The 57,671-nt window shown below is 43.1% G+C and carries 61 protein-coding genes, 1 tRNA gene and 2 other annotated features (1 of these 64 cut by a window edge); of the genes, 56 read left to right on the top strand and 6 right to left on the bottom strand.

The window, feature by feature from the left end; translation table 11 throughout:
- Positions 1-39: 39 nt before the first annotated feature.
- Positions 40-324 carry an acylphosphatase gene (locus tag FC51_RS02055; RefSeq protein ID WP_057910418.1) on the bottom strand — a complete coding sequence of 95 codons (285 nt, stop codon included), beginning with the start codon at positions 322-324 and terminating at the stop codon, positions 40-42.
- Between the two features lie 40 nt (positions 325-364).
- On the opposite strand from FC51_RS02055, the gene FC51_RS02050 reads away from it, so the two are divergent.
- The 9 genes from FC51_RS02050 (at position 365) to FC51_RS02010 (ending at position 8,715) form a co-directional block, all read left to right on the top strand.
- Positions 365-1,129 (top strand): TrmH family RNA methyltransferase, encoded by a 765-nt coding sequence (locus tag FC51_RS02050; protein WP_057910417.1) that lies wholly within the window; start codon positions 365-367, stop codon positions 1,127-1,129.
- 70 nt (positions 1,130-1,199) lie between these two features.
- Positions 1,200-1,706, top strand: coding sequence for an HD domain-containing protein (locus FC51_RS02045; protein WP_057910416.1), 507 nt, complete (start codon positions 1,200-1,202; stop codon positions 1,704-1,706).
- A gap of 38 nt (positions 1,707-1,744) precedes the next feature.
- On the top strand, positions 1,745-2,095 hold the full coding sequence (locus FC51_RS02040) for a winged helix-turn-helix transcriptional regulator (protein WP_057910415.1): 351 nt from the start codon (positions 1,745-1,747) through the stop codon (positions 2,093-2,095).
- Positions 2,096-2,132: 37 nt separating this feature from the next.
- Positions 2,133-2,353, top strand: a binding site (T-box leader).
- Positions 2,354-2,399: 46 nt separating this feature from the next.
- Positions 2,400-3,449, top strand: coding sequence for a phenylalanine--tRNA ligase subunit alpha (locus FC51_RS02035; protein ID WP_057910414.1), 1,050 nt, complete (start codon positions 2,400-2,402; stop codon positions 3,447-3,449).
- Positions 3,450-3,452: 3 nt separating this feature from the next.
- Positions 3,453-5,864, top strand: a complete 2,412-nt coding sequence (pheT, locus tag FC51_RS02030; RefSeq protein ID WP_057910413.1) for a phenylalanine--tRNA ligase subunit beta — start codon at positions 3,453-3,455, stop codon at positions 5,862-5,864.
- A 43-nt stretch (positions 5,865-5,907) separates the two neighbouring features.
- Complete coding sequence (gene mltG, locus FC51_RS02025) at positions 5,908-7,032, top strand: endolytic transglycosylase MltG (RefSeq protein WP_057910412.1); 1,125 nt, start codon at positions 5,908-5,910, stop codon at positions 7,030-7,032.
- A gap of 20 nt (positions 7,033-7,052) precedes the next feature.
- Positions 7,053-7,727, top strand: coding sequence for a uridine kinase (gene udk / locus FC51_RS02020; protein ID WP_057910411.1), 675 nt, complete (start codon positions 7,053-7,055; stop codon positions 7,725-7,727).
- Between the two features lie 26 nt (positions 7,728-7,753).
- Positions 7,754-8,227 (top strand): transcription elongation factor GreA, encoded by a 474-nt coding sequence (gene greA / locus FC51_RS02015; RefSeq protein ID WP_057910410.1) that lies wholly within the window; start codon positions 7,754-7,756, stop codon positions 8,225-8,227.
- A 161-nt stretch (positions 8,228-8,388) separates the two neighbouring features.
- Entirely contained in the window at positions 8,389-8,715 is a 327-nt protein-coding gene (locus FC51_RS02010) for a HesB/YadR/YfhF family protein (RefSeq protein ID WP_057910409.1), read from the top strand.
- A gap of 302 nt (positions 8,716-9,017) precedes the next feature.
- Here the strand turns inward: FC51_RS02010 and FC51_RS02005 are convergent, their stop codons facing one another.
- The gene (locus FC51_RS02005; RefSeq protein ID WP_057910408.1) at positions 9,018-11,696 is read right to left on the bottom strand and encodes a YfhO family protein; all 2,679 of its coding nucleotides are present in this window, start codon (positions 11,694-11,696) and stop codon (positions 9,018-9,020) included.
- Between the two features lie 128 nt (positions 11,697-11,824).
- Between FC51_RS02005 and FC51_RS02000 the strand changes: the two genes are divergently transcribed.
- The 7 genes from FC51_RS02000 to FC51_RS01975 all read left to right on the top strand — a co-directional run bounded on the left by FC51_RS02000 (position 11,825) and on the right by FC51_RS01975 (position 17,136).
- Complete coding sequence (locus FC51_RS02000; RefSeq protein WP_057910407.1) at positions 11,825-13,876, top strand: peptidoglycan D,D-transpeptidase FtsI family protein; 2,052 nt, start codon at positions 11,825-11,827, stop codon at positions 13,874-13,876.
- A 115-nt stretch (positions 13,877-13,991) separates the two neighbouring features.
- A complete protein-coding gene (gene rpmG, locus FC51_RS12065) occupies positions 13,992-14,141 on the top strand; it encodes a 50S ribosomal protein L33 (RefSeq protein WP_075141331.1) in 150 nt (49 codons plus the stop codon).
- A 78-nt stretch (positions 14,142-14,219) separates the two neighbouring features.
- Positions 14,220-14,795 carry a 5-formyltetrahydrofolate cyclo-ligase gene (locus FC51_RS01995; RefSeq protein WP_057910406.1) on the top strand — a complete coding sequence of 192 codons (576 nt, stop codon included), beginning with the start codon at positions 14,220-14,222 and terminating at the stop codon, positions 14,793-14,795.
- Entirely contained in the window at positions 14,792-15,454 is a 663-nt protein-coding gene (locus tag FC51_RS01990) for a rhomboid family intramembrane serine protease (protein WP_057910405.1), read from the top strand. Before FC51_RS01995 ends, FC51_RS01990 begins: the two co-directional genes overlap by 4 nt.
- 43 nt (positions 15,455-15,497) lie before the next feature.
- Positions 15,498-15,737 (top strand): YqgQ family protein, encoded by a 240-nt coding sequence (locus FC51_RS01985; protein WP_057910404.1) that lies wholly within the window; start codon positions 15,498-15,500, stop codon positions 15,735-15,737.
- The gene (locus FC51_RS01980; protein ID WP_057910403.1) at positions 15,712-16,698 is read left to right on the top strand and encodes an ROK family glucokinase; all 987 of its coding nucleotides are present in this window, start codon (positions 15,712-15,714) and stop codon (positions 16,696-16,698) included. The genes FC51_RS01985 and FC51_RS01980 overlap by 26 nt, the downstream gene beginning before the upstream one ends.
- Positions 16,699-16,755: 57 nt before the next feature.
- Complete coding sequence (locus tag FC51_RS01975; RefSeq protein WP_057910402.1) at positions 16,756-17,136, top strand: rhodanese-like domain-containing protein; 381 nt, start codon at positions 16,756-16,758, stop codon at positions 17,134-17,136.
- Positions 17,137-17,220: 84 nt separating this feature from the next.
- On the opposite strand, the gene FC51_RS12060 is transcribed toward FC51_RS01975, so the two are convergent.
- Positions 17,221-17,397, bottom strand: coding sequence for a DUF3042 family protein (locus tag FC51_RS12060; protein ID WP_065203869.1), 177 nt, complete (start codon positions 17,395-17,397; stop codon positions 17,221-17,223).
- A 99-nt stretch (positions 17,398-17,496) separates the two neighbouring features.
- Here FC51_RS12060 and FC51_RS01970 point away from each other — a divergent pair, with 99 nt between their 5' ends.
- From FC51_RS01970 to FC51_RS01930, 9 genes are all read left to right on the top strand, one after another.
- Entirely contained in the window at positions 17,497-18,243 is a 747-nt protein-coding gene (locus FC51_RS01970; protein ID WP_057910401.1) for a glycerophosphodiester phosphodiesterase family protein, read from the top strand.
- Positions 18,240-19,166 carry a tRNA (adenosine(37)-N6)-dimethylallyltransferase MiaA gene (gene miaA / locus FC51_RS01965; RefSeq protein ID WP_057910400.1) on the top strand — a complete coding sequence of 309 codons (927 nt, stop codon included), beginning with the start codon at positions 18,240-18,242 and terminating at the stop codon, positions 19,164-19,166. The genes FC51_RS01970 and miaA overlap by 4 nt, the downstream gene beginning before the upstream one ends.
- Before the next feature lie 82 nt (positions 19,167-19,248).
- Positions 19,249-19,650, top strand: a complete 402-nt coding sequence (locus FC51_RS01960; protein WP_057910399.1) for a MerR family transcriptional regulator — start codon at positions 19,249-19,251, stop codon at positions 19,648-19,650.
- A gap of 16 nt (positions 19,651-19,666) precedes the next feature.
- On the top strand, positions 19,667-21,010 hold the full coding sequence (glnA, locus tag FC51_RS01955) for a type I glutamate--ammonia ligase (RefSeq protein WP_057910398.1): 1,344 nt from the start codon (positions 19,667-19,669) through the stop codon (positions 21,008-21,010).
- Between the two features lie 192 nt (positions 21,011-21,202).
- Complete coding sequence (locus tag FC51_RS01950) at positions 21,203-22,843, top strand: peptide ABC transporter substrate-binding protein (RefSeq protein WP_057910397.1); 1,641 nt, start codon at positions 21,203-21,205, stop codon at positions 22,841-22,843.
- Between the two features lie 238 nt (positions 22,844-23,081).
- Positions 23,082-23,963, top strand: a complete 882-nt coding sequence (locus tag FC51_RS01945; protein WP_057910396.1) for a hypothetical protein — start codon at positions 23,082-23,084, stop codon at positions 23,961-23,963.
- Positions 23,956-24,897: a hypothetical protein gene (locus FC51_RS01940; protein ID WP_057910395.1), complete on the top strand. Its 942-nt coding sequence runs from the start codon at positions 23,956-23,958 to the stop codon at positions 24,895-24,897. The genes FC51_RS01945 and FC51_RS01940 overlap by 8 nt, the downstream gene beginning before the upstream one ends.
- A 10-nt stretch (positions 24,898-24,907) precedes the next feature.
- The gene (locus FC51_RS01935) at positions 24,908-25,447 is read left to right on the top strand and encodes a dUTPase (RefSeq protein ID WP_057910394.1); all 540 of its coding nucleotides are present in this window, start codon (positions 24,908-24,910) and stop codon (positions 25,445-25,447) included.
- A 513-nt stretch (positions 25,448-25,960) separates the two neighbouring features.
- Positions 25,961-26,221: a hypothetical protein gene (locus tag FC51_RS01930; RefSeq protein ID WP_057911133.1), complete on the top strand. Its 261-nt coding sequence runs from the start codon at positions 25,961-25,963 to the stop codon at positions 26,219-26,221.
- A 290-nt stretch (positions 26,222-26,511) separates the two neighbouring features.
- Here the strand turns inward: FC51_RS01930 and FC51_RS01925 are convergent.
- Positions 26,512-26,585: transfer RNA gene (locus FC51_RS01925), tRNA-Arg, on the bottom strand.
- A gap of 417 nt (positions 26,586-27,002) precedes the next feature.
- Positions 27,003-27,085: a sequence feature (ribosomal protein L21 leader region), on the top strand.
- Positions 27,086-27,104: 19 nt separating this feature from the next.
- Here FC51_RS01925 and rplU point away from each other — a divergent pair.
- The 13 genes from rplU (at position 27,105) to recN (ending at position 36,147) form a co-directional block, all read left to right on the top strand.
- Complete coding sequence (gene rplU / locus FC51_RS01920) at positions 27,105-27,413, top strand: 50S ribosomal protein L21 (RefSeq protein WP_057909072.1); 309 nt, start codon at positions 27,105-27,107, stop codon at positions 27,411-27,413.
- A 21-nt stretch (positions 27,414-27,434) separates the two neighbouring features.
- Positions 27,435-27,770, top strand: coding sequence for a ribosomal-processing cysteine protease Prp (locus FC51_RS01915; protein ID WP_057909073.1), 336 nt, complete (start codon positions 27,435-27,437; stop codon positions 27,768-27,770).
- A 27-nt stretch (positions 27,771-27,797) separates the two neighbouring features.
- Entirely contained in the window at positions 27,798-28,091 is a 294-nt protein-coding gene (gene rpmA, locus FC51_RS01910; protein ID WP_014940013.1) for a 50S ribosomal protein L27, read from the top strand.
- A 159-nt stretch (positions 28,092-28,250) separates the two neighbouring features.
- A complete protein-coding gene (gene efp, locus FC51_RS01905; protein WP_057909074.1) occupies positions 28,251-28,811 on the top strand; it encodes an elongation factor P in 561 nt (186 codons plus the stop codon).
- 32 nt (positions 28,812-28,843) lie between these two features.
- Positions 28,844-29,281 carry an Asp23/Gls24 family envelope stress response protein gene (locus tag FC51_RS01900; RefSeq protein ID WP_057909075.1) on the top strand — a complete coding sequence of 146 codons (438 nt, stop codon included), beginning with the start codon at positions 28,844-28,846 and terminating at the stop codon, positions 29,279-29,281.
- Complete coding sequence (nusB, locus tag FC51_RS01895) at positions 29,281-29,694, top strand: transcription antitermination factor NusB (RefSeq protein ID WP_057909076.1); 414 nt, start codon at positions 29,281-29,283, stop codon at positions 29,692-29,694. Before FC51_RS01900 ends, nusB begins: the two co-directional genes overlap by 1 nt.
- 73 nt (positions 29,695-29,767) lie before the next feature.
- Positions 29,768-30,634, top strand: coding sequence for a bifunctional 5,10-methylenetetrahydrofolate dehydrogenase/5,10-methenyltetrahydrofolate cyclohydrolase (locus tag FC51_RS01890; RefSeq protein ID WP_057909077.1), 867 nt, complete (start codon positions 29,768-29,770; stop codon positions 30,632-30,634).
- Positions 30,624-31,967, top strand: a complete 1,344-nt coding sequence (gene xseA, locus FC51_RS01885; RefSeq protein WP_057909078.1) for an exodeoxyribonuclease VII large subunit — start codon at positions 30,624-30,626, stop codon at positions 31,965-31,967. Before FC51_RS01890 ends, xseA begins: the two co-directional genes overlap by 11 nt.
- 1 nt (position 31,968) lies before the next feature.
- Entirely contained in the window at positions 31,969-32,238 is a 270-nt protein-coding gene (locus FC51_RS01880) for an exodeoxyribonuclease VII small subunit (RefSeq protein ID WP_057909079.1), read from the top strand.
- Positions 32,219-33,112: a polyprenyl synthetase family protein gene (locus FC51_RS01875; RefSeq protein ID WP_081037505.1), complete on the top strand. Its 894-nt coding sequence runs from the start codon at positions 32,219-32,221 to the stop codon at positions 33,110-33,112. Before FC51_RS01880 ends, FC51_RS01875 begins: the two co-directional genes overlap by 20 nt.
- A 1-nt stretch (position 33,113) precedes the next feature.
- Positions 33,114-33,926 (top strand): TlyA family RNA methyltransferase, encoded by an 813-nt coding sequence (locus FC51_RS01870; RefSeq protein WP_057911132.1) that lies wholly within the window; start codon positions 33,114-33,116, stop codon positions 33,924-33,926.
- A gap of 40 nt (positions 33,927-33,966) precedes the next feature.
- Positions 33,967-34,428: an arginine repressor gene (locus tag FC51_RS01865; protein WP_057909082.1), complete on the top strand. Its 462-nt coding sequence runs from the start codon at positions 33,967-33,969 to the stop codon at positions 34,426-34,428.
- A gap of 18 nt (positions 34,429-34,446) precedes the next feature.
- Positions 34,447-36,147 carry a DNA repair protein RecN gene (gene recN / locus FC51_RS01860; RefSeq protein ID WP_057909083.1) on the top strand — a complete coding sequence of 567 codons (1,701 nt, stop codon included), beginning with the start codon at positions 34,447-34,449 and terminating at the stop codon, positions 36,145-36,147.
- Positions 36,148-36,253: 106 nt separating this feature from the next.
- On the opposite strand, the gene FC51_RS01855 is transcribed toward recN, so the two are convergent.
- The gene (locus FC51_RS01855; protein WP_057909084.1) at positions 36,254-36,559 is read right to left on the bottom strand and encodes a hypothetical protein; all 306 of its coding nucleotides are present in this window, start codon (positions 36,557-36,559) and stop codon (positions 36,254-36,256) included.
- Positions 36,560-36,732: 173 nt separating this feature from the next.
- On the opposite strand from FC51_RS01855, the gene gmk reads away from it, so the two are divergent.
- The 11 genes from gmk to FC51_RS01800 all read left to right on the top strand — a co-directional run bounded on the left by gmk (position 36,733) and on the right by FC51_RS01800 (position 48,719).
- The gene (gene gmk, locus FC51_RS01850) at positions 36,733-37,347 is read left to right on the top strand and encodes a guanylate kinase (RefSeq protein ID WP_057909085.1); all 615 of its coding nucleotides are present in this window, start codon (positions 36,733-36,735) and stop codon (positions 37,345-37,347) included.
- A gap of 1 nt (position 37,348) precedes the next feature.
- Entirely contained in the window at positions 37,349-37,561 is a 213-nt protein-coding gene (gene rpoZ, locus FC51_RS01845; protein WP_057909086.1) for a DNA-directed RNA polymerase subunit omega, read from the top strand.
- A 145-nt stretch (positions 37,562-37,706) separates the two neighbouring features.
- Positions 37,707-38,915: a bifunctional phosphopantothenoylcysteine decarboxylase/phosphopantothenate--cysteine ligase CoaBC gene (gene coaBC / locus FC51_RS01840; RefSeq protein ID WP_057909087.1), complete on the top strand. Its 1,209-nt coding sequence runs from the start codon at positions 37,707-37,709 to the stop codon at positions 38,913-38,915.
- Positions 38,916-38,932: 17 nt separating this feature from the next.
- On the top strand, positions 38,933-41,332 hold the full coding sequence (priA, locus tag FC51_RS01835) for a primosomal protein N' (RefSeq protein ID WP_057909088.1): 2,400 nt from the start codon (positions 38,933-38,935) through the stop codon (positions 41,330-41,332).
- A 25-nt stretch (positions 41,333-41,357) separates the two neighbouring features.
- Complete coding sequence (gene fmt / locus FC51_RS01830; RefSeq protein ID WP_057909089.1) at positions 41,358-42,302, top strand: methionyl-tRNA formyltransferase; 945 nt, start codon at positions 41,358-41,360, stop codon at positions 42,300-42,302.
- The gene (gene rsmB, locus FC51_RS01825) at positions 42,303-43,634 is read left to right on the top strand and encodes a 16S rRNA (cytosine(967)-C(5))-methyltransferase RsmB (protein WP_057909090.1); all 1,332 of its coding nucleotides are present in this window, start codon (positions 42,303-42,305) and stop codon (positions 43,632-43,634) included. It abuts the gene before it with no gap.
- A gap of 14 nt (positions 43,635-43,648) precedes the next feature.
- Positions 43,649-44,398, top strand: a complete 750-nt coding sequence (locus FC51_RS01820) for a Stp1/IreP family PP2C-type Ser/Thr phosphatase (RefSeq protein WP_057909091.1) — start codon at positions 43,649-43,651, stop codon at positions 44,396-44,398.
- Positions 44,391-46,430 carry a Stk1 family PASTA domain-containing Ser/Thr kinase gene (gene pknB / locus FC51_RS01815; protein WP_057909092.1) on the top strand — a complete coding sequence of 680 codons (2,040 nt, stop codon included), beginning with the start codon at positions 44,391-44,393 and terminating at the stop codon, positions 46,428-46,430. Before FC51_RS01820 ends, pknB begins: the two co-directional genes overlap by 8 nt.
- A 70-nt stretch (positions 46,431-46,500) precedes the next feature.
- Positions 46,501-47,391, top strand: a complete 891-nt coding sequence (gene rsgA, locus FC51_RS01810; protein WP_057909093.1) for a ribosome small subunit-dependent GTPase A — start codon at positions 46,501-46,503, stop codon at positions 47,389-47,391.
- A gap of 11 nt (positions 47,392-47,402) precedes the next feature.
- Positions 47,403-48,056 (top strand): ribulose-phosphate 3-epimerase, encoded by a 654-nt coding sequence (rpe, locus tag FC51_RS01805; protein ID WP_057909094.1) that lies wholly within the window; start codon positions 47,403-47,405, stop codon positions 48,054-48,056.
- On the top strand, positions 48,057-48,719 hold the full coding sequence (locus tag FC51_RS01800) for a thiamine diphosphokinase (RefSeq protein WP_057909095.1): 663 nt from the start codon (positions 48,057-48,059) through the stop codon (positions 48,717-48,719). It begins immediately after the preceding gene.
- A gap of 153 nt (positions 48,720-48,872) precedes the next feature.
- On the opposite strand, the gene rpmB is transcribed toward FC51_RS01800, so the two are convergent.
- Complete coding sequence (rpmB, locus tag FC51_RS01795; RefSeq protein WP_008856832.1) at positions 48,873-49,058, bottom strand: 50S ribosomal protein L28; 186 nt, start codon at positions 49,056-49,058, stop codon at positions 48,873-48,875.
- Positions 49,059-49,279: 221 nt separating this feature from the next.
- On the opposite strand from rpmB, the gene FC51_RS01790 reads away from it, so the two are divergent.
- The 7 genes from FC51_RS01790 to smc form a co-directional block, all read left to right on the top strand.
- Entirely contained in the window at positions 49,280-49,642 is a 363-nt protein-coding gene (locus FC51_RS01790; RefSeq protein WP_013727939.1) for an Asp23/Gls24 family envelope stress response protein, read from the top strand.
- A 28-nt stretch (positions 49,643-49,670) separates the two neighbouring features.
- Positions 49,671-51,383: a DAK2 domain-containing protein gene (locus FC51_RS01785; protein ID WP_057909096.1), complete on the top strand. Its 1,713-nt coding sequence runs from the start codon at positions 49,671-49,673 to the stop codon at positions 51,381-51,383.
- Between the two features lie 70 nt (positions 51,384-51,453).
- Complete coding sequence (gene recG, locus FC51_RS01780; RefSeq protein WP_057909097.1) at positions 51,454-53,484, top strand: ATP-dependent DNA helicase RecG; 2,031 nt, start codon at positions 51,454-51,456, stop codon at positions 53,482-53,484.
- A 16-nt stretch (positions 53,485-53,500) separates the two neighbouring features.
- Positions 53,501-54,544 carry a phosphate acyltransferase PlsX gene (gene plsX, locus FC51_RS01775; protein ID WP_057909098.1) on the top strand — a complete coding sequence of 348 codons (1,044 nt, stop codon included), beginning with the start codon at positions 53,501-53,503 and terminating at the stop codon, positions 54,542-54,544.
- Positions 54,545-54,595: 51 nt separating this feature from the next.
- A complete protein-coding gene (gene acpP, locus FC51_RS01770) occupies positions 54,596-54,838 on the top strand; it encodes an acyl carrier protein (RefSeq protein ID WP_057909099.1) in 243 nt (80 codons plus the stop codon).
- 85 nt (positions 54,839-54,923) lie between these two features.
- On the top strand, positions 54,924-55,634 hold the full coding sequence (gene rnc, locus FC51_RS01765; RefSeq protein ID WP_057909100.1) for a ribonuclease III: 711 nt from the start codon (positions 54,924-54,926) through the stop codon (positions 55,632-55,634).
- 14 nt (positions 55,635-55,648) lie between these two features.
- A protein-coding gene (gene smc, locus FC51_RS01760; RefSeq protein ID WP_057909101.1) for a chromosome segregation protein SMC crosses the window boundary here: on the top strand, positions 55,649-57,671 show its 5' portion. The gene runs 1,529 nt beyond the window's last position; only the first 2,023 of its 3,552 coding nucleotides appear in the window; its start codon is at positions 55,649-55,651; its stop codon lies off the right edge, out of view.

The raw sequence follows: 57,671 nt of genomic DNA, 5'->3' as shown, positions 1-57,671 counted from the left end.
ACAAAAACAATCTTACTAGATTATGGCGGGGTTTTCAATTTAATATTTCACATTAAACCCTTTATTAACCCTTTTCGATATATAATTGATTTGAAGATGTTCAACTTTGGCAAATGAATTCGGTGATTTTTGAATGGCGGCAATAAATGCGGTTAAATTGTCCGGGCTGCCGCTTGCAACAATTGAGACGCTGCCATCAGGCTCATTTTTGACCCAGCCTGAAATGTCGAGGGACTTGGCAATCTTAATGGTTGACCACCGAAAACCGACGCCTTGAACCAGTCCGCGCGCATTCAGCCGGACGGTTTGATTATTTTCACTCATTAAAAGCACCACCTATTATATAAATTGGGAGAGAGATTATATGGAAAAAATTACGTCAAATCAAAATTCACGGGTAAAAGATTGGAAAAGAATGCAGACCAAGAAAGGCCGGGTCAAATCCGGTCAGTACGTTATTGAGGGTTGGCACATCGTTGACGAGGCAATCCGTCACCGACAAACGATTAAAGAATTAATGGTCGTTGACGAAAGCTATTTAGGCGCCTTGCCGGTGGATGATACGACGCAAGTGTTTATCATCACCCCAGAAATTGCCAAACATATTTCTTCTACTGAAACTCCTCAGGGTGTGTTTGCAGTCCTCGATACTCAAGACTACCACGAAAAGATTCCCGATGAACTTCAAGGGGCTTGGTTATTGCTGGATAATATTCAAGATCCCGGCAACATCGGCACCATGGTCCGGACAGCCGATGCGGCCGGCCTTGACGGAATTGTATTTGGCAAGGGGTCTGCTGATATCTATAATCCCAAAGTTGTCCGCTCAATGCAAGGCAGCCAGTTTCATATGAAGCTGTTCACCGGAGATATTCTTGATTGGATGGCAGCTTTTCAAAATGCTGGGATCAAGACTTATGGTACCGAGTTGAATGATCAGGCAGTCTCATATGATACGGTGAAACCAACGTCACAATTTGCCTTGGTAATGGGAAATGAGGGCAACGGGGTTGATCCCGAGATTCTTGAAAAGACCGATCAGAACCTCTATATCCCAATGAAAGGTGAAGCGGAATCCTTAAATGTGGCTGTAGCAACCGGGATATTACTTTTCAAGTTTGTTAAATAACGTTCGTTTTCGTTGATATTTCGGTCAATACCTAGTATTATGTTGATAAATAAAGACAAAGGGGTATTACATGCAAAAGGATGAATGGAAAAACGATTCTGAGTATCGTGAAATAGTTTCTGATCTGTTAGCCACTGACATGGTGAAGAAATTGGCCAACTATACTCAGCACCACCACTCAACTCGACTTGAACATTCAATTGCTGTTTCTTTTGACAGTTACAAAATTGCCAAGAGAAGGGGCTTAGATTATCGTGCCGTTGCGCGTGCTGGATTGCTGCATGACTTGTTTTTCTACGATTGGCGAACAACCAAGTTTGATTTGGGATCCCATGCATTTATCCACCCACGAGTTGCTTTAAGAAACGCCGAACGAATTACGAAATTGTCGCCGATGGAAAAAGATATTATTCTCAAGCATATGTGGGGGTTAACACTAGCAAGACCCAAATATGAGGAAAGTGTGATTGTATCTTTGGTCGATGATTACGAAGCTGTCCACGAATTCATGAGTCCAATGAAGGCAAAGTACGAAAATTTGAAGCACCAGGTAAAGCGAATTTCAGTAAGTAAATAACCGAAATTTAGATATTCCAACTGTGAGGGGGGATTTATATGCGCCAATTAATCGGCCTACAAGACACGATTGACTATTATTTGTGTCCAAAATTTGAGAAGACATTTTCATTCCTTGGGAAGAAATGGAATGGTTTAATTATCGACGTTCTCCTTCAAGAAGGGGTTCTGCGTTTTCGCGAAATTGCCCGTCAAATTCCTAAGTGTAGTGACCGGGTATTAGTGGAACGATTGAGAGAACTTGAAGACGATGGCGTTGTTGTTCGAAAAGAACACGATGACTCGTCATTGATTGAGTATTCTTTAACTGAGCAAGGTAAGGAATTAGCACCGATCATGCACGAAATTCATACATGGTCCGAAAAATGGTATCCAAGCGTTAAAAAGTAGCTTGACCATTTTTTTATTTTAGCTTATTATTCATTAATGTAATGCGTTTGAGAAAAAAGTAGTAGGTTAATTTTCTATTCAGAGACTTCGTGGTTGGTGAGAACGAAGTAGAGAATTTTCACGAATTCATTTTTCGAGCAGAAATTGGGCGTTCAATCGACAAAAAATTTCCGGGTAATCACCGTTAACGATGTCTTAAGTGTGTGATCTGTTTTCAGATGACAAATTAGGGTGGTACCGCGTCGCTTCGTCCCTTATTGGGCGAAGCTTTTTTTGTGGTTAAAAATCAAACTGGAGGGATACTATGTCGTTACGAGATCAACTGACAGAGATTAAGGAAAAAGGTCTTGCGGATATTGAGCAGACTGAAGATTTAACAGCTTTAAATGAAATCCGGGTCCATTTGTTAGGTAAAAAGGGGCCGATTACCGCAGCCTTGCGCGGTATTAAGGATCTGACCCCTGAAGAACGGCCAGAAGTTGGAAGCTATGCCAATAAGATCCGAGACGCGATCACCCAGGCTGTGAGCGATCACCGTCAAACCTTGGAAGATCAAGCGTTGAATGAACAGTTGGCAGCTGAAAAAATTGACGTGACCATGCCGGGTAAACCGGTTGTCCAAGGACAGCCCCATGTGATCCAACAGATCATTGATCAAATTGTTGACCTGTTTTTGGGAATGGGTTACGAAGTTTTATCTGGTCCGGAAGTCGAAGAAGATAAATATAATTTTGAAATGATGAACCTGCCAAAGGATCATCCCGCGCGTGACATGCAGGATACCTTTTATTTGAGCAAGGACATCTTGATGAGAACGCAGACCTCGCCCATGCAGGCCCGGGCACTTGAAAAACATGACTTTTCAAAGGGCCCATTAAAGATGATCTCCCCCGGAATTGTTTACCGGCGGGATACCGATGATCCGACGCATTCACATCAATTCCACCAAGTTGAAGGGTTAGTCATTGATGAACACGTCACGATGGCTGACTTAAAAGGCACGTTGATTACCATGGCCCAAAATATTTTTGGGGATAAGTTTGATATTCGTTTGCGGCCAAGTTACTTTCCGTTCACCGAGCCTTCCGTTGAAGTAGATGTTACCTGCTTTAACTGTATGGGAAAGGGTTGTGACGTCTGCAAGCATACCGGCTGGATTGAAGTGTTGGGTGCCGGAATGGTTCATCCAAATGTCCTCGAGATGGCTGGTGTGGATTCAAAGCGCTACGGCGGCTTTGCCTTTGGTGTTGGCCCAGACCGGTTTGCAATGCTCAAATACGGCGTTGACGATATTCGTGACTTCTATCTTGACGACGTCCGCTTCTTAAATCAATTCAGTAAGAGGGGTAATTAATCAATGAAAGTATCATACAAATGGCTTCAACAGTATTTAGATCTTAAAATGCCCGCCAAGGATTTAGCTGAAAAGATCGAACGGACCGCCGTAGAAGTTGATTCGGTGACCGTTGCCCAAGACGGCTTGAAAAAATTGGTTGTCGGACATATTTTGTCAATGAAGGCCCATCCTGAGTCCGATCATCTGCATATTTGTCAAGTCGATGTTGGTGAAGATGAACCTTTGCAAATTGTCTGCGGGGCGCCGAACGTTGACGAAGGACAAAAGGTCATTGTTGCCCTGCCAAATTCGCGAATTGGCGGCAACGTCAAGATCAAGCGATCCAAAATGCGTGGGGTTGAGTCCGAGGGCATGATTTGTGCCCTTGACGAAATCGGCTTCAGTAAAGACGTTGTGCCAAAGGAATGGGCAGACGGCATCTACGTTTTCGATGATGATGTGCCGGTTGGCGAACCGATTTACAAATATCTTGGTATGGACGATCCGATTATTGATTTGGACGTCACCCCTAATCGTGGCGATATGCTGAGTATTTTGGGAACGGTCCATGATTTGGCCGCAGTTTACGATCAACAGCCAGAAATTAAGAAACCAGTTGTCGACGAAGATGATTCGTTGGATGCAAACCAGGAAATTTCAGCGACTGCTGATGACACATTAGCCAAGACGTATAAGCTTCGAGTTGTGGAAGACGTCAAAATTGCCCCAAGTCCATCGTGGTTACAGATTATTCTTTGGAATGCCGGCATTCGGCCAATCAATAATGTGGTTGATGTGACCAATTACATTTTATTGAAGTATGGCCAACCATTGCATTCTTTTGATAAGGATAAGATCAATGGTGGCATCACCGTCAGAACGGCTCATAAAGGCGAAAAGCTGACGACACTTGATGAAAATGAACATGAGCTTTCAACGGACGACATTGTGATTGCCGACAACGACAAACCAATTGCGTTGGCCGGTGTCATGGGTGGTTTTAATACCCAAATCGATGATCATACCACTAATGTTGTTCTGGAATCTGCTATTTTTGATTCAATCAAAATTCGAAAGACGGCACAACGGCAGATTATCCACACAGAAGCGTCCCAACGGTTTGAACGGGGAATTAATCCAGATGGTGTTCAAGATGCCTTAGACGAGGCTGTAAGCATGATTAAGACTCTTGCTGGTGGAAAGATCGCCAAAGGGACGGTGACTGCATCGGAATACCACCCTGAATTACCAACCATTTACATCACCGCTGAACGAACCAATCATGTTCTGGGAACTTCTTTGAAGCTTGATGAAATCAAAGCAATTTTTGACCGCCTTGGCTTCACCAGCGAACCCCATGAAGATGGGATTAATGTGATTATTCCAGCGCGTCGTTGGGATATCTTTAGGGATGCCGACCTTTACGAAGAAGTCGCCCGAATTTACGGCTACGATAATTTGCCGGCAACATTGCCAACTGGGCGGCAAACCATTGGCGTCTTAACCCCAACCCAAAAGCTGCAACGAGCTTCCCGGTTGATTCTGGAAGGCCTTGGATTAACCCAGGCAATTTCTTATTCATTAACAACAGCCAAAAAAGCAAAAATGTTCTTGATGCAAAAAAGTGAAGAAACTAAGCTGCTCTGGCCAATGACTCAGGATCATTCAGTTTTGAGAATGAATTTATTATCCGGTTTATTGGACGATGTCGCTTATAACCACGCTCACAAAGTCGATGACGTTTCACTCTATGAATCCGGACGGGTATTTTACAAGGACACAGTTGAGCAAGTTCGGCCTAAAGAAGTGGAGCATATTGCCGGGGTTGTAACAGGCAATATGACTAACCCACTTTGGAACAATCACGTCAAACCAATCGATTTCTTCATGCTAAAAGGAATCGTTCAACAATTTTTGATTAACATGGGCATCAAGGGTGACATTGAATACGTTGCAACCGATGAGTATCCGGAAATGCACCCGGGCAGAACTGCCAACATTTTGATTCACGGACACAACGTCGGCTTTGTCGGCCAAATTCACCCAAGAACCGCAAAACAATTCAAAATTAAAGAAACTTACGGATTTGAATTGGACATGCAGGAATTGATTGATCTTCCTAAGAGTGAAGACCAGTACCAGCCAATTTCGAAATATCCGTCAATTAAACGAGACATTTCACTGGTTGTTGACCAAAGCGTCACGAATGATCAGATTTTGGCGGTTATGAACAAGCGTGGGGGTGCCTACTTGAACAACGTTCGCTTGTTTGACGTTTACGAAGGTGAAAATGTTCCCGACGGCAAGAAGTCAATGGCCTACTCGTTAACTTACGTTGATCCTCGTGAAACACTGAAAGACGAAGTCGTCAATACAGCGTTTGAAAAGATTAAAAAACGATTAACAGCTGATTTAAATGCAGAAATTCGGTAATAAGGAAACTATAATTAAACTGAAAAGATAGGAGGAGCTTCTCATGAGTGATAACTCAAGTCGACGAAACCCCAAGCCCAATAAAAGTCTCGGGCGAAGAATTATTATTTCCGTTATTACCTTACTGGTTATTTTAGCTGCGACAATCGGATTGATGGGTTACCGGTACTTTCAGGATGCGTTAAATCCGTTGGACCCACAGGATACCAAAGTGACTCAGGTTCACATTCCACTTGGGGCATCCAATAAGCAAATTGGCTCAATTTTACAAAATAAAAAAATCGTCAAAAGTGGCATGGTGTTTGACTACTATGTTAAGTCAAACAACATGGCCAACTTTCGAGCTGGTTATTACCAACTGAAGCCGTCCATGAGCTTAAAGCGGATTGCTCAGCGGCTGCAGCAGGGCGGATCCGACCAACCCATTCAAAGCACCAAGGGAAAAGTTTTAGTCCGCGAAGGCGCTAATATCGATCAGATCGCAGCCCAAGTTGCAATGACGACTGACTTCAGCAAGCAGGACTTTATTAAATTGATGAAAGATGATACTTTTATCAAGCAGCTTGCTACCCGCTATCCAAAATTACTGGATTCTGCGATGAAAGCCAAAAATGTTCGTTACCGACTTGAAGGTTATTTGTATCCTGCAACTTATGAGGTTGAGAAGAACATGTCTTTGAAGACATTGGTCAATCAGATGGTTGCTAAGACCAACCAAATGGTAACGCCACACTTGGCTAAGATTAAAAAGACCGGCATGAGTGTGCAACAATTCATGACGTTGTCGTCGTTGATTGAACGTGAAGGCGTTAACCAGACCGATCGTCGTAAGATGGCAGGTGTTTTACTGAACCGAATTGACATCAATATGCCGCTCCAATCAGACGTTGCGGTCTTATATGCCATTCATCGAAATAACAAGACGTTGACCAATAAGGATCTGCAGAGTAATTCGCCTTACAATCTGTACAAGTACACTGGATTTGGCCCAGGTCCGTTTGATAGTCCAAGTATTAGTTCGATGAGTGCGGTACTCCACCCACTGGATCGATCCAAGGACTACTTGTATTTCGTTGCCAATACGAAGACCAAAAAAGTTTATTACTCAAAGACTTACGCTGAACATCAGCAACAAATTGCAGCGCATACTGCAGACAACAATAACTAAATGTGAGGTTTCAATTTAAGATGTCAATTCAAAAAAAGCGACCAGTTGTTATCGGCATTACTGGTGGCTCTGGCAGTGGTAAAACCACGGTTGCCCGGAAAATATTTGATCAATTGTCGAATTTTTCAATTACCATTATCCAGCAGGATTCTTACTATAATGATCAGACCAACATGTCAATGGCTGACCGGAAAAGCGTCAACTATGATCACCCAATGGCGTTTGATTTTAATTTATTGATTGATCAAATTAAGCATCTGCTTAACTATGAAGCAATCGAAAAGCCTGTTTATGATTACAGTCAATTTACGCGTAGCAAACAGACGATTCGCCAAGAGCCACGTGATGTCATCATTCTGGAAGGAATTTTGATACTTGACGATGAGCGATTACGTGATTTAATGGACATTAAGGTCTTTGTTGACACGGATGATGATATTCGACTGATTCGACGGATTGAACGGGACACCAAGGATCGGGGCCGATCGTTGGATAACATCATTCATCAGTACTTGAAGACTGTTAAACCAATGTATCATCAGTTCGTTGAGCCGACCAAACGTTACGCTGATTTGATTGTTCCCGAAGGTGGGGAAAATCAGGTTGCGATTGATCTGCTGACGACGAAGATGCGATCCATTTTAATGCAGCGCGGCAACAAAGAAATTAAGAATAATTTTGATTCAACAATTTAAATAACTAATAAAGGGGAATTTTCCAAATGGCTGAAGACACATATCCAATGACCGCTGAGGGTCGTGACAAACTCAAGGATGAGTTAGAGGATCTTAAAGTAAATCAACGACCAAAAGTGGTCGAACGGATTAAAATTGCAAGAAGTTATGGTGACTTATCTGAAAATTCAGAGTATGAGTCTGCCAAGGATGAACAAAGTATGCTGGAGAGTCGAATTACAACCATCCAGCATATGCTTCAATATGCCCAAATCATTGATTCCAACGCCAGTGACAAAGATGAGGTCACCGTTGGTAAGAAGGTCACCTTCAAAGAATTACCTGACGAAGATCCGGAAACTTACCAAATTGTTGGTGCCGCCGAGGCAGATCCAATGTCCGGCAAGATTTCCAATGATTCACCAATTGCTAAAGGTTTAATTGGCCATAAGTTGAACGAAGAGGTCAACATTCCAATTCCAGCCGGCAGCATGAAAGTTAAAATTATTAAAGTTGAATAGATGAATCTGAATATGTGAAAGGGCTAGCCGCCGACAAGTGGTTAGCCCTTTTATTTAAAGAAAATCCGCCCAATGTATTCGTTTTGTTTGTGAAATTTACCAGCGATGTTATAATTATTTGTAAGCGAATACAAAGATAAACCTTAGGAGTGTGCAAAATAATGAAAATTGAAATTACTGATTCTGCAAGTAAATGGTTTCAAGAGGAAATGGGCCTCGGTGCCGGCAATGGTGTCCGATTCTATGGCAAGGTATATGGAAAAACACCTGTCCATGAAGGCTTTTCATTAGCGTTAACCCGTGATGATCATCCGGGTGAGACCTATGCCAAAACTGAAAAAGATGGCATTACTTACTTTGTGGACGAAGGGGACCGTTGGTTCTTCATCGGATTTGATTTCAAAGCTGATTTTGATCCTGAGAAAGACCCAACCAACGTTGTTTATAGTTACACGCCAAATGATGAATTAGATCAAGGCGTGATTTAATCTAAGGGTGTGGACAGCGGCTGTCGGCATCTTTTTTATTAGATGCGTTTTCTGCAACCGCAATCAACGGGTTCAACTCAAAAATGGGGCTGTGACAAAACTAACGTTTTGCCAACAGCCCCTTGCTTTTTCAATTTTATATAGCTGGAACGTGTGCCAAAAGGCCGCTTCCTAGGCATAACTACGAATAACTTTCCGAGCTTTCAGCTCAAAAAGTCATTCTAGGTTATGCTACGGAAGCAAACCCGCCTTTTGGCACACTCCCATTTTTATTTTGGTTCGATATTTTTAAGACGACAAACTTATTTTGAATCCGACGGTGTTTGTTTTGTGAGTGCTTTTGCGTTGCGCCGTCTCTTCAAGAAGTACTCGGTTCCAATGAACGCAAAACCGAAGACAGTGATCCAGATTCCCGCAAATAATCCCTGCGGCCAGTAAGTAAAGACAACCTTATGATGGCCTTTGCTAATTGGAATATAGGTAAACATTTTTGCCCATTGCTTAGGCTTAACCGACTTACCATCGACAGTCGCGTGCCAACCTTTTTCAAATGGAATGGTGGTCGTTAACGACTGGTTATTTGATTTCACATCAACCGTACCGGTTAATTGATGATCATTCCACTTGGTAACCTTATATGGATGACTGTTTAAATCCTTAGAGAATTGGGCGATCTTTGAGTTATGAACCTTGTAAAGCTTAACGTCTTGAAGGAGGGCGTTATTCTTATTGACAAAGATTTGCACATTCGCAGTTGTGTTAATCGTGGTTCCCGTTGCGATGTTGGCAATGATTGTTTTCTCGGATGGTGTAAACTGCGTTTGGGCTTGGCCATCAACCGAAATTGAAATATTGCCCTTATTGATTTCAGTTCCCAAGGTCATGTAGTATGACGTATTCTTTTCAATTGGAACCGTGAAGATAATGTAAGACATTTCCAGTAAATTCTTCTTTTTCAAAACAGCATTATTAAGTTGTGAAATTGGCTGAATATTGTTATATCGAATGTCCGTGTATTTAGCCGGTTCAAATAAATTGTTGATTTTGGGATCCAATCGATGGGCAATTTCATTTTGATACGTGATCGGACTTTTCGCAATTTCATTCTGTTTCATTCCCGATTCGGGACTTAAGAACCCAATTGGAACGGCATATGGATTTTGATAGGTACCGATGAGTTGATCTTGGTCCAATAACGTATAGTTGTTGTAATCAGGCTTTCGGGTCATCGTTGTTAGCAACTGTTTTTTCGGCTTCTTATTTGGGTTGGCTTCAGGAATTTGGTGACTCATATAGTACTTCATGTTCAGGAGCGAATCCGTAAACATGGTTCCGTTTGAATAGAGGACAAACGAATCACCATTTGGTTGACCAATGTTTTTAAAGAATTGTGAAGTCGACGATTCAAGCGTTGAGGAGAAGATAGAACCACCATTAAAGTTCCCGGTGAAAGCATCGTTTTTTGTCCGTGAGAATGTTGTTCCCAAGCGATAGAATCCACGGTCTTTTTTCTGAATGGCGCCGACATGTTTTCGAATCACACGTTCAAATGCCGTGTAGTCTGTTGCTTTTAAATAATCTAGATGATTCAATGAAGTTACCATATTCAGGGCCATTTCGCCACTCATTAAAATCGCCAGGGTGATCCCCAAGACAAGATTTCGTCGATAAAGGCCGATAAAGATCACTAATCCAAGTGAGACAACCAGGTAAATGCATCCCCAGACAAAGTCCATGTGGCGCATATACTCCAGATGTTTGCCGCGCCAGACGACGTAAAGAACACCTAAAACCATGACAACCGCTGTCACGAGGTAGCCTTTCCAGTTAATTCCCTCATCTAAAATATGGAGGAATGCCTGAAAGGCCGTAAAGATCATCCAAAATGAGAATAGGTAGGAGAACCGAAATGTGTACCAAACCGGCAACTGCATCCCGTGCCAGAACAGATCCAGCGGCTGAAAGCACATTGAGAGGATCATAAAGACGGTCAGTCCCAGATTTGCGAATTTAACGTTACGTTTGATTGTCGGGATAAAGAAGTAATAAACAAACAAAACAATGACAACGCTGGCGACAAAAATATTGGCAGTGCCGGCAGGTAATTCGTTAAAGTTGACCGATCCGTTAAAGAACTTTCCAATCATATCAAGGGGATTATATTCAAATTTAATCTTATATTGACCCTTTGAATATTGTGTCTTGCTCCCCAATAACGAGAAGAAAGTTGGAACCAACAGCCAGGCGGCCAAAATACCACTTAGAATTGAGGCCTTAAGCCATTTTAAAACAGCTTTGGCCTGGGTTTGGTTTTTGACCGGAAGTGCCTTGGCGGCCCAATAGATGAGCATGAAGGCAGTGAGGAAAATTGCAATCATCCAACTCATGTAGTAGTTGATAACCAGCATCGCAGTTAAGCTGATGATGTAAATGGCACTGGACTCGTTTTTCAGAATCTTTGAAAGGCCTAAAAAGATCATTGGCAAGACAAACAAGACATCTGTCCAAAGCATGTTAAATTGGTTGGCAACAATCCAGCCCATCATCGAATAGGATGCGGCAAAACCAACAATTGACCAGCCAACGTGTTTGGTAACCTTCATCAGGAAGTAACCAAAACTCAGGCCTGCCAATCCATACTTCAAAATGGTAATGATGCCAAGCACGCTTGGCAGTTTGGATAGTGGGAACAGCAACATGATCAAGTTAAGCGGACTCATTAGGTAGTAAGCCCAAGTTCCCAGCATGTCGCCTCCCAAAGCTTTGGAAAATGAGAATAAAAAGCCACTTGGGCTATGTAATAAGGTATCATGGTAATTAGTGAAAAAATCAATGTACTGCTGCCCGAGGTCGACCGTCATGACAGACGAATTACCAAAGGGCGCGAAGTGTCGAAAGATAAAATAACTCATGCTGATTAAGACTGGTACCAAAAAGCAGAGTACGAGAATGGATACTTTTGTGATCTTCTTTGATTTCATAATTTACATCCTTTTTAATAGTGATTAACACATTATAGAATATCATAATAAGTTAAAGATTGACTACCGGTTCTAGTTTTTGTTTCAAAAATTTGATAGAATAAGTTTCATGGCAAGGAGTTAATATTGTGAAAATTTTTAAGAAACGAAATTCAAAAACTACTAAAAGCAAAGCGGCGTCACTGCCGTTTCGCATTAACATCATTTTTATCATTGTCGGCATTTTATTTGTGGCACTGCTGACACAACTTGCATATTTGCAAGTGATGTACGGTTCCAAATTCAAGGCTGAAGTTAACCGGTCTGACACATCTGTTGTGAGTGGGAATGTTCAGCGAGGGATGATTTTTGATTCTACTGGCCAGGTTTTGGTTGGAAATTCCGCTCACCAAGCCATTGTTTATACAAAAGGCGTTAATGTCTTGTCGTCTGACATGTATAACGTGGCGAATCGGCTTGCAAAATACATTACGGTTCCAACCAGTAGTTTAACGAAACGGCAATTAGCCGATTATTACTTATCTGACGAAACGACTTTAGCAAAGGTTGAAAAGCAAATTCCAGGCATTTCGGGGTATTCAGCTGACGCCAAGTATGACAAAGCTGTTGCCAAGGTTGAAAATTATCCGAGCTCGACCTTCTCAAAAGCCACCAAGAATGCTGCAACGATTTTTGCAAAGATGAGTAGTGCTTATCAATTATCAACCGTTAACATTAAGGATGATAACGTGAGCCAACGTGAGGTTGCTTTGGTTGGTGAGCATTTGGCTGATATGCCTGGTGTCAATGTTGGAACCAGTTGGAGTCGAAATTATCCAAATGGACAGTCGATTCAAGGAATCACCGGAACAGTTTCAAACGAAAAGAGTGGTCTTCCAAGTGATCGGATTAATGAATTATTGGCTCAAGGCTATTCACGAAACGATAGCGTCGGCCAAAGTTATTTGGAACGCCAGTATGAACCCGTTCTTCGCGGAACCAAATCTCAGACCCAGATTGTCCTGAATAGTGATAATCAAATCAAAAAAGAAATTAAAAAGTACGGTGGCCAAAAGGGTGATAACCTTCAGCTGACCATTAATGCAAAATTCCAGAAGAAGCTTCAGGCGTTGGTTCGTTCTGCTGAATCCAGTGCCGGTGGGAATTCTACCGGAACTTACGCTGTGGTTATGAATCCTAATACTGGCGCAATTATCGGTATGGGGGGCGTCGATCGCAATCCAAAGACCTCCAAGATTACTGATAATGTTTTGGGAACAATGAACAGTTCAATTGTAATGGGGTCTGTTGTCAAAGGGGCAATGGTTTCCGGTGCCTTGATGGACCACGTTATCACACCTACTAACAGCACATTAACCGACCAGCCGATCACAACTGGCGGGGTCAAGAAGTCTTCGTGGTTCAACCACAATGGCCATGCAAATATTTCTGTTGATGCCAGTGATGCACTTCAGGTTTCATCAAACTCTTATATGATGCAGTTAGCCATGAAAGAAGCTCACTTTAAATACGTAGAAGGTGGCGCCTTAACAATGAATCCTAGCATCTTCAATACGATGCGCGGCTACTTTAATCAATTTGGCCTCGGCGTGAAAACCGGTATCGATATTCCCGGTGAATCAACTGGTTTAAAGGGTGCAAGTGGACGGAGTCATATTGGAAGTGCGCTGGATCTATCATTTGGAAACTATGATGCCTATACAACCATGCAGGTTGCCCAATACATTTCGACAATTGCCAACGGTGGTTACCGAATTGAGCCACACGTTGTTCAAGCAATTCGGGGAACCAGCCAGAACGGAAAATTAGGAACGGTCAAGGCAACTGTGATGCCAAAGGTTCTCAACTACATCAACATGACACCCGCTGAACGCAATGTCGTAACGACTGGTCTTTATCGAGTGGTCCACGGAACCAACACGTATAAGACCGGGGGCGCACTTGATACGATCAAGCCTGAAATTTCCGCTAAGACGGGTACTGCTCAGACCTTCTATAACGGCAACGAGACGGTTACGTTAAGTCTGGCTTCGTATGCACCATCGACTCATCCACAAGTGGTGGTTGCTCTGGCAATGCCAAACTTGGGAGTGAACGCGGAAAGTAACAATATGCAGCTGGCCAAGAAGATTTATGCGGCCTACTGGAGCACGGTCCAATCAACTTCGACTGTTAAGTAAAAGTACTTAACATTTATCTATTTTATCCTAGTAATTTATCTTAATTGATGATAAAATATTTTAAGTTGAGGCTATTAGACTAGCTATTTTTAAAAAAGTTTGGAGGTCGTATTCCATGCGAGTACACATTACAATGGAATGTACTGAATGCCATGAACGTACTTACTTATCTAGCAAGAACCGTCGAAACAATCCTGACCGTTTGGAGCTTAACAAGTATTGCCCACGCGAGCGTAAAGTAACGTTACATCGGGAAACCAAATAAGGCTTGGGTAATTACCCAAACCTTTTTTATATCCAAATGAATTAATTGATACTGACGATCAAACAATCAGGTGATATGATGGCAGAAATAGTTCAATCAAAGCGGGCACTTCGAGAACTGCAAACAACCAAATTGCATGATTTTCTGAAGGATTCGACTAACAAGCCCAAATTAGCCGCACTATACCAACGGCTGTTTGATAGTCCAGCGTTTAACAATAGTCGCACGATTGGTGTGACGTTGAGTATGGATGATGAACTGGATACCCAACCAATTATTCACGAGGCACTGGCACATGATATCCAAGTGGCGGTTCCAAGGACGTTGCCCCATCGGCAAATGGAATTTGTCCTGTTGGAAGAAAAGACGCAACTCAATCAGACAAAGTTTGGGACGATTGAACCCGTTAATGGAACGGTTATCGCTAAAAATCAAATGGATGTCTTAATTGTCCCAGGATTGGCATTTTCAAGAAATCATTATCGGGTTGGCTATGGTGGCGGCTTTTATGATCGCTTCTTGAAGGGCTTTGAAGGGGTCAGCATTTCAATTGCAACCCCGGTCCAACTTTTTGAACAACCGGTGTGGGATGTTGAAACGTTCGATGTTCCAATCGATCAACTTATTTTTAGCGAAGATCAGGAGGGGTTATGAGTAATATTAAAGACAAACCTTACGTAACGTACCTGCTGCTCGCAGCGATGGTGGTTGTGTTTGGACTAATGTCGGTGATGGGGGGAACCGAAAATCCGGTAACCTTGGTTGAGTTTGGTGCCAAATATAATCCATTGATTCGAGCCGGGCAATATTGGCGACTTGTGACACCCATTTTTATTCACATTGGATTCACCCACATCCTAATGAATGGGATTACCTTGTATTTTATAGGTCAGTACGTTGAGCAGCTATTTGGCCACTGGCGGTTTACCATCATTTTCTTTGTGTCCGGAATCGTGGGAAATTTAGGCAGTTTTGCGTTCAACAGCGGATTGTCTGCCGGTGCCAGTACGGCGATCTTTGGTTTGTTCGGCGCTTTTTTAATGCTGGGTGAAAGTTTTTCCAAGAATCCGGCAATCGTGTCAATGGCCAAAACGTTTCTGCTATTTATCGTGCTGAATATTGGGACGGACATCTTTGTTTCCGGCATCGATATTGCGGGACACATTGGTGGCTTAGTGGGTGGCTTTTTAATTGCGTACGTGACTGGCGTTGGTTTTTCAAAGACCAGCCGGGTCAAACGGGTGATTGCGGCAATTATGCTGGTTGTAATCGTTTTCGTTTTGTATACAATAGGGATGCAGGCAAAATTTTAAGAATTTTCGGAATTAAAACAATTTTGAAGGAGGATGTGAGATAATGAAAACGCTGTATGATGTTCAGCAACTGCTGAAAAAATTTGATATTTATGTATATGTCGGCAAACGGCTTTGGGACATCGAGGTCATGGCGTTGGAGTTGGATCACCTTCACAAAGCCCAGCTGATTAGTCATGACGAGTTTATTCATGCAAAATTGGTTTTAACCCGAGAGCATCGGATTGAAGAAAAACAAGAAGGTAGGGGAAGTTACATTGGCAAAGAAATTAATCGGAATTGATTTAGGTGGAACCACAACGAAGTTTGCGTTTATTGACACAAAGGGAAATATTCTCGCAAAGTGGCGAATCCCAACTGATATTAGCGAACATGGAAGCCACATCGTTCCAAACATGATCAAATCAATTAGTGATCAGATGCGCAAGGAAGACTACAATACTGAAGACTTTTTTGGTATTGGAATGGGGACGCCGGGCGCCGTTGATCGTGAAAAAGGAACCGTTGTCGGCGCCTACAATCTTGGCTGGGATATCGTGCAACCGGTTGGGGCAACTATTTCGGCGAACTTGAACTTACCAATTATCATCGATAACGACGCTAACAGTGCCGCTCTTGGTGAGTATTGGAAAGGTGCCGGCGATACTGCCCAAGATGTTGTTTTCATCACACTGGGAACCGGTGTTGGTGGTGGTGTCATTGCGAATGGCAAGTTGGTCCACGGCATTAATGGTGGCGCCGGAGAAGTCGGCCACATTACCGTTGTACCAAACGGCTATCAATGTACATGTGGCAAACGCGGTTGTTTGGAACAGTACGCTTCAGCAACCGGGGTTGTCCACATCGCAAAGGATATGGCACAGACCTTTACCGGTAAGTCACGGATCAAAGAACTAATTGATGGTGACGAAGACTTAACTTCCAAGATGGTGTTCTTCCTTGCTGATAACGGTGATATTTTGGCCAACCAAATTGTTGATCGGGTTTGTTCTTACTTAGGTTTGGCGTTATCACACATTGGAAACACCCTTAATCCTGAAAATATTATCATTGGTGGTGGGGTTTCAAATGCCGGCAATACGCTGCTGCAGCCAACCACCCGTTACTTCCAGGAAAATGCGTTTCCTTCAGTTCGGGATTCAACCAAATTGAAGTTGGCACAATTAGGAAACGATGCCGGTGTCATTGGTGCTGCCTCACTGGCATTACAATTTAGAAACAACCAACCATTTGCAGCAAAATAAAAATCTGAAAGAAGGATGTTTTAGTTGATAATTGGAGCAAATACAGGAAACTTAGTCATGACCATCATATTGGTCGTTATTTTAATCGCTTGGGGAGGATATACCATCATTCAAAATATGCGGGTAAAACAAGCCGCTACTTACTTAAAGAATGACGAATTCCAAAAGGGTATGCGTAAAGCCCAAGTGATTGATTTACGTGAGCAGAAAAGTTTCAAAGATGGTCATATTTTAGGAGCACGTAGTCTTCCTTATTCGACAATTAGAAACTTTTACACTCAGCTTCGGCCAGATTTACCTGTTTATATGTATGACCAGGGAAAAACCATCAGCAAACGAGCTGCCTTATTTTTAAGCAAGAAGGGTTATAAAGACCTGTACATCTTAAAAAGTGGTTATCAAGGCTGGAATGGTAAGGAAAAAAAGAGCAATTATTGATAAAATAGGACTATGAGCAAATCTTGCTCATAGTCCATTTTTTATTTCATAAAATTCAATTTTTAAATTTTACTGGATAAACGATTATCCATGGTGTGCGGCGCGGCTCTTACGCATTGCCTTTTTACGGTTTGATTCAAACTTTTGTTCTTCGTCTTCAATTGGGTCAACGACTGACTTCTTGAAAGTCAACAATGCGCCAACACCAGCAGCAACCGTTCCGAGAACACCGACAATGAGTCCGTTAGTAAAATGTTTCATATCTAAACCCTCCAATGCTTGTTTATACATTCATTATGCTTTATTTTAATTCAGATATCTAGTTAATTGACTAAATAATCGTTCAAAAGGAGTTTTATTGTGAAAATTGACACCAAAATTATTGCTCATCGGGGAAGCAAGGGCAACCGGCCTGAAAACACATTGATTTCTTTTCAAACCGCTATTGATGACGGAGCAGACGGTATTGAGACCGACGTTCATTTTTCCAAGGATCAGCAATTCATTATCATGCACGATGAAACCGTCGATCGAACAACGAATGGTTCAGGTCGAATTGTGGATAAAAATCTAGCGGAGATTAAGCATTTAGATGCCGGAATTCGTTTCAGCGAAGAGTTCAAAGGGACTGCCGTACCCACACTTCAAGAAGTCGTTGAGCTTCTGATTAAAGATCAATTTACCGGAATTTTTAATTTGGAGTTAAAAACCAACAAGATTCAGTATCCCGGCATTGAAAAAGCGGTTTTTGACTACTTTTCCTCGATTGATTATCCATTCCAGCTAATTTATTCAAGCTTCAATGCCCATTCGTTGGAGATCTTAAATAGTCTTGATCCGAAAACGTCCGGTGCAAAATTGTTTAAGACGGCCGCAAAAGAGGCCAAAACATTAAAAAAGGGGCATCTGATTTCTGATTTTCATCCCGATATCCGCTGGCTCAAACGGCACCCATTTTTCGCCCCTGCAGCGCTTTTACGCCCATGGACGGTTAATTCTACCGAGGACATGCAATATTGCTTTGAGCGGAACATGGCGGCCATTATTACCGACTATCCGGCAAGAGCTGTCCAGTTGAGGGCTGAAATGAGAGGTGGCTTGGAATGAAGAAAGTTCTCGCGATTGTCGGTCCAACTGCTGTCGGCAAAACGGCATTGTCCATTCAACTTGCTCATCAATTCAACGGTGAAATCATTTCCGGTGATTCGATGCAGGTTTATCGCGGACTCGACATTGGAACGGCAAAAGTGACCGCAAAAGAAATGGATGGGATCACCCATCATTTGATCGACATTCGAGACATTGACGAGCGCTTCTCAGTGGCTGATTTTGTTTCCGAAGCAATTAAAGCCATTGACTTAATCACTTCTTCAGGCAAGCTGCCAATCATTGTTGGTGGCACCGGCTTTTATCTTCAGGCGTTACTCGACGGCTTGGAGCTGGGAGGTGATCAATATCAAAATGCCGACCTTAGAAAACAGCTCCGCGAACAGGCTGACGAAAAAGGCAACCAAGCCCTCCACGACCGGTTGGCAGAAGTAGATCCTCAAGCTGCGGCTGAAATTCCCGTCAATAACGTCCGCCGTGTGATTCGGGCATTGGAAGTCTACATAAAAACTGGCCGCCGATTTTCTGATCAAAAAAATGATGGCAGGTCCTTTGACGCGTTCTTGATTGGATTAACCACCGATCGGGCGCTGCTTTATCAACGAATCAATCAACGGGTGGATATGATGATGGCGGCCGGCTTACTTGAGGAGGCCAAATTTCTCTATGCCCATCACGGAACTGAATATCAGGCAGGCAAGGGAATTGGCTACCATGAATTTTACCCGTATTTTAAGGGCGATATCACTTTGGAAGAAGCGGTTGACCTGGTGAAAAAAGATTCCAGACATTATGCCAAACGGCAGTTAACGTGGTTTCGAAATAAGACGCGACCCAATTGGTATAACCTGGTTGAACACCCAGAAACAATCACACAGATTGAAGCAGACGTCAGAAAATGGTTGAATCATCAAGAAATGTAATTTCATGTTATAAAATGTGACATTTGGCCTTGACTTTGCTTTTGGTAATGGTATTATAGGTACAAGATTTAGGAGGTGAACAATGCGAGAGAAGGAACTACGGCGCTCAATGTCAGTTCTGCCGATTGGAACTGTAATGAAGCTGACTGACTTGACAGCCAGGCAAATCAGGTATTATGAACAGCAGGAATTGATCAAGCCCCTCCGAAATGAAGGGAATCGACGAATGTATTCATTGAATGACGTTGACCGGCTTTTAGAAATTAAAGATTACTTGGATGACGGGCTTAACATTTCCGGCATCAAGGAAGTCTATAAGAAGCAATCCCAGTTGGAAGACGAACGAAAACGCAACCTTGAAAAAGGACTTACCGACAGTGATGTCAGAAAAATTCTTCAAGATGAGTTTTTGAACATTGGTGGACTGAAGCCGCCTTCTTCGTCATTTGATGATCCGAATAGTTTGAACAAATTAAATCACTGATAGGAGCGTTATATAGATGGCCACAAAACATGATTACTCAAAAGATGATATTCGTAGCATGGTAAAAGATGAGGACGTCAAATTTTTACGTTTGATGTTCACGGATTTGTTTGGCACGATCAAGAACGTTGAAGTTCCAATCACACAATTGGACAAACTGCTTGATAACAAATTAATGTTTGACGGCTCTTCAATTGAAGGCTTCGTTCGAATTGAAGAAAGTGATATGTACCTTTACCCTGACCTTTCAACATGGATGATCTTCCCATGGAGTACTGATCGTGGCAAGATTGCTCGGGTTATCTGCCAAGTTTACCGTCCAAATGGCGAACCTTACGCAGCCGATCCTCGTAACAACCTGATCCGAGTACTTGGTGACATGAAGAAGGCCGGCTTCACATCATTCAATATTGGGCCTGAACCAGAATTCTTCTTATTCAAGATGAATGAAAACGGTGAGCCAACTTTACATCTGAATGATAAGGGAAGTTACTTCGACATGGCACCAATGGATCTTGGTGAAAATTGTCGACGTGAAATTGTTTTGACCCTTGAAGAAATGGGCTTCGATGTTGAAGCTGCCCATCATGAAGTTGCTCCTGGCCAACATGAAATTGACTTTAAGTACGCTGACGCATTGGCAGCTGCCGATAACATTCAAACATTTAAGCTGGTTGTTAAGACCGTTGCACGTAAGTATGGTCTATACGCAACCTTCATGCCAAAGCCATTAAGCGGCATCAATGGTTCCGGAATGCATTTGAACATGTCGTTGTTTGACGATAAGGGTAACACCTTCTACGACAAGAACGGTGAATTGGAAATCTCTCAAGAAGCTTACTACTTCCTTGGCGGCTTGCTGAAGCACGCCCGTTCATTTACAGCTGTATGTAACCCAATTGTTAACTCATACAAGCGTTTGGTTCCAGGCTATGAAGCACCTGTTTACGTTGCTTGGTCAGGCTCAAACCGTTCACCACTCATCCGAATTCCAAGTGCTCGAGGCAACTCGACTCGGTTGGAACTTCGTAGCGTGGATCCAACGGCTAACCCATATCTTGCAATCGCCTGCGTCTTGGAAGCCGGACTTGACGGTCTTCGTAACAAGATCGAACCAGAACACAGTATCGACCGTAACATCTACCGCATGGATGCTGAAGAACGTCAAAAGAGCCACATCACGAATCTGCCTGACACTCTCCATAATGCATTGAAGGATTTATCAGCTGATGAAACGATGAAAAAGGCACTCGGTGAACATCTGTATAACAGCTTTATTGAAGCTAAGAACCTTGAATACGACTCATACCGGACCCAAGTATCCGGCTGGGAACGTGATCAATACCTCGAAAAATATTAATCATTTAAACTAAATGATTCGCACTTTGATGGGTGTTATTTAAGAAATATCAAGAAGCTCGCAATCGTGCACTTACAAACGTTGGTGCACGGTTGCGGGCTTCTTTTACTTAATGTATCTCATGAAAATCTAATCAAAAACATATAAAATGAGGGTTCCTATTACTTTGGAAATTGAGGAGTGGTACTAATTATGAAAGTCAATTTAATGAGTTTCAAACTCGTGTGTATGGTTGGGTTGGGCGTCATCTTAACCGGTTGTTCAAGTCAAAAAAGTGGGTCGGGGAAATTAGCGGATAAACAGGTCTTTACCACAGCAGTGGATTCAGAGCTGTCGACCGTTGATTTATCCAAGACAACGTCGGTTCAAACGTTTGAGGTCTTAAACAACATCGATGAGGGGCTTTACCGGCTTGGGAAGAATAGTAAGATCGAAAACGCGTTGGCAACCAAGACGGCCATCACAAACGATGGATTAACGTATACATTTACCCTTCGTAAGGGAACCAAGTGGAGTAACGGTGATCCGGTAACTGCCAAAGATTTTGTCTACTCTTGGCAACGGACCGTTAATCCAAAAACGGCATCCCAGTACGGCTACTTATTCTCCGGCATCAAGAACGCGGATGCCATTCAAGCCAACAAGAAGTCATACAAAACGCTGGGTGTCAAAGCAGAAGGCGACTACAAGTTAGTTGTCAACTTGGAGAAGAAAATTCCATACTTTAAACTACTGATGGGATTTCCGTTATTCTTCCCACAAAATCAAAAAGTTGTTGAAAAGTATGGCAATGATTACGGCACCAAGAGTTCAGACATGGTTTATAACGGCCCGTTTAAGTTGAGTGATTGGAATGGAACCGGGATGACCTGGACACTTGCCAAAAATTCGGATTACTGGGATAAAAAACACGTCAAACTTGATAAGCTTCACTACCAAGTCACCAAAGACCCGTCAACCGGGTATAACCAGTTTAAAACAGGTAAGCTGCAGTACGTTGGCTTATCTGGGGTGTTAGCTAAAAACCTTAAGAACGATAAAAATATGGTGACCCGCGAAACGTCCAGTTGTTATTACCTGGCATTTAACCAAAAGAATCGCTTATTCAAGAACTTGAAAATTCGTCAGGCAATTTCAATGGCCGTCAATCGCGATCAACTAACCAAGAAAATTCTCGGTGACGGTTCATTTAATTCCCAAAGCTTTGTTTCCAAGGGGCTTTCCATTAACCCGAAGACCGGAAAGGACTTCACCGCAACCACTGCCAAGCCGGCGTCGATGACGTATAATCCGACGAAGGCCAAAGCATTATGGAAACAGGGATTAAAGGAACTCGGAATTTCAAAGATGCATTTTACCTTATTGAGTTCAGATGAGTTTGCTCAAAAGCAAGTCAGTGAATACTTGCAGTCACAATTGCAACAGAACCTGCCTGGGTTAACCGTTAGTTTACGGAACATTCCATTCCAAACGCTGCTTTCACGGCAAAAAACACATAACTATCAGGTTACCATGGCTGATTGGTATGCAGATTTCGCTGACCCAATCACATTCTTGAACATTTTGACGACCAATAACCCAAGTAACGTACCGCAATGGTCAAGCAAACAATATGACCGCTTGATCAAAGCGTCATCAACAACCGATGCTGGTAATGCCGACAAACGGTTTGAAGACATGACCAAGGCGCAAAATATTTTGCTTGAAAATCAAGGGGTTACGCCACTTTATCAATCTGCAAGCAAAAACTTGTTGAGCAGCAAAGTTAAGGGAATTATCTACAATACAGCGGGGGCAACTTACAATTACAAAGACGCGTATGTGGTCAAATAAAAGTTGATTACCTGAGAAAACCACTTTAAAAGAAGTCGATCGTTGTTCGACTTCTTTTTTGGCGTTAGGGTGGAAAACCATGGGATTTTGATGGCCGATTTCTGGAATTTTCAAAACTTTGCGTATTTATGACATGTTTTTGACAAATGTTTGATAAATAATGCGATTAACCCTTTATTTATGAGCGTTTTTCAGATAACATTAAATGTATAAATAAGGGGAAATACGAGGCAATATTATGGACAAAAAAACTGAAAATGATCCATTCAGCCAAACTGATTCGGTGTTATCATCTGCACTTAGCCAGAAAATCACCTATCTTAATGAGCTGAACGAATCGATTAAAAGTGGCAACGATTTAAAAATCTATGAGCTAATGGATCCAAACCGGTTTGCGACTGAGGTTAAGGGCGAAGAACCCGGTGAACCGACACCAAATTATTTTGGCCTGGCTTCAGATTTAAAGGCCGAACTCAGCCATCACTTGAGCAATCAATTAATTGACTACCTAGGGGTTACATATCCATTTTTCTACTACCACGAGTACGATCTTGGCAAATTCAATATTTATTTCGGTAATTGGTGGGATCACCGGATGTTTGGCGAATTGGACGCAATTAACGTCCGCTTTAATTTCGCTGAAGATGAATATGAAACATTGACAAAATCATTTGAGTTGGAAGCTCAAAATAAGCGGGTTAACGATGATCAGATGCGTCAATTAGGGGAACAAAACCAAAAGCTCACTCAATTAATTGAGGATCAAGCCAAGCGTGATCAGCAAAAAGAACAAATTAGAAAGCAACTCAAGGAGAATGAAGAAAAATCTCCAATGCCTTGGGAAGCTGGAAAAGTGAAGGAAGAACACCAACAACTCCAAGATTCTTTGCTGCAATTGACCCAAATTGACGAGCAGGCTTCAGATGGCCGCGCAGAAATCAAGAAGAATGAAAATCAAATTTTGGCCTTATCAAAAGAAGAGACAATTTATAATTTGGAGAAACAAAATATTCGGGCTTCGTTTGGCAGTTTTGAAGCGTTTATTGATAATAACAATCATCTATACGCCAAATATCTGCAGAGCTTGAGCAAAGAAACGCAGGTGAGTGACGGTGAGTAATGATATAAATGAAGCACCTAAAAAAGTGTTAACAACAACTGAATTACTGTCAACATACACGGATGCCATTCAAGCCGGTTTGGATAACGGAACGCATTACGTGGCAGCATTTAAGCAGCTTAACAAAACGACCGATACCAACGAATTACTAGACGCAGCCCTTAAGCTGACTAATTTTCATTTAAATACCGACTATGTTGAATTTCCACACCAGTTCTCGGATGAAGATGTCCAGTTAATCTTTTTCGAGCGATTATTAAAATTGTCTGATAACAACGATAGCTTGGCCATTAGTAATTCTGAACACGTACAAAAACTCTTGTGCAAGTTTGCTTCGTTGGGTGACAACACATTTACGTTCACAAAGTCAACTAAAAACGAATCAGGGTTCTTTTTCGGTCCAACGGCACACAATCGGCCCTTGTTTTACTTAAATCTGAAAACCAAAGAGTTCATGTTTCACGGATCTGCATTGATTGACTACTTTGTTGTCGATTTGGAAGGGCTTGACATCTCAGCGCTCAAAGACGCTTTATCCGTCATGATGCAGGCTGCAGAGGCCTTGAAGGAAAACTTTGGCTTTAAGATTGATTTCAATGTTTTGGATGGAATCAACGGCGAATTTTATGAATTTGCTGCCGGGGAAGTGCCAGAATCCATTTTGGATGAACTGTTTGTCAAATCAGCCGACAATAATTACATTTTGATGTCGGGTGAAAGGGGTGGCGCCAATTTGACACTGGATAATCAGACTAAATTAAGCGTCTATAACGCTGGTGACAGTGATCGTCCAAAATGGGGCGCAACCATTCATGATGAAGATCAAAAGGAAAGCTGGCTGTACTTATTGCTGGACTATCCGTTCATCAAAGACTGGTATCTCGACAATAAAAAGCAGCTAGAGATTCTCTCAAACAAGTTTATTTTTGGATAGGAGCTAACTAATGGATTTACAAGCGTTGATCGCATCGTCTGTCTATCTTAACCGTGAAATTGAAGCTAAAAAGCAGCTTCATTGGTCCAATGACGGACGGGTTAAGAATGCTTTTGTTGCCCTGGATGTGGAATTGGCCGAGATGGCTAACACGTCAGAATGGTTCAAGGTTTGGAAAGTTCATCGTGGCAAGCAGGATCCCGATAAAACGCCAAGGCAGACATTACTTTATGAATATGTGGATGCGATGGACTTTTATCTCCTGATTTCCAACTTAAAAAACTGGAACCATTTTGTCCTTAATTCTCAAGATGATATTGAAAAAATTAAGCAGTCCAAAAAGGAAAACAACTTGGATAAGCAGTATCTTGCGATGAAGCGAATGCTGTTTGATGCTTATTTCAATCACAGCGGCGACAGCTTCAACCACTCATGGCGGCTGTTCTTAAAATTTGGTTTAGTGGATTTTGGCTACACCGAAGATGAAATCGAGACCGCATTCAATGATAAAAATCACATTAATCAAAATCGGCAAGAAAACGATTATTAGGTAGATTGATAAAAAAGTTCCGGGACCGTGATTGGTCTCGGAACTTTTTATGTAACCTGCGATGAAGATATTTTTCTAATCTCGTTGACCACTTTTTGATCCAATTTTTGAAAAAGAGAGTGGGCAACAGAAGAATTAGAAATTTTTTTGACCAAACAAAAAATGCCACCAACCTCATTTGACTAAGGATTGGTGGTATCATCTCAAGCAGGTTTGAAGTTGCCTAAAATTCTCCAGTTTTTTCTACACTGAAACATGAAAGTTAATAATCGCATGCCTTTAGCGTAATTATCAGCTTTTAAGTTTCAGATATAGTTTTAAAATCTTGGTGTATAGTCTCACAAGGACTATAATAAAAAGGGAATGTTACTATGGAGGAACATATTAAGACTGTAAGAATAACGATTCTAGGAATACTTTTAAATATTCTCAAATCATAGAGCTAATTCAAATAGTGGATTATTAATTTTATTTTTGATCATCGTTATATAAAGTAAAGTGAGGGGAAGAGTCATGAGAAAACCTACTAAAGTAATACTTGCTGCATTATTATTTGGGTTAATAGTCGGATTATCAGGCACTACTACGTCAGCCACAAAAATGAAGGTACCTGATGGTAAGGATATCGTTCCTGATGGCGTAACTGTTGTTTCACAAACTACTGTTGTAGGAAAAGCCGTCAAAAAGAAGCCTGCTAAAAAGAAGCCTATCCCGAAGAATAACAAAAATGTCCATAAGCCTAAAAAAGTATCTAAGGAAACACAATCTAAATAACTACAAACAAAGCGATTAAAGTTTTGCAAAAAAGATTATAAGTACAATGTGTTCCAACGAGAAAATATTGAAACTTTAAAATGGCCATCTAAGCGACTTAGCATCTATTTGACCGTGGTCGGATAAAATTGATCAAATACCCCCAAATTACGTTTAAAGATATTTATCTCTTAGTACGATATGAGGGATCGTTGGGTATTCTGCTCTCGTGAAGGGGGTAGAACAAAGATCCCAGTTAACGCAAAAAAAGCTTCGGAAATTAATTTTTTCCGAGGCCTTTTGGGGTCTGATGTCGCAAGAGAGATTCGAACTCTCGACCTACGGTTTAGAAGACCGTTGCTCTATCCAGCTGAGCTATTGCGACAAATCAACACTAACAATTATATGAAATATTCACTTCCTAGTCAATGTTTAATCGTTGTATTCGTAGGAATTGTTTCAAAGTTCATGATAAATTGGCTAAAAAGATTGCATTTTTATTAAGTTTTACCAAAATTTGATGTAAAAAATTGAACCGAATCGTTGAAAATAGGANAGCTGTACACCTATAGGAGGTGGAAGTTGTGGGATTTGTAATTTTTATTGTATTTATTTTCATTGTCTGTGGAATTATTCAGTATTTTACCGATTCTTCAACATCCATAAGGGAGAATGGCAAACATTTAGCTCAACGAAAATAAAAGAGCAGCCGTGGGTAGCGGTTGTTTTTTTATGCCAATCAACATTCCTATTGACGGACTGGCAACGATTATGTATACTAGTAACGTTGTAATTGTGGCTTCCACAGCTACAACCGCTCGATTCGAGCTATGAAGTTCCCAATACTGTTTGGGGCGCTTGGTTTCGGCGAGTCTAAGCAAATTTATGAGGAGGTGCACAAGATATGTACGCAGTTATTACTACAGGCGGTAAGCAATACAAGGTTTCCGAAGGCGATGCAATCTACATTGAAAAATTAGATGCAGACGAAGGCGCAAAGGTTACTTTTGATCAAGTTGTCATGGTCGGTGGCGATTCAGTTAAAGTTGGGACACCATTAGTTGATGGCGCATCAGTAACTGGAACTGTTGAAAAGCAGGGTCGTCAAAAGAAGATTACCATCTTCCGTTACAAGCCAAAGAAGGGCTCACGTTCAAAGAAGGGCCATCGTCAACCATATACAAAGGTTGTTATCGATTCAATCAAGGCATAATGTCTTTGAGGTGACTGATAAATGATTCAAGCTACCATTAAGCACTATCGGGGCCACGTTAGCGGATTTACGATAACCGGCCATGCCGATGCCGGTGAGTATGGACAAGATATTGTCTGTTCTGCCGTTTCAGTATTAAGCATTACCACAGTCAATGGCCTTCAAGAAGTTGTTGGCTTGGACGTTGATGTTGATAGTGATGATAAGAATGGCGGTTACTTATCGGTTGATGTCCCGATCGTTTTGGATTCTAAAAAAAGCATTCAGGCTGATGCAGTTTTGAATACTTTCGAGAACGGAATGGCGGACATCGCAACAAGTTATAGTCAGTATATTAAGTTAAATACAGCAAAATAAATCAATTCAATCTGGAGGTGTAAACCAATGTTAGCAATGAATTTACAATTCTTCTCTCACCATAAAGGTGGTGGATCAACTGCCAACGGTCGTAACTCAGCTGGTCGTCGTTTAGGTACGAAGGCTGCTGACGGTTCATCAGTTCACAGTGGATCAATCATCTATCGTCAACGTGGAACTCATATCTACCCAGGTAACAATGTTAAGCGTGGTAACGATGATACATTGTTTGCAGTAGTTGATGGAGTTGTTCGTTTCGAACGAAAAGGACGCGACAAGCGTCAGGTTTCAGTTTATCCAGTTGCTGAAGCTGCTAAATAACCCATTATATTTTGAATCAATCAGGAGGCTGGGACAAAACACATGTTTTGCATCCCAGCTTTTTGATTGTCCGGAATCACACAGCCGATTTAATTGGATATTTAGGCTCAAAGTATTATATAATCAATGTATGTTACTTTACATTTAGGAGGAACAACAATGGCAATTTCAACTGCTGATTTTAAGAATGGATTAACCATCGAGGTTGATCACGCAATTTGGAGAATTTTGAGTTTCCAACACGTTAAGCCTGGTAAGGGTGGTGCATTTGTCCGTTCAAAGCTTAAGAACCTGCGAACTGGCGCTGTTCAAGAAAAGACTTTCCGCGCAGGCGCTAAGATGGAACAGGCTCAAATTGACACCAAAAAGATGCAATACCTTTACGCTGATGGCGATCAACACGTTTTCATGGATATGGATACGTATGATCAAATTTCCATTCCAGCTGAACAAATTAAGAGTGAACTGAACTACCTTCAAGAAAACATGGCTGTTCAAGTCATCCAATATGGAAACGAAACCTTGGGAATTGAACTTCCAAACACCGTTACCCTTGAAGTTGCTGCAACAGAACCCGGCATCAAAGGTGATACGGCATCTGGTGGTTCCAAACCTGCAACAATGACGACCGGTTTGACACTTCAAGTACCATTCTTTGTGAACCAGGGCGACAAGCTGGTTATCAACACAACTGACGGTACTTACATTTCACGTGCATAAGCACCCGATTGGTCTGAAACGGAGGCTTTAAAATGGCTGAAGACACAAATATTACCCTTCATTCAAATGATTCTGCTCTCGGCAAGATTGAAATTGCTCAAAATGTGTTGGAAATCATTGCTGGTGTTGCGACGTCACAAATTGACGGCGTAAATCGGATGCGTGGTTCATTTTCAACCAGTGTTAACGAACTTTTGGGACGTCGGACAGAACATGGTAAGGGCGTTAATTTAACTTATAATGACGAAGAATTAACGGTCGACGTCTATGTTTACCTAAACTATGGCGTTTCCGTTCCAAAGGTTGCACTTCAAATTCAAAGCCAAGTTGAACAGCAGCTGTTGTTTATGACCGGCTTAAAAGTAACTGAAGTCAACGTTCACGTGCAAGGAGTCGTTCCGGAAAAGACAACCAGTACGGTCGATCCCAACAATCCTTTTGCCGACGAAGAAGAAAATGGTGAGGAATAGTGGAATTAACACGACACCAAATCAGAGAAATTGCGTTCCAAACACTTTTTGCCTTAAATACCAATGATCAAACCGATTGGAAGGACTTCTTCCAGGTTTTGACAAGCGGTCAGTATGGTGACGAGTACCCAGCCTATTTACATGACTTAATTGCCGGGGTTTTGGAACACAAATCTGAGATTGATCAAACAATTAAAAAGTATTTAGCTGCCAATTGGTCTTTAGAGCGGATTGCCCGAACTGACTTGATTATCTTGGAGATTGCCCTCTACGAGATGATTTACGTAGACGACCTTCCTGCCAAGGTTTCAATCAACGAAGCAATCGAGTTGGCTAAAAAATTTAGTGATGACCGTTCACGAAAATTTGTTAACGGGATTTTGTCACATGCTTTAGAAGAACTGGTAAAATAGATTTACACATGTGTAAATCTATTTTTTTGTACATATGATTTCAAGATGAAAATATAAAGGAGCGGTTTCAAACATGGCAACGATTATTGACGGAAGAGCACTTGCAAAGAAATTAAACGGGCAAACGAGTCAACGTGTTGAAAAGCTAAAGCAAGCACATGGAATGACACCGGAGCTGGTTGTCATTATTGTGGGAACTGATTCTGCGAGCCAGCGTTATGTTCGAAATAAGCACCGCACAGCTGAACGATTGGGAATTCGGTCGATCGTCAAGGAACTTCCTGAAAGTATTTCTCAAGAAGAATTATTGAACGTCGTCCGTCAGTATAACGAAGATCCGGAAGTCACCGGAATTTTAGTCCAAGATCCGCTTCCAAAACAAATTAATGAAAAATTAGTTACCAGATCCATCCTGCCTGAAAAAGACGTGGATGGTTTTCATCCGGTTAATGTTGGTAAGTTATTTTTAAACGATACCACGAAATATCCGGTTGCCTGCACGCCTAAGGGTGTTATGACGATGTTTGACGAATATCAAATTGATTTAAAGGGTAAGAATGCCGTGATGATTGGTCGAAGTGCGATTGTCGGCAAACCAATGGCCGCCTTGATGTTAAATGCCGGTGCCAGCGTATCAATTCTTCACCTCCTGACAAAAGATATTACCCAGTATACGAAGCAGGCTGATATCATTGTCTCGGCTACCGGCAGCCTGCACACACTGACCAAAAACGATGTTAAGCCCGGAGCTGTGGTGATCGACGTCGGTCAAAATATTAATGAAGCCGGTCATCTGGTAGGAGATGTTGACTACGATGATTTATTTGATGAAGTGTCTTACATCACGCCCGTTCCAGGTGGTGTCGGCCCAATGACCATTGCGACATTGATGCAGCAAACTGTTGATTTAGCAGAATGGAGCCTTGAACGTGACCAATGATTATCTAACTGTTAGCGCCTTAACAAAATATATTAAAAGAAAATTCGATGTTGATCCGTATTTATCTAAGGTATACCTCACTGGGGAAATTTCTAATTTCCGACTCAGGCCAAATGCCCACCAGTACTTTAGCTTGAAGGATGATAACGCCAAGATCAGCGCAATTATGTTCAAATCAGCGTTCAACCGCATAAAATTTACGCCTGAAGAGGGCATGAAAGTCCTGGTCGTTGGCCACATTTCTGTTTACGAGCCAACTGGAAGCTATCAGATATATGTTGAACAAATGGAACCGGATGGCGTCGGTCAGCTGTATCAGGCTTACGAACAGTTAAAAAAGAAGCTGTCTTCTGAAGGCCTCTTTACACTGCCCAAAAAGCCATTGGTTAAATTTCCGAAGCGAATTGCGGTTGTGACGTCACCCAGTGGTGCGGTCATTCGAGACATCATCACAACGGTTCGAAGACGATATCCGATTGCACAAATCGTGCTGTTTCCAGCTTTGGTTCAAGGAACTGAAGCCAGCGCCGATATCGTTCGCCAGATCGAACGGGTCAATCAAATCGGCAATTTTGACACGCTGATTGTTGGACGTGGCGGAGGCTCGATTGAAGACCTCTGGCCCTTTAACGAAGAAATTGTCGCCCGAGCAATCGTTTCCAGCGAAGTTCCGGTCATTTCTTCTGTCGGACACGAAACCGATACGACAATTGCTGACTTGGTTGCTGACGTTCGGGCCGCAACACCAACGGCTGCGGCTGAGCTGGCGGTACCGCGGTTGGATCAGGTGTTAGTTGATCTCAAAACCACCCAAAATCGGGTGATCAATGCGGCTTATCAGGTGATTCAAGAAGATAAATTACGGCTAAAACGGCTTCAACAATCAACCGTGTTTACGTCACCGCAGCGAATTTACGAAACCTTTTCGCAACGCTTGGATTTGTTATCACAGCGATTATACAACCAAGCGGATAAGATTACGGGGAAACGCAAAGAGCAATTTGCCGATTTAAAAATGCGCTTGAGATTAGTTGCACCGACTTATACGATTAAAGAACAACAGCAACGCTTAACGACACTTCAAGGCCGTTTGGGTCGATCGACCACGCAAAACCTCAAGAATATCCGCCAGCACTATCAGATGCTGGTGGGGTCCCTTGACCACTTGAGCCCATTGAAAATCCTCAGTAGAGGGTATACGTACACAACGGATGACAAGGGCAGATTTGTTAAACGCGTTTCTGACCTTAACAGTCAGACAATTGACGTCCATTTTAGCGATGGGACTGTTCACGCATCCGTTAACGACATTCATCCAAAAAAGGAGAATTAACATGGCTGACAAACAATCAGATAACAAAACATTCGAGGAAAAAATGAACGAGCTGGAGGCAATTGTTAACCAGCTGGAACAGGGAAATGTCTCCCTGGAAGAATCGATGGATAAATTTAAAGTCGGTATTCAATTGAGCGAGCAGCTCCAAGACACCCTCACCAAGGCCGAACATACGATGGCTAAAATGATGGATAAAGATGGCAATGAAGTCGACTTTGAGACGCCTCAAGATGAAAAGGATGATCAAAATGCCAACCAAGCTGACTGACTTTGAACGCCAATGGATACCCAAAATTAACCAGGTCCTTGAAACAGAAATCGCGGCCGATTCTGATCAGGCCACGTTAACCCAGGCGATGAGCTATTCTGTGAATGCTGGTGGCAAACGATTGCGACCATTACTTACTTTAGCCGTTATCACAAGTCTCGGAGATCAAATTGACCACACGTTATTAAAAACGAGTTGTGCCCTTGAGTTAATGCATTCTTATTCATTAATTCATGATGATCTGCCAGCAATGGATAACGATGATTTGCGTCGTGGCAAAGCGACTAATCACGTCAAATTTGGGGCCGGAATGGCGACTTTAGCGGGAGACGCCCTTCAATCCCTTGCCTTTCAATGGTTAGTCGACAACGACTTGGATAGTCAAACCCAAGCAGCGTTAGCCTTAGCCATGTCAAAAGCTGCCGGCCCTCACGGAATGGCGTCCGGTCAAGCCGACGATATTGAATTTGTTGGCCACCAATTACCGCTTGAAGGATTACGAAAATTAGACCGGAACAAAACCGGTGCGCTTATCGTTTATGCCGTCAAGGCCGGTTTGATTATGGGTCGAGTCATCCCCGAAAAGCAGCAGTCATTATTGACCTTTGCTGAAAAGTTTGGGGAAGCTTACCAAATTTATGACGATATTTTAGATGTTGTGGGAACAGAAGCCCAAATCGGAAAGCCGGTCCACCAAGATGCCGGGAAGAACACCTTCCCCAATTTACTGGGATTGGATGGGTCATATGAAATGCTGGCCCAGACGGTCCAAGATGCCGAAGCGGCGTTACAACAGGCCCAAACGGAGCTTGGAATTGATACAGGACTGTTGGACGATTTTTGCGGTTATTTTAAAAATAAGGACGAAAAGTAAAATGGAAAAACAACGGGTCGATGTATTATTAGTGACACAAGGATTGTTTGATACCCGCGAACGGGCCAAACGGGCGGTGATGGCCGGCGAAATTCTTGGGGATAATGAAGAACGGCTGGATAAGCCGGGGATGAAGATTCCGGTGGACACAGACCTTCATTTAAAAGGCAAGCCAATGCCTTACGTCAGTCGCGGCGGTTTGAAGCTGGAGAAGGCACTCACGACTTTTGGCATTGACGTCAAAGGGCTTACCGTGCTCGACATCGGGTCATCTACCGGTGGCTTTACGGACGTAATGCTGCAAAATGGTGCTAAGTTAAGCTACGCCTTGGACGTTGGCAGCAACCAATTGGTTTGGAAACTCCGAGAAGATCCCAGAGTGGTTGTAATGGAACATACGAATTTTCGGTACAGCAAGTTGGCCGATTTTACCCATGGCCGGCCACAGTTCGCGTCAATAGACGTTTCCTTTATCTCACTCGAATTAATTTTACCGCCGCTTAAAGAAATCATTGAGGACAATGGTCATGTCGTCGCCCTCATCAAGCCGCAATTTGAAGCGGGAAAGCAAAATGTCGGCAAACACGGCATTGTCCGCGACTCAGCAGTGCATCGGATGGTGCTGGAAAAGATTTTGAACTTTGCGGTTGAAAATGGCTATTCCGTCTTAAAACTTGATTATTCACCAATTAAGGGCGGCGCTGGCAACATTGAATTTCTGGTCGAACTTCAGTCGGTTGAAAATCCAGTGATGTCTGCAAAAGTTTCGATTGAAAAAGTGATTGAGAACGCTTATTCTGAATTAAAAGGATAATCTTGTATTTTTATTCAATTAATTATTGGGGGGTGGCGTTATGCGTAAAAAAGAGCGGCAGCGACTGATCAAACAGTTGCTGACAAGTAATAATATTCAGCGTCAAGAAGATTTCGTTTCACTTCTGGAAGATCAGGGAATCAAGGTCACCCAGGCGACTGTTTCCAGAGATATTAAGGATATGCAGCTGGTAAAGGTGCCATCTGTAACCGGTGGTTATCGCTACAGTTTGCCGACACAAAAAAATATCGACACGGAAAAAAAGCTGGTGCAAACAGTTCGAGATTCATTTGTTTCCGTTGATTCTCAAGACAAATTTGTTTATATGAAATTATTACCCGGAAGCGGTCCGGTCATCTCAAGCTTGCTTTACCAAATGAATTATAGTGGTATTTTTGGAACACTTGGCGACGATAATACGGTTTTGATTATTTGTAAGACAGATGCCGATGCGATAACGATTCGTGATCAGATTAATAACATGCTTGGAACAAATTCATGATCACTGAGAGGTTTATTTATGTTACTTGAATTATCAATTACTGATTTTGCAATTATTGAACACTTAGATATTGATTTTCAAGCCGGCATGACCGTTTTGACCGGGGAGACCGGCGCTGGAAAATCCATTATCATCGATGCTGTCGGACTACTCGTTGGCGGTCGGGGTTCTCATGATCTGATTCGGACCGGCGCCAACAAAGCCGTCATCCAGGGTAACTTCATTCTTCACAATGACAATCCGACATATGACGTGTTGGATGATTTAGGCATTGACCATAGTGATGGCGCGATCATTATTGAGCGCGTGATTTTCGCCAACGGCCGCAATAGCTGTCGGGTTAATGGCATCATGGTCAATATTGCGACGTTAAAACGAATTGGTGAAACGATTGTCGATATCCAGGGTCAAAACGATCATCAAGAATTGATGCGCCCCGAACGGCACATTCAACTTTTGGATGATTTTGCTGAAGACCAGTTGGCCGCAATTTTAGCCACTTACCAAGAAAAGTACGATCAGTTTATCAAACTTCGTAATTTGAACGAAAAAAAGCACCAAAATGAGAAGGAATGGGCTCAGCGAGTCGACATGCTCAAATTCCAGATCAAAGAAATTGAAGCTGCCGATCTTCATGAAAACGAGGATACTGATTTAGCGGCAGAGCGGGACCGTTTAAATAATTTTCAAAAGATCCACGATGCGCTTTTAGCCAGTTACGAGGGCATCAATGGCGATGAGGATGTCAGTGGTTCGATTGATTCGATCGGAACCGCCATGAGTTCGATGCAAGACATTGAAGACCTTGATCCGGAGTACAAGCAAATTTCAGATAATCTGTCCGGCGCTTTTTTTGCGTTGCAGGATGTTGCCAGTCAGATTTCTGATCAATTGAGTAACTTGGAGTTTGATCAGGATCGACTCGATCAAGTTGAACAGCGGCTGAGTACGATTTATCAGTTAAAGCACAAATATGGGGACTCGGTTTCACAGATTTTGGCATATTTGGCCAAGATTAAACAAGAACTCAAACAGATGTCGGGGGATGCTGAGGCCAACGATGACTTGGATAAACAGTTGGCGGGCATCAAGAAGGATTTGATCAAGGATGCCCAAAAGATTACCCTGATTCGGCAACAGTTTGCAAAGAAGTTGGAAACAGCGGTCCATAAGCAGCTGGCTGATTTATATATGGATAAGGCGGTTTTTGAAGTCAACATCCAACAAAATCGGGTTTTGAACCGGCTGGGAGCAGAACGGGTTGAATTTTATATTCAAACCAATCCGGGTGAAAAGATGCTTCCGTTGGTCAAATCAGCTTCTGGTGGTGAATTATCACGGATTATGCTGGCCTTAAAGACCATGTTTGCCAAAGCGGCCGGTGTGACATCGATTATTTTTGATGAGGTCGACACGGGTGTTTCTGGACGAGTGGCCCAAGCGATTGGCAATAAAATCTATACGATTTCGCAAAAATCTCAAGTATTATGTATTACACATTTGCCACAGGTTGCAGCGATGAGTGATCACCACTACTTTATCCAAAAACAAATTTCAGATAACCGGACAACCACGACAATTACTGAACTGTCAAAATCTCAAAGTGTTGCTGAAATATCACGGATGCTTTCCGGGACCGCCATCACCAAATTAACCAAGGAACACGCCGGTGAGTTATTAAAGCTCGCGGACGAAGAAAAGGCCAAAATTAGGAATTGATGCTAACCGGGACGTCACCTGACGTTTAAGTAAGCCTTCACTCTTTAAAGTCCACAATAAAAAGGGGACCCGGTAAAAATGTCGGGCCCCCTTACAGTTAACTTGATTAATATTTTTTGATTGCCTTAATTTCAGCAATCGTGACAATTCGACTCAACCGATTGTCATCGGAAGTCAGTAAGTAACGGTCATCGGAAAGTTTTCGGAGATATCCGGACTGTTCTTCGAGTTGGTCGTTAAATTCAATCGTAATTGGAAAATGGTTTTCAAGTGTCTGCTCAATAAAATAATTCAACTGGAAAGTTGGCATTTGTTTGATTTGATGGGTATCTCTAACGATTTCGAAGAAGCGGTCGTAGTTGTCTTTGAATGTTTTGGTTATTTCTGAAAAGTAGGATTGTTTATTCTGCATGTTTGTTCACCCCGAACGTTTGTTTGTGCTTTTATTATACGAACATTCGTTCTAAAGTGCAACCCCTAATTTAAAATCCGCTCAATTTGGACCAAACAGTTCGAAGGGCTTGTCAAATCAGCTAAAAAGGGCGATAATAATGGGTACTACAAATAATTGAAGGGATTTTTTCGATGGCTAAAAGAGGAATGTTGATTGTGTTATCCGGACCGTCCGGAGTTGGCAAAGGAACGGTACGAAAAGCGTTATTTGAAGAGCCGGATGTTGACTTTGAATATTCAACATCGATGACAACCAGAAAACCGCGTGACGGCGAAAAAAACGGTGTCGATTATTACTTTGTCTCAAAAGAGCAATTCGAAGAAAATATCCAAAACGGCGAAATGCTCGAGTATGCCAAATATGTTGATAATTACTACGGGACGCCGTTAAAATACGTCAATGAGACTTTGGAATCCGGCAAAGACGTTTTCCTCGAAATCGAAGTGAACGGTGCAATGCAGGTTCGAGCAAACGTCCCCGACGCGGTGTTTGTCTTCTTAACGCCGCCGGATTTAATGGAACTAAAGCATCGTCTGGTCGGTCGTGGAACCGACAAAATGGACGTCATCAACAAGCGGGTTAAAAAAGCCGTTGGTGAAATCAGTATGATGCGAAACTATGATTACGCTGTTTTAAACGACAAGGTTCCTTTGGCCGTTGACAGAATCAAGTCAATTATTAAAAGTGAACGATTAAAAGTTGCTCGGGTCATGCCCGACTATGAATCAATGTTAGGAGATAAATAATATGTTACTTTACCCATCTGTTGATAAGCTTTTGGATCAAATTGATTCCCGGTATTCTTTGATTGCGCTTGCCAGTAAACGCGCGCATGAATTAGATTCCGGTGCAAAGCCATTACTTGATAGCTACAAGTCACAAAAATCAGTTGGAAAAGCACTGGAAGAAATTTCTGCCGGCGTTTTGAAAATTGACCCCAAAGAAAAAGATTTCGATTAGGAATTCAACCATCGGGACTGGGACAAAACATCCGTTTTGTACCCGGTCCCTTTGTGTTTGGTCCATTGATTATTGAAAGGTCTCTGCTTTTTATCTACTCAAGATTTGGTACAATAAAAGATGAAATCTGAAACGGGGTGAAAAGATGTTCCAAAATAAAAATGTCGCGTTGTTTGTGACTGGAAGTATTGCGTCATATAAATCATTGACGCTCGCTCGATTGTTGGTTAAGAATCACAATCAGGTTCATGTCGTGATGAGTGATGCCGCTCAACAATTTGTAACGCCACTGGCTTTTCAAACGGTCAGTAAGCAGCATGTCTTAACCAATGACTTTGCCAGTCCGGACCCTGCGGTCATTCCGCACGTCTACACGGCAGATCACGCCGATTTGGCAATCGTGGCACCCGCTTCTGCTAATACAATTGCTAAAATGGCCAACGGAATTGCCGATAATGTGGTGACGTCAACCTTGTTAACGATAACGGCGCCCATCTTTGTCATCCCGGCAATGAACAGCCATATGTTCGAAAATAGTGCGACGCAACGAAATATTGAGACGTTAAAACAAGCTGGGATTCATGTGATGGACCCGGCAGCCGGTTTCCTGGCAGAGGGGTATTCCGGCCGCGGCCGAATGCCCGAACCAGACGAAATCCTCACTTATGTTAATCAGCACTCACAGGCACCCACGGGACCTTTGCAGGGTCGTAAAGTTGTCGTGACGGCTGGTGGCACCCGCGAGCCACTGGATCCGGTCCGATATTTAACCAATCGGTCTTCAGGGAAAATGGGTTTTGCGGTTGCCAAGGCAGCTCAACGTGCCGGTGCCGATGTGACCTTAATTGCTGCTAATCCGACACTTGAAGCGCCTGAGGGCATTCACTTAGTCAAAGTACAAACTGCAGCGGAACTGCTTGAAGCCGTCCAACGTGAATTCTCGGATGCCGATGTTTTGGTGATGGCTGCCGCTGTTGCGGATTATCGGCCAGCAGAAGTCGTTGATCATAAAATTAAAAAAACTGCTGATAACCAAACAATGTCTTTGAAATTAGTCCGTAATCCAGATATCCTTCAAACCCTTGCACCCACTAAGCGGGCGAACCAATTGATGATTGGCTTTGCGGCTGAAACAAATGATTTAATCAAAAACGCTAAAAAAAAGATTCAATCTAAAAAGCTGGATCTGATTGTGGCCAACGACGTTTCACAAACCAGTATCGGCTTTAATTCTGACAATAATCAGGTCACTTTTTTGTTTGGAGACGGCAGGCAAGTGAAAACGCCTGTTGAAAGCAAACAAAAAGTCGCCGACCAGTTGATTGAAATAGTCGCTGAAGAATTCAAAAGCTAGCGAAAGGAGAATCTGCCTTGCAGGTTGCACAAATTATCGTTGACGTGCCAACGCGCCAAACCAATAATGCCTATAGTTATTCGATTCCGGATCACTTAGTTGATCAAATCGAGCCTGGAATGCGGGTTCAGGTTCCTTTTGGTAACCGGAAAATTACCGGGTTTGTAGTTGGCATTTCCGATGAATCCAGTTATGACGGCAAATTAAAGCCGATCGCCTCTCTGGTGGACCTTTCACCGGTCATCAATCCTGAGTTGATCGACTTGGCTTCATGGCTGGCTGACCAAACGTACTCATTTCAAATCAGCTGTCTGCAGACAATGCTTCCCGGTGGGATGCGGACAAAAAATAAAAAGAAATTAATCGCCCAAAATAGCCAGGTGATCGACCAATTCCCAGAAATATTTCACGGCCAACAAGAAATTGACTATAACCGGCAGCAATACGACAATGCAACGTTGAGCAAGATTTTAGCAGGCCAGAAAAACGGTGATATCCAAGTTGAATATGATTTGACGAACCACGCGCGGCCAATCATGCTTAAAGCCTATCAAGGTAATCTGAATGCAAAACAAGTTGATGAGGTCCGCCAAACGGTCCGTAAAAATGCGGTGGGCCAACTCAAATTGTTGTCGCTTATTAAGCAACAGCCGGATACGGTTTTTTTAGTTTCCGACTTGGCTTCAAAGGGGATTACGTCGTCAACGCTTAAAAATGCCGAAGCTAAAGGTTGGGTGGTCGCCAAATTAAAGCGACATATCCGCAATCCATTTATGCGCCCGGCTAAAAAAAGTCAGCCGTTGCAATTAAATGCCGACCAGCAGGCGGCTGTCTCTTCGATCGATGAAGCGATTGCCGCTCAAAAAGACCAAGTCTTCTTGCTCGAAGGGGTTACCGGATCCGGAAAAACCGAGGTCTATCTGCAATCGATCGCCCACGCCTTGAGTCTGGGAAGAACGGCCTTAATGCTGGTTCCGGAAATTACCTTGACCCCTCAGATTGTCGGCCGGATTCGCAGCCGGTTTGGCGATCAAGTTGCAATGCTTCACAGCGCGATGTCAAGTGGTGAGCGCTACGATGAATGGCAGCGGATTAACACCGGCAAAGCAAAAGTGGTCGTGGGTGTTCGATCCGCAATTTTTGCGCCGCTTCAAAATATCGGCTTAATTATTATGGACGAAGAACACGACAGTAGTTATAAGCAAGCCGATAACCCAAGGTATCAGACCCGAGACGTGGCCAAATGGCGCGCCGCATACAATCATTGTCCGGTTGTTCTGGGAAGTGCCACCCCATCATTAGAATCCCGTGCGCGGGCAATGAAGGGGGTCTATGAGCTGTTGAGCTTACCACATCGAATTAACCGGCAGGCACTTCCTCATGTCTCAATTATTGATATGAAAATCGAAATGGCCAAGCACCATGAAGCGTTATCGACTCAATTAAAGGATGCCATTCAAGTCCGACTGGATAAGCACGAACAAATTATTTTGCTGCTCAATCGGCGGGGGTATTCAGCATTTTTAATGTGTCGGGACTGTGGCTACGTGCCGCGATGCCCCAACTGTGATATCTCGCTGACGATGCACAAAGATACCCACACGTTAAATTGTCATTACTGTGGTCACACAGAGCCGATTCCAACCGTTTGTCCACAATGTCACAGTAAGCGGATCGGGTTTTACGGAATGGGCAGCCAGCAGCTCGAAGAACAGGTTAAAAATCTGTTTCCGACCGCGCGGGTCCTGCGAATGGATGTCGATACAACTCGCAAGAAGGGCGCCCACGAAGCCATTATTGATCAATTTGGCGCCCACAAAGCTGATATCTTGTTGGGAACGCAGATGATCGCCAAGGGGCTGGACTTCCCTGAGGTGACGTTAGTCGGTGTATTGAATGCTGATTCGGCACTCCAGTTTCCGGATTTTCGCTCCAGTGAACGGACGTTTGAGCTGCTCACCCAGGTATCGGGACGATCCGGGCGGGCGGATAAATCCGGTGAGGTGATCATCCAAACGTTTAATCCTGATCATTACGCCATTCGGTTGGCAAAAACGCAAGATTACGAGAAGTTTTACGCCACTGAGATGCGAATCCGCCATGACGGTAAGTATCCACCGTATTACTTTACCGTGAAACTGACCGGAAATTCTGCCAGTGAAAATCAGACGGTTTCCGAAATGTTTGGTATTCTGAATTTTTTAAAGAAACAGTTATCTTCCAACGCGATTATCTTAGGGCCAACCCCTAAGGTGATCACCCGGATTAATAACCAGTACTACTACCAGATTATTATCAAATATCGGAAGGAACCCAACCTTAAAGCCGCTTTGGATGACATTCTTGTCCAATCGCAAAAAAAGCAGCGGCGGGGAATTCAAATTGCGATTGATAATGAACCGCTTGATTTTATGTAACGAAAGATGAAAGGAAACGATTACTTTGACTACTGTAGTATTTATGGGAACGCCGCAGTTTGCAGTTCCAATTCTTCAAGGATTAATTGATCATCACTATGATATTTTGTGTGTCGTGACTCAGCCTGATCGGCCGGTCGGCAGAAAGCACCAAATTCAGCAAAGCCCGGTCAAACAAGCTGCCATTAAGAATCAAATCGCCGTTTTTCAACCGGACAAATTAAGTGGCAGCCCGGAAATGCAACGGGTGATCGATTTTCATCCGGATTTGATTGTGACTGCCGCATACGGTCAATTTTTGCCGTCCAAGATGCTGAATGCGGTGAAAGTGGCCGCCGTTAACGTTCACGGCTCACTGTTACCCAAGTATCGAGGTGGCGCTCCTGTGCAATACGCCATTATGAACGGCGATAAGGAAACCGGCATCAGCTTGATTTACATGGTCAAAAAAATGGATGCCGGCGATATTTTGGCACAAAAGGCCGTTAAGATCGCTGACGATGATGATACTGAATCAATGTTTGAAAAATTAAGCTTGGTTGGGCGGGATTTGTTGCTCGACACTTTGCCAAAAGTGCTCTCTGGAGACGTTCAGCCGGTTAAACAGATAGAAGATGAAGTCGTCTTTTCACCGAACATCAAGCCGGAAGAAGAGGCATTAGACTTTAATCAAACTGCCTTCATGGTCAATGCCAAAGTCCGGGCACTGCGTCCGGATCCGGTTGCTTATACCGAAATCAACGGCAAACGGACCAAAATTTGGAAGGCTGAGGTCAGCGACCAGCAAACAGATTTGGGCCCCGGTTCTGTGGTTGCCAAAGATAAGCATCATTTGTATCTAGCCGCTGGGAAGGGCACTGTCCTTTCAATTTTGGAGATTCAGCCTGCCGGCAAACCAAAGCAACAAATTACAGACTACTTAAATGGGATTGGTCAGACGCTTACCGTTGGCCAAAAGGTGATTAAATAAATGAAATATACAACAAATAATCCTCGCCAACTGGCTGTCATGACGTTGGTTCGAACCAGTAACGGTTCATATTCCAACTTACAAATTAATGCAGTCATTCAATCAACTTCAATGGGGGCAGCTGATAAAGCACTGTTTACCAACATTGTGTACGGTGTTATTCAACATCGATTAACACTTGAATATCAATTGCACCCATTTTTGCGCGACCCCGAAAAGACTGAAAATTGGGTCAAAGAATTGCTTTATACCGCAATGTATCAGCTTGAGTATCTCGATCGGGTTCCCAAACGGGCGATCTTTGATGAAACCATCAAAATTGCCAAAGTGATGGGCCATGACGGCACGCGAAGGTTTGTGACCGGCATTTTGCATCAAATGGATCGTAAGGGCACGCCAAAGTTAGCGGATATTCAAGACGAAAAGACCCGCTTATCCGTTGAATACAGTGTTCCAACCTGGCTGGTTGACATGCTGCAACAACAGTTGGGCGACAAAAAGACCACCTCGATTCTTGCATCCCTCAACAAAGCCCCCAAGCAATCCGTTCGCACAAATACGGCCAAGATCTCACGTGATCATCTTTTGGAAGACCTGGCTAAAAATGGGTTTGATGCGGAGCCCAGTGAAGTTTCAAGTGAAGGGATCATCATTAATGACGGCCAAATTGTCCATAGCGATTTCTTTGAGGACGGCTTGTTAACCATCCAAGATGAAAGTGCCATGCTACCGGTAGAGTCAATGACGATTAACGCCACCGATACGATTTTGGATGCCTGTAGCGCACCTGGCGGCAAAACCACCCAGATTGCAAGTCGACTTGACGACGGCAAGGTATTTGCGCTGGATATTCATAAAAACAAACTCAAGACCGTCATGCGAAATGCCACGCGTCTTGGCGTGTACAAGAACGTGGAAACATTTGAGCTGGATGCCAGAAAAGTTGACAGCAAGTTCGAAGATGGCATGTTTGACGCAGTCCTCGTCGATGCACCGTGTTCCGGCTTGGGTCTCCTGCGTCGAAAGCCGGAGATTAGATATGACAAAACAGTTGCCGATATTGACCGGTTGAGCAACATTCAGCTGCAAATTTTAAATGCGGTTTCTACAAAAGTTAAAACTGGTGGTACTATTACATATAGTACTTGTACGATTGTGAAACAAGAAAATCAGGACGTTATTGAGAAGTTCATTGCGGCTAATCCCAACTTTGAAGTGACAAAAACCAAGACGGAACGAAACCTTAACCCTGACAGTGACATGGTCCAAATTTATCCCGATGATTATGATTCTGACGGATTCTTTGTTTGTTCTCTTATTCGGAAATCTTAACGGAGTTGATTAACTTGCAAATTGCTTATCAGTCCTCGACCGGCAAAGTTCGTGACAAAAACGAAGATGCCGTCGGCGCATTTAAAAATAAAAACGGCTTGATTCTCGCCTTAATTACTGATGGTATTGGCGGCAATAATGCTGGTGAAGTGGCTTCTCAAATGGTTGTCAGTCATATGGGAGAAAGCTTTGAACAAACTGAGATTTCGAGCCTGGATAAAATTGAAACCTGGTTTGAAAATCAACTTGCCAAGGAAAATTCAGCCATCATTGACGAATCAAACACAGATACGCGGCTGCACGGCATGGGCACGACAATTGTGGCGGCCTTAATCGACGGTAAGCAAAGTTTGATTGCCAATATCGGAGACAGCCGCGGCTACGTGTATTCGGATGGGCAGTTTATCCAAATTACCGAAGATCATTCCTACGTCAATGAGTTAGTCAAACATGGCGACATCACGCCTGATCAAGCCAAAACCAATCCTTACAAAAATATTATTACTAAAAGTCTCGGAATCAATAATGATTCAGCAGCCGATTTTAGGCCATACACCGCCAAGCCGGGTGATCAGATTATGCTGTGTACCGACGGGCTGACCAATATGGTTGACGATGCCGATATCGAAAAAGTGTTGGCCATGGATGAAGAACTGCAGTCCAAATGTGATATGCTGATTGATTTGGCCAATGAAAACGGTGGCTTGGACAATATCACCATTTTAATTGCCCGTTACGATTCGGAGGTGGTCGCCGATGAATAAAGGCTATGTGTTAAATGGTCGTTATGAAATTATCGGCCGCTTGGGCGAAGGTGGAATGGCTGACGTCTATTTGGCTGAAGACCTTATTTTAAAGCGGAAGGTTGCCGTTAAATTATTGCGGTTGGATTTTCGAGATAATCCTAAAGCAAAGAAACGCTTCCAACATGAAGCCATGGCGGCAACACAGCTGGATAATCCCCACATCGTCGGCATTTATGATGTTGATGAGGTCGAGGGGATGCAGTATCTGGTCATGGAATACGTTGATGGCGAGGATCTCAAAAAATACATCAAGGACAACTTTCCCATTCCGTATGCAGAAGTTGTCAATATTATGGAGCAAATTTGTTCGGCCGTCAGTGAAGCGCACCGTCATAATATTATTCACCGGGATCTGAAGCCACAAAATATCCTGGTTGATAAAAATGGGTATATCAAGATTACCGATTTTGGGATTTCCCGGGCCGGATCCGAGGACACGATGACCCAGACGCGTTCGATTATCGGCTCGATTCACTACCTGTCTCCCGAACAAATCAAAGGCGAGATGGCGACTGCCCGCTCGGATATCTATTCGTTAGGAATCATCCTTTACGAAATTTTGACCGGTAAAGTTCCCTTCAACGGCGACACCGCCGTTTCGATTGCAATCAAGCATTCCCAAACTCCGATGCCATCCGTTAGAGATTTCGATCCGCGAATTCCTCAAGCCATGGAAAACGTGATCTTAAAAGCAACTGCCAAGAATCCGAATGACCGTTATCAATCCGTCAATGAATTAGCAGCCGACTTAAATACGTCGTTGGATAAATCACGGGCCAATGAAGCCAAGTTCACTGTTCCGTCCCAGAACACCGGGGTGGATGAGAAAACTCGGGTGATGCCATTTACCCCCTTAACGGATCAGGGTCAAACAGCCAGTGCCGATGCCCAAAAGCGCGAAACACCGGCTGGTCAGACTAAAAAAGGCAAAAAACCTGATAAAAAACGCCGCCGTCGAAAATGGTTCATTATTGGCGGTATCGCCGGGCTATTGGTGCTGATTTTGGCAATTGTGCTGGTTGCTTCAGCCACCGGGAAAACCACCGTTCCGGTTATTTCTGGAACCTTGGAATCTGAGGCCGAGGCTAAAATCCAGGACGCCGACCTAACAGTCGGCAGCGTCAAATATGAAAGCAGTGATAAAATTGACCGCCACAGAGTCATTAGTTCCTCACCCAAAGAAGAAACCAAGGTCAAAAAGGGCACCAAAGTCAACTTAGTGGTCAGCTCTGGGCCAAGAAAAGTCAAGGTTGACAACTATGTGGGTCAAAACTACGATGCGGTCAAACAAAAGCTTGAAGATGAAGGCTTTAAAGTGCGGAAACGAAACGCGCCTTCAAGTTCATTTAAACCCAGCAAGATTCTCCAACAGGATTTTCAATCCGGCGCACGACTGAATCCAGCTAAGCAAACGTTGACTTTCGTGGTCTCTACTGGTATTAAACAAATTACCCTCAAGGATTTAACCGGGATGACTAAGGCGCAGGTCGTTTCATACTCGAATAAAGTTGAAATTAATCCAACTTTTGACTACGTCTACTCTGATGATCAGCCAAAAGGGCGCGTCGTTCGGCAATCACCAAATGCCAATCAATCTATCCAGCAGGGCGGTAACGTGGCCGTGTGGATCTCTCGTGGACCAAAGAAAGATGATTCAGATCAGCTGAAGAGCTTTAACGTTCGAATTACGATTCCTTATCTACAGGCCGAATCCGCTAGTGCCAGCTCAGCATCGTCATTGGATCCAAGCGGCGAAGCAAGTGACGACTCACAAGATGATCAGTCCGGTTCCAATGAAAACGTGGTGCTGATTTATCTTAAGGACCATGATCACAGCTTATCGAACGTCTACAAGCAAATGGTGATTACCAAGGATACGGCAGTCACCTTGCCATTTAAGCTGACAAGTAAAGAGGTCGGTAAGTATAAGGTCGTTCGTGACGGAAAAACGATTATGCGCGATAATAATGTCACTTACGATTCACATTAATAAATTACTGCAAATTAAAGTCACTTCTCTTATAATAAAAGGGAAGTGATTTTTTTATCGAGGTGATCAGTTGAAACAAGGAAAAATTTTTCAGTCATTAAGCGGCTTTTATGATGTCCATTCGGAAGGAAAGATTTATCGAACGCGGGCCCGGGGTAATTTTCGCAAACGCAAGATTACACCACTGGTCGGCGACGACGTTGAATTTCAAGTCGAAGATGACGACAAGGGATACATTCTCAAAATGCTTCCCAGAAAAAACGCGTTGGTCAGACCGCCGATTGCCAATATCGATCAGGCGATTGTCGCAACTGCCACGACACAACCAGAGTTTTCCAGTAACCTATTGGATCGGCAGTTAATTGCCCTGGAAATTGGCAAGATCAAGCCAATTATTTATTTCACCAAAACAGACTTATTGGACGACAAGCAGTTGGACTACTTTAAAGCGTTAGCGGCTGATTACGCCAAGATTCCTTATCAGGTTATTTTGCCGGATCAGGCATTTGATGAAAATTCATTGGATCATTTACGCCAATTGTTTTCAGGAAAAGAAAATGTGATAATGGGACAGACCGGTGCCGGCAAATCGACGTTGCTCAATCACCTCGCTCCGGATTTAAATTTGGCAACGGGCGAGATCTCCACCGCTTTGAATCGGGGCAAACATACGACTCGAAAAGTGGCCCTTCTACGTGTCAATGACGGCTTTATTGCGGACACACCGGGATTTTCATCGTATGATACGTTGGAAATCGATTACCGGGAACTGGCGAACTATTTCCCTGAATTTAAGCGGGCATCTGTTAAATGTCGCTTTAGGGGATGCGTCCACGTCAACGAACCCGACTGTGAGGTGAAGCGACAAGTCGCTGCCGGAGACATCATGTCGAGCAGATATGAAAATTATTTGCAACTGTACACCGATATTAAAAATCGGAAACCAAATTATAAAAAGTGAGGAAGTTAATTATGATTAAAGTTGCACCTTCAATTTTGAGTGCTGATTATGTCAATTTGCAAAAAGATGTTGAAATGGTCGATAAGGGTGGCGCAGAAGTGCTGCATATTGACATTATGGATGGTCAATTTGTACCCGCTCTTTCCTATGGCCCCGGCTGGGTCAAAGCCATTCGCCCAATCACCGATATGGTCCTTGACGTTCACATGATGGTTCAATCACCAGAACGCTTCGTGGACCAATTCGCTGATGCCGGCGCTGATATTATCGGCGTTCACACTGAAGCGACGCCACATATTCACCGCGCTTTACAGATGATTAAGAACAAGGGCGTTAAGGCAGAAGTTGTCATCAACCCAGGAACCCCTGTTTCAGCCATTAAGCCGGTCTTGTATATGGTGGATCAAGTCTTAGTGATGACGGTTAACCCTGGATTCGGCGGTCAAAAGTTCCTGCCGGAAACCGTTAAAAAGATTGCCGAATTAAATGAAATTAAAAAATCAGAGGGCTTGAACTTCGACATTGAAATTGATGGTGGCGTCAACGATCACACTGTTGTTGGTGCTTATCAAGCCGGTGCAACGGTTGCAGTTGCCGGATCCTATGTATTTGATGCTGATGACCCGGTTAGTCGAATCAACGCGATAAAGGATGCTACAAAATAAATGAAACGATTAAATCTATTGGTCGGCGGTCCGATTGACCTCTGGCCTGATGAATTGAAAAACGGACAGGTTAGCGGCGACTGGATTGGGATCGATAGAGGAAATCTCCATTTAATTGAAAAGGGGATTGATCCCTTGGTAGCGATTGGTGACTTTGATTCTTTGAAACCTGAAGAATTGCAGTTGGTTCGCGACCACATCTCAGATATCCGCCAGTCAATTCCTGAAAAAGATGACACTGACACGCAATTGGGATTAAAGGTTGCCTTGCAGGAATATCACGCGGATCGTTTGGATATTTATGGTGCCACTGGTGGCCGCTTGGATCATTTTCTGGCGAATCTGTGGATGGTCCTGGAGCCACGGTTTAAACCTTATGCACCAAAAATTCGCATGATTGACAAGCAAAATACCCTGACCTTTTTTCTACCCGGAGACTACCAGATTCAAAAAGAAGCCGATAAAAAATATTTGGCGTTTGTGGCATTGACACCGATGGATCACCTAACGCTATACGATGAAAAGTATCGTTTGGATGATTACCAGGTCAAACACCCGATGTCGCTTGCCAGCAATGAATTTGTCGGCGAAACTGCCAAGTTTCAATTTGGCAGTGGGGTCATGTGTGTGATTCAAAGTAAGGATATTAACCGGTTTAATTAATACTGAAAATCAAATTTGTGACATTATTTGGCTGCACCAGCTCGTTGTTGGTCAGTCAAAAAAGGATTGAGTCATTCTCACGGAAATGTGAGGTTGACTCAATCCTTTTTCATTGTAATAAAAAAGATCGATCATCATCGATCCAAGTTATTGCTATACACGGGTTACTTTACCTGATTTAAGGGTCCGAGCAGAAATCCAAACCTTCTTAGGCTTGCCATCAACAAGAATCCGAACTTTTTGCAAATTTGGCTTCCAGCTGCGACGACTTGAGTTTAAAGCGTGTGAACGTTTGTTACCAAAGTGGGTACGCTTACCATTAATAAAATCCTTTGCCATGGGTAACAAATCTCCCTTCTCTTCGATTTTAGTGTTAAATGTCTGTTTCATTACACTAGAATAATTTATCATAGATACATTGATATTGCAATACTTTTCTTTCAAGTAATTATACTTGACAGCTCTTCAAACACTGACGAGATTACTTTGGTTTTTGGTGTTATTGTGGTAATATTAACTATCGTTAATAGGTAAATAGAAAATTAAGGAGGCTGCTACAGATGGCCGTCAAAATCAAAACAAGATTTGGAACAGTTGATATCGACAACAACGTGATCGCAAATGTTGTTGGCGGTGCTGCGACCGATAATTACGGAGTAGTTGGCATGGCGAGTCGCAACCAACTTAGAGACAACGTCAATACCATTTTAAATCGTGAGAACTACTTTAAAGGCGTCGTTGTGAAACAACACGACAATGAAATTGAAGTGAATGTGTATATTATCGTTGCCTACGGGAATAAGATTTCCGAAGTTTCAAAAAATGTTCAAGCAAAGGTTAAGTATAACCTGCAAAGTATGCTTGGCGTATCTGCAAATTCGGTCAATGTAATCATTCAAGGCGTTCAGGTAATGAACGACTGATTACTGAGTGACCAAGGAGGACAAGTAGTTGAAAGTTACAGAAATTACCAACACCGAATTTACGGCAATGGTTCAAGCAGCCGCAACTAAATTAAATAAAAATGCTGATTTTATCAATTCACTCAACGTGTTCCCGGTTCCTGACGGTGATACCGGAACCAATATGAGCCTCTCTATGGCCAGTGGATACAAGTACGTGAACAAAGATACCAGCCAGAAGGTTGGCGACCTCTCCGGCGCGCTTGCAAAGGGATTATTGATGGGGGCCCGGGGAAATTCCGGTGTTATTCTATCACAAATCTTCCGTGGCTTCTCCAAGTCTACAGAAGGCAAACAAACCCTGAGTGCACAAGACATTTCCGATGCCTTTATTGCCGGGACGGAGATTGCTTATAAATCTGTTATGAAGCCAACTGAAGGAACCATCTTAACCGTGGTTCGAATGGCTGCTTCCGCTGGTAAAAAGACAGCGGCGACGACCAATGATGTGGTCGCCGTCATGGACGCCATTTATGAGGCGTCCAAAAGCGCTCTAGAAAAGACCCCTGACTTACTGCCGGTTTTAAAACAAGTTGGCGTCGTCGATTCAGGCGGTCAGGGACTTGTTTTTGTACTGGAAGCATTCGATGATGTTTTAAACGGCCGAGACGAATCCGAATCCGGAGACTATCAGCCAAATGATGCCGAGATGAATCAGATGATTAAAGTGGCCGATCAAAGTGTACAAAGTAAATTAAATCCTGAAGATATTGTTTATGGTTACTGTACCCAAATCATGGTTCGAATTGGGAAAGGCAGAGAAGTCGATCATCAATTTGATTATCAGACTTTTTACGACTACCTCGCCAAGCTCGGTGATTCACTTCTGGTCATTAACGACGACGATATCGTGAAGGTTCACGTCCACACCGAACATCCTGGAAAAGTCCTCGCTTGGGGGCAGGAGTTTGGTGATTTGGCAACCGTTAAGGTCGATAACATGCGACTTCAACAAGAAACAATCATCGAAAATGATGATGAAACCCCTGATCAGGATGATTCACCAATCCAAAGAGCTGAAAGTATCAGTACCCAGCAACCAGTGTCAGATACAGCTATTATTTCCGTTTCATCTGGTAAAGGGTTGAATGAGTTGTTCCAAAGTTTGGGTGTCAATTACATCGTGAGTGGTGGTCAAACAATGAATCCCAGCACAGAGGATATTGTTAATGCCATTAAGAATACCAATGCTAAGCAAGCCATCGTTCTGCCGAATAATAAGAACATCTTTTTGGCAGCCGAACAAGCCGCAGAAGTTGTTGATATCCCGACAGTAATTGTCCATTCCAAGACAATTTCACAGGGAATTACGGCAATGCTTGGATTTAATCCTGAAAACTCACTTGAAGACAATCAAAAGGCAATGGAAGACAACTTGCCAACTGTTAAATCAGGACAAGTGACGACTGCGATTCGGGACACCAAGATCAACAACTTGGAAATCAAGAAGGATCAATTCATGGGAATCGTAGACGGCGATATTTCAACTGTCGGCGACGACCTGGTTGAAACAGCCATTCAAATGGTTCAAAAGATGCTCGACGAAGACAGTGAAGCCATTACCATTATTTATGGCGATGGCGCCGATCAAGCACTAGCAGAAAAAGTTCAAGACGGTATCTTGAAGTTGGATGATGAATTGGAAGTTGAAATTCATGAAGGTGACCAACCGGTTTACCCATTCTTAATTTCTGTCGAATAAACAACTTGGTAAAAGTTTGGTCAACGTGGCCAAACTTTTATTTATCTCTAGTAAAAAAAGGGGGGATAACATGGCCAGCTTAAGTGATTCAGTTGCGGTTCTTAAAGGGGTCGGCGAAAAACGATTAACAGCTTTAAACAAGTTGGGAATTAATACCATCAATGACCTTTTGACCTATTATCCCAGACGTTATGATGACCTCTCGCTCAAGGATCTTAAAACCGCTGTTGATGGGCAGAAAGTCACCGTTAAAGGGACGATTATCAGTGAACCGACGGTGACCTTCTTCGGACGTCGACGAAGCCGGTTAAGTCTGCATTTAAAAATTAATGATGATATTTATACCGTTACCTTCTTCAATCAACCGTGGCTGAAAAAGCAACTTGAACTAGCCGACCAGGTGATTATTTTTGGAACCTATAGTCGCGCCCGGAATCAAATTCAAGGGATGAAGATTTTAAGCGGTGAGCGAAATGACACCTACGACTCCATTTATCCAAGCAATAAAGAGGTCAAGCAAAATACCATTAAGCAGCTGGTAAAATTAGGTTTTGACACGTATGAGGATCAGCTGGTGGACATCATTCCACAGTCATTAAGGGAAAAATACCGACTGGAATCGTTTCACGATACGATTAAAAATATTCATTTTCCAGACTCGCCAATTGCTGCTAAAAAAGCGTTTCGAACCGCTAAGTTTATGGAGTTTTTCTTATTCTCAATGAAAGTTCAGCTCTTAAAACAAACCCACCGAAAGCCCGACCCTGAGGCTAAGATTACTTATGATTCAAAGCTTCTTGACACTTTTACACAACAGCTCAAATTCAAGTTGACTGACTCCCAACAAAAAGTAGTTGGTGAAATTTTGGCGGACATGGCCCAACCCATTGAGATGAACCGGCTTCTTCAAGGTGATGTCGGAAGTGGCAAGACCGTGGTTGCCGCAATGGCAATTTTAGCCGCCATTAGTGGCCATAAACAGGCGGCTATTATGGCTCCTACCGAAATTTTAGCAGAGCAGCATGCCAACACATTTGCCAAGTTGTTTGCCGGTCTCAACGTTAATATTGCGTTATTGACTGGAGCGACTACCGGACTGGCAAGAAAAGCGATGCTCCCTAGGATTGCCGATGGCGAAGTGAACCTGATTGTGGGGACTCACGCGCTATTTCAAGACCAAGTTGACTACCACGACCTTGGATTGGCCGTTATCGACGAACAGCACCGGTTTGGCGTCAATCAGCGTCAGGCACTGCGGTTAAAGGGCCACAGTACGAATATGCTGGCAATGACGGCCACACCGATTCCGCGGACGTTAGCGATCACCATGTACGGCGACATGGACGTATCCGTCATCGATCAGATGCCACAGGGCAGAAAGCCGATTAAAACAACTTGGATTCCCTCGGCTAAGACCGATTCTGCGTTACGGTTTGTCAAAAAACAGCTGGATTTAGGCAATCAGATTTATGTGGTGACACCTTTGATTGAAGAGTCCGAAGCCGTTGATATGAAAAATGCCACGGCAATCTTTGAACGATTTAAAGCCATTTTTGAGCCCCAGTATGCCGTTGGCCTGCTCCATGGTCAAATGAGCGATCAGGAAAAAGACCAGGCTATGCAGGACTTTAAAAATAATCAGTTTCAAGTCATGGTGGCAACCACGGTGATCGAAGTCGGCGTCGACGTCGCCAATGCCAACACGATGTTGATTTTTGATGCCGACCACTTTGGCCTGGCACAATTGCATCAGCTTCGTGGCCGGGTTGGCCGCGGGTCGACTCAGGCCTACTGTATTTTGATTGCCGACCCGAAAAATGAGATTGGCAAACAGCGAATGACGGCAGTTGCCAGCAGTACCGACGGCTTTTTCTTATCCCAAAAAGATTTGGAGTTGCGCGGCCAAGGCGATATCACCGGCAATAAACAATCAGGGATGCCCGATTTTAAAGTCGGCGATCCGGTCGGTGACCTGAACATTTTACAAGTCGCCAACCAGGAAGCCCAGAGCATCACGATTCACAAGAATTGGCAAAAAAAGCCAGAAAATGTACAATTAGCACAGTATTTAAAATATAATCAAACGATCACGACTGATTAAAAAATAGGAGTTAAACATGAAAATTGCAGTTGACGCTATGGGCGGCGATTATGCCCCAAAAGAAGTTGTTGAAGGAATTGAACTGGCTCGAGATGCTTATCCAGACGTTGAATTTCAGTTGTTTGGTCAAACCGACCAGATCAAAAAGTACTTAAAAAACGATGATCACATTCAAATTATGCAAGCCGATGAAGTCATCGAAATGGGTGACGAACCGGTAAAGGCCGTTCGCACCAAGAAGCAATCCAGCATTGTCTTGGCTGCGACCGCCGTTAAAGAGGGCACTGCCGATGCATTTTTCTCAGCTGGTAACACGGGTGCCATTCTGGCCGCTGGCTTGTTTATCGTTGGCCGGATTAAAGGAATTGACCGACCGGGTTTGACGACCACGCTGCCGGTAATCGCTGAAAAGGATCAGGATAAATTTGTCATGATCGACGTTGGTGCCAATGCGGACACCAAAGTTTTAAACATTTATCAGTACGCTTTGATGGGTAAGTATTACGCCCAAAACGTCAACCAGGTGGAAAATCCCCGGATTGGCTTGTTAAACAACGGAACCGAAGCCGATAAAGGTGATATGAATCACCGCAAGGTCCACGATTTGCTGGCAGCGGACAAGGATTTAAACTTTGTTGGGAACGTTGAATCTCGTGAACTCTTAAACGGTGTCGCCGACGTGGTTGTGACCGATGGCTTTACCGGCAATGCTGTTCTCAAGAGTATTGAAGGAACCGCTTTGTCAATGCTGAAGTTAATCAAATCAACCATTATGTCAGACGGAGCCAAAGCCAAATTCGGGGCGTTAATGCTCAAAGATGCCTTCCACAAAATTGGCGGTTCCATGGACTACTCACAATACGGCGGGGCAGTCTTGCTGGGGGTTAAAGCGCCGGTTGTTAAAACTCACGGCAGCAGTAAAGCCGATACGGTTAAGAACACCATTGGGCAAATTCGCCAGATCATTTCATCAAACATGATTCCCGATCTTGACCAATACGTGAGCGACCACGCCGAAGCGTTGAAGCAGATAAAAGAAAGTATCAAAAGCACTAAATAGTTGATATAATGGTAACTAGCAAATTAATTTTATGGAATAGGTGTTTATCAAATGGATAAAGATGCGATTTTTAACAAGATAGCCGACCTTGTGGCTGACGAATTTGATGTCGACCGCAGTAAAATTACCGGTGACTTAAATTTCAAGAACGATTTGGACGCAGATTCAATTGATTTTGTTGAATTTGTCCTGGACCTTGAAGACACGTTTAACGCAGAAATTTCAGATGAAGATGCTGAAAAATTAAACACAATTAATGAAGCAGTCGATTACGTTATGGCCCACCAATCGTAATCACCACGATGAATTGAAATTATTTCAGTATTGATATAATTTCAATTTTTTACTGTTATTCAAGCATCATTTTGGAGGTATAAGGTTGATAAAGGGTTTAAATGAAATGTTAAAACAAGATTTTGACATTCATATGAATGATCAAGATCTACTTGATGAGGCGTTTACACAGGCTTCATACGTCAATGAACACCGCGGCGAAGGATTGAAGTTTTACGAACGCTTAGAGTTTTTGGGAGATGCGGTTTTGCAGCTCATTGTTTCCGATTATATCTTTAAACGCTATCCGAAAATGCCGCAGGGGCGATTAACTCGGTTAAGAGCAGCGATGGTTAACGAACAGAGTTTCAGTACATTTGCTCGAGAGTGTCATTTTAACCGTTATATTCGCTTGGGCAGGGGCGAAGAAAAAGCCGGCGCCAGGGATCGAGATTCGCTTCTCTGTGATATTTTCGAATCATTTGTTGGCGCTCTTTATTTAGATCAGGGGCAAGCTGAAGTAACCCGGTTCGTTCAAAAAGTGATTTTCCCAAAGCTCGACGAAGGGATGTTTGCGGAATTTTTTGACCATAAGACGGAATTACAAGAATTGGCTCAAGCAGACGGCCCGGTTGATATTGATTACGAACTAGTCGATGAATACGGACCGGATAACGACCGTTCGTTTAAGGTCAACGTGGCTATCGATGGGAAGCTTTATGGCGTCGGCATTGGCCACTCCAAAAAAGGTGCTGAACAAAAGGCCGCGCAACAAGCCTTGAGCCACTTTAATACAGAAGGAGACAATCTAGTTTAGACTGGAGAATTCATGTGCAACTTAAATCCATTGAAATTGTAGGTTTTAAATCTTTCGCAGATAAGACCACCATTAAGTTTCCTGGTGGAATGACCGGAATTGTCGGCCCTAACGGGAGTGGTAAGAGTAATATTGCCGAATCGATTCGTTGGGTAATGGGGGAACAATCTGCTAAAAATCTCCGTGGATCGCGGATGCCGGACGTTATTTTTTCCGGCGCTGCTGATCGACGGTCTTTAAACATGGCCTCAGTGACCCTGATTCTTGATAATTCGGATCACTATATTAAAACGCCGTTTGATGAACTCAAATTATCCAGAAAATTATTTCGAAATGGCGACAGTGGCTATTATCTAAACGAAAAGCAGTGTCGTTTAAAAGACATTACCGATTTATTTATGGATACTGGAATTGGTCAGGGGTCGCTTTCAATCATCTCCCAGGGAAATGTTGAAGAGATTTTTAACAGCAAGCCTGAAGAGCGCCGTTCAATTATTGAAAATGTCGCCGGCGTTTATAAATATAAGCAGCATAAAACCACCGCCCAAAAAGAAATCGATGAAACGTCGGATAATCTGAACCGGGTAGAAGACATCATTCACGAACTCAAGGGTCGTTTGGCACCACTTGAAGAACAAAGCAGCCTGGCCACAGACTACTTGGATCAAAAGAAACGACTGGATCAATTGGAAAAACAACAGTTGATTTTATCCACTCAACAGGCTATGTCTGATGCCGGCCACTTTAAACAGGCGGTTTCCGAAAAGTCTGATTTGGTTAACAAACTTTACGCCCAAGTGACGACCAACGAAAATTCACGCGATAAATTAAAAGCGACTTTGGCCGACAATCGAAGCCAAGTTGATCATTTAAACGATGAAATTTTGGCAATGACTGAAAAAATCCAGTCATTGAAAAGTCAGCACCAACTGTCAGATCAGGAAAAGAGTTTTAAAAATGCTGATTTGAAACGGATTTCTGAACAAATTAAACTCACTGATAAACAAATCGCCGATTATCAGGTCAAGTTAACTCAATCCGTGGATGCCGGCAAACGCATCAAAATTAAAATTGACAATAAAAATAAGCATTTCGCCGATCTTTCCGAACAAGAAAAACAAAATAGCGTTTCTGTAATTGAATCTGAAATTGATGACTTACGGAATCAATACGTTGATTTGTTGCAGCAAAAAACCGACATTAAGAACCAAATTACGTTGAAAAGCCACGATGATCAGCAGTTTACGGAACGTCTGAATGCGCAGCGTGAGCGAATTTCAAAGGCCGAACATGACTTAAAACAAGCCCAAGACGAGCTAATTGCAAAGCAGGCTGACCTCAAGGATACTCAGGCACAACTCGCTGAAATCGACAGCCAGCTGGCAGATTTGACGACCTTATTGACCACCCGTCAACAAGAAGTTGACAGTTCGCAGGCAAATTGGCTGGCAGCACTCAAGGTGGCCGAACAGGCAAAAGCCAAGGCCAACTCACTGAAAAGTCTCCACGATTCATATCGCGGCTTTTATCGTGGTGTCGCTAATTTACTGAAACACAAGAATGAATTAACCGGCATTATGGGCCCGGTATCTGACTATCTGGAAATTGATGACCGTTACGTCAAGGCGATCGAAACTGCCTTGGGCGGCCAGGCTCAACACGTCATTTCAACTGATAATCGAGCAGCGTCAGCGGCAATCAAATTTCTGACCAAGAACCGATTGGGAAGAGTGACCCTTTTGCCGGTTTCCACTATCCGCAGTCGTCATTTAAATAGCGGGATTGTCCGCTTGGCGGAAGAAGTAGCCGGATACATCGGTGTCGCCAGCGACCTGGTGAAAATGCCTGAGAATTTGACTCGGATTAAGGAATTTTTGTTGGGCACCACAATCATTGCCGATAATTTGGACAATGCGATCCAAATCAGCCGCAAGATTAGTCAAAAAACGCGCGTCGTGACTTTGGACGGTCAAGTGGTCAATGCCGGTGGTTCATTAACCGGTGGTGCCAATCGAAATGACAATCAAGGAGTTTTGG

This window comes from Lentilactobacillus parabuchneri DSM 5707 = NBRC 107865, assembly GCF_001435315.1.
In the GTDB taxonomy this organism is placed as follows: Bacteria; Bacillota; Bacilli; order Lactobacillales; family Lactobacillaceae; genus Lentilactobacillus; species Lentilactobacillus parabuchneri.
The sequence above is the reverse complement of the archived record's forward strand: the minus strand, read 5'-3'. Positions and strand labels throughout refer to the sequence as shown.

Bases quoted from the DNA above. Each gene is read 5' to 3' on its own strand.
- pheT (WP_057910413.1), top strand. From the start codon at position 3,453: ATGAAAGTATCATACAAATGGCTTCAACAGTATTTAGATCTTAAAATG.
- FC51_RS02005 (WP_057910408.1), bottom strand. From the start codon at position 11,696: ATGAAATCAAAGAAGATCACAAAAGTATCCATTCTCGTACTCTGCTTT.
- FC51_RS01915 (WP_057909073.1), top strand. From the start codon at position 27,435: ATGATTCAAGCTACCATTAAGCACTATCGGGGCCACGTTAGCGGATTT.
- FC51_RS02040 (WP_057910415.1), top strand. From the start codon at position 1,745: ATGCGCCAATTAATCGGCCTACAAGACACGATTGACTATTATTTGTGT.
- rpmB (WP_008856832.1), bottom strand. From the start codon at position 49,058: ATGGCAAAGGATTTTATTAATGGTAAGCGTACCCACTTTGGTAACAAA.
- FC51_RS01880 (WP_057909079.1), top strand. From the start codon at position 31,969: ATGGCTGACAAACAATCAGATAACAAAACATTCGAGGAAAAAATGAAC.
- FC51_RS02035 (WP_057910414.1), top strand. From the start codon at position 2,400: ATGTCGTTACGAGATCAACTGACAGAGATTAAGGAAAAAGGTCTTGCG.
- acpP (WP_057909099.1), top strand. From the start codon at position 54,596: ATGGATAAAGATGCGATTTTTAACAAGATAGCCGACCTTGTGGCTGAC.
- FC51_RS01985 (WP_057910404.1), top strand. From the start codon at position 15,498: ATGAAAACGCTGTATGATGTTCAGCAACTGCTGAAAAAATTTGATATT.
- recN (WP_057909083.1), top strand. From the start codon at position 34,447: ATGTTACTTGAATTATCAATTACTGATTTTGCAATTATTGAACACTTA.
- efp (WP_057909074.1), top strand. From the start codon at position 28,251: ATGGCAATTTCAACTGCTGATTTTAAGAATGGATTAACCATCGAGGTT.
- glnA (WP_057910398.1), top strand. From the start codon at position 19,667: ATGGCCACAAAACATGATTACTCAAAAGATGATATTCGTAGCATGGTA.
- FC51_RS01930 (WP_057911133.1), top strand. From the start codon at position 25,961: ATGAGAAAACCTACTAAAGTAATACTTGCTGCATTATTATTTGGGTTA.
- rsmB (WP_057909090.1), top strand. From the start codon at position 42,303: ATGAAATATACAACAAATAATCCTCGCCAACTGGCTGTCATGACGTTG.
- FC51_RS01855 (WP_057909084.1), bottom strand. From the start codon at position 36,559: ATGCAGAATAAACAATCCTACTTTTCAGAAATAACCAAAACATTCAAA.
- FC51_RS01990 (WP_057910405.1), top strand. From the start codon at position 14,792: ATGAGTAATATTAAAGACAAACCTTACGTAACGTACCTGCTGCTCGCA.
- FC51_RS01890 (WP_057909077.1), top strand. From the start codon at position 29,768: ATGGCAACGATTATTGACGGAAGAGCACTTGCAAAGAAATTAAACGGG.
- rpoZ (WP_057909086.1), top strand. From the start codon at position 37,349: ATGTTACTTTACCCATCTGTTGATAAGCTTTTGGATCAAATTGATTCC.
- rpmG (WP_075141331.1), top strand. From the start codon at position 13,992: ATGCGAGTACACATTACAATGGAATGTACTGAATGCCATGAACGTACT.
- FC51_RS02050 (WP_057910417.1), top strand. From the start codon at position 365: ATGGAAAAAATTACGTCAAATCAAAATTCACGGGTAAAAGATTGGAAA.
- udk (WP_057910411.1), top strand. From the start codon at position 7,053: ATGTCAATTCAAAAAAAGCGACCAGTTGTTATCGGCATTACTGGTGGC.
- FC51_RS01995 (WP_057910406.1), top strand. From the start codon at position 14,220: ATGGCAGAAATAGTTCAATCAAAGCGGGCACTTCGAGAACTGCAAACA.
- greA (WP_057910410.1), top strand. From the start codon at position 7,754: ATGGCTGAAGACACATATCCAATGACCGCTGAGGGTCGTGACAAACTC.
- FC51_RS01945 (WP_057910396.1), top strand. From the start codon at position 23,082: ATGGACAAAAAAACTGAAAATGATCCATTCAGCCAAACTGATTCGGTG.
- FC51_RS01800 (WP_057909095.1), top strand. From the start codon at position 48,057: ATGAAACGATTAAATCTATTGGTCGGCGGTCCGATTGACCTCTGGCCT.
- FC51_RS12060 (WP_065203869.1), bottom strand. From the start codon at position 17,397: ATGAAACATTTTACTAACGGACTCATTGTCGGTGTTCTCGGAACGGTT.
- miaA (WP_057910400.1), top strand. From the start codon at position 18,240: ATGAAGAAAGTTCTCGCGATTGTCGGTCCAACTGCTGTCGGCAAAACG.
- recG (WP_057909097.1), top strand. From the start codon at position 51,454: ATGGCCAGCTTAAGTGATTCAGTTGCGGTTCTTAAAGGGGTCGGCGAA.
- FC51_RS01950 (WP_057910397.1), top strand. From the start codon at position 21,203: ATGAAAGTCAATTTAATGAGTTTCAAACTCGTGTGTATGGTTGGGTTG.
- FC51_RS01875 (WP_081037505.1), top strand. From the start codon at position 32,219: ATGCCAACCAAGCTGACTGACTTTGAACGCCAATGGATACCCAAAATT.
- FC51_RS02010 (WP_057910409.1), top strand. From the start codon at position 8,389: ATGAAAATTGAAATTACTGATTCTGCAAGTAAATGGTTTCAAGAGGAA.
- plsX (WP_057909098.1), top strand. From the start codon at position 53,501: ATGAAAATTGCAGTTGACGCTATGGGCGGCGATTATGCCCCAAAAGAA.
- gmk (WP_057909085.1), top strand. From the start codon at position 36,733: ATGGCTAAAAGAGGAATGTTGATTGTGTTATCCGGACCGTCCGGAGTT.
- FC51_RS01790 (WP_013727939.1), top strand. From the start codon at position 49,280: ATGGCCGTCAAAATCAAAACAAGATTTGGAACAGTTGATATCGACAAC.
- FC51_RS02045 (WP_057910416.1), top strand. From the start codon at position 1,200: ATGCAAAAGGATGAATGGAAAAACGATTCTGAGTATCGTGAAATAGTT.
- FC51_RS01900 (WP_057909075.1), top strand. From the start codon at position 28,844: ATGGCTGAAGACACAAATATTACCCTTCATTCAAATGATTCTGCTCTC.
- rplU (WP_057909072.1), top strand. From the start codon at position 27,105: ATGTACGCAGTTATTACTACAGGCGGTAAGCAATACAAGGTTTCCGAA.
- FC51_RS02055 (WP_057910418.1), bottom strand. From the start codon at position 324: ATGAGTGAAAATAATCAAACCGTCCGGCTGAATGCGCGCGGACTGGTT.
- rpe (WP_057909094.1), top strand. From the start codon at position 47,403: ATGATTAAAGTTGCACCTTCAATTTTGAGTGCTGATTATGTCAATTTG.
- FC51_RS01935 (WP_057910394.1), top strand. From the start codon at position 24,908: ATGGATTTACAAGCGTTGATCGCATCGTCTGTCTATCTTAACCGTGAA.
- coaBC (WP_057909087.1), top strand. From the start codon at position 37,707: ATGTTCCAAAATAAAAATGTCGCGTTGTTTGTGACTGGAAGTATTGCG.
- FC51_RS01865 (WP_057909082.1), top strand. From the start codon at position 33,967: ATGCGTAAAAAAGAGCGGCAGCGACTGATCAAACAGTTGCTGACAAGT.
- mltG (WP_057910412.1), top strand. From the start codon at position 5,908: ATGAGTGATAACTCAAGTCGACGAAACCCCAAGCCCAATAAAAGTCTC.
- FC51_RS01960 (WP_057910399.1), top strand. From the start codon at position 19,249: ATGCGAGAGAAGGAACTACGGCGCTCAATGTCAGTTCTGCCGATTGGA.
- FC51_RS01870 (WP_057911132.1), top strand. From the start codon at position 33,114: ATGGAAAAACAACGGGTCGATGTATTATTAGTGACACAAGGATTGTTT.
- pknB (WP_057909092.1), top strand. From the start codon at position 44,391: ATGAATAAAGGCTATGTGTTAAATGGTCGTTATGAAATTATCGGCCGC.
- FC51_RS01975 (WP_057910402.1), top strand. From the start codon at position 16,756: ATGACCATCATATTGGTCGTTATTTTAATCGCTTGGGGAGGATATACC.
- rpmA (WP_014940013.1), top strand. From the start codon at position 27,798: ATGTTAGCAATGAATTTACAATTCTTCTCTCACCATAAAGGTGGTGGA.